This is a genomic window from Cupriavidus necator (genome assembly GCF_040578825.1).
Taxonomy (GTDB): Bacteria; Pseudomonadota; Gammaproteobacteria; order Burkholderiales; family Burkholderiaceae; genus Cupriavidus; species Cupriavidus necator_E.
In genome coordinates, this window is sequence record NZ_JBEFLI010000006.1 from 1 (window position 1) to 57,671 (window position 57,671).

Consider the following 57,671-nt stretch of genomic DNA (forward strand, 5'->3'; position numbering starts at 1 on the left):
GCTTTCGGGGCGGGGCCTGGGGGGGCCAGCAGGATGAGCTTTGGTAATGCAAACGTGCAATATAGTCGTTTGTGCCGACCCGGTAAACGGCCGACACTCGTTCGGTTCATTGCACAAAACCAACAGGAGAAAACCCCATGATCCGAGCCAGGATGACTCGCCGCCAGCTCGTGCTGCGCGGTGCCGCAGCCGCTGCCACGCTGGCATTTGCCGGTGGCGCTTCGGCGCAGGCCAACTACCCGACTAAGCCGATCCGCCTGATCGTGCCATTTGCCGCCGGCGGCTCGACCGATCTGTCGGCGCGCCTGGTGGCCGAGTTCGCCGGCCGCGAGCTGGGCCAGTCGATCGTGGTCGAGAACAAGGGCGGTGCCGGCGGCTCGCTGGGCATGGAGCAGGTGGCGCACGCCGCGCCGGACGGCTACACCATCGGCATGGCCACGGTCAGCACGCACGGCTCCAACCCGGCCGTATACCCCAGGCTGAAGTACGACCCGATCAAGGACTTCGCCCCGGTCACCAATGTGGTGGCGATTCCCAGCGTGTTCGCGGTGCACCCCAGCGTGCCTGCCAAAACCATGCAGGAGTTCGTTGCGCTGGCCAAGGCCCACCCCGGCAAGTACAGCTTCGCCTCGCCAGGCGCGGGGTCGCTGGGCCACGTCAATATCGAAAACTTCATGATGCTGGCCAAGATCGACCTGCTGCACGTGCCGTACAAGGGCGCGGGCGTGGCGCTGAACGACGCGGTAGCGGGGCAGGTCAATGCCATCACCGACAACCTGTCGTCGACGCTGCCCCACGTGAAATCGGGCAAGCTGCGCGCGCTCGCGGTGCTGGGTGCATCGCGTTCGGCCCAGCTTCCCGGCGTGCCGACCTATGCCGAGCTCGGCTTCAAGGACATGGGCGACGGCGGCTGGTTCGGCATCGTCGCGCCGGCGAATACACCGCCCGCGATCGTAACCAGGCTGAACCAGGCGATCCACAAGGCCATGCAGAACCCCGATTTCAAGCGCAAAGTGGAAGAGTCGGGCGGCACGCTGGTGCCGACTACGCCGGAGCAGTTCAAGGCGCAGATCCAGCAGGCGATGGCGCGTTATGCGCGCGTGGCCAAGGCGGCGGACATCAAGCTGGATTGATGCATGGCTGAAGCGACCAACCAGAGCACCGAGCAGAGCACCAGCCAGACCGCGCTGCCGCCGGTCATTGTGCGGCTGCCGGAAGGGGAGGGGCTGCCTTTGGTGTGCGACTCGCCGCATAGCGGCACCGTATACCCCGCCGACTTCGGCGCGGCGGTGCCTCCGGCACGGCTGCGCGGCGGTGAGGACACGCACGTCGACGCGTTGTGGGAGGCCGTCCCCGCGGCCGGCGGCACGCTGCTGGCGGCGACGTTCCCGCGCGTCTATATCGACCCGAACCGGATGGCGGATGATATCGATCCCGATCAGCTCGACGGCCGCTGGCCCTCGGCGCTGGCTCCGGGACCGAAGACGCGGCTCGGCTATGGCCTGATCTGGAGCCGGATGGATGCCAGCACGCCGATCTACGACCGGCGCCTGCCGGTAGCGGAAGTGCAGGCCCGGATCGAGCGCTACTACCGGCCATACCATGCGGCGCTGGCCGGGGCAGTGGAGGGCGCTTACCAGCGGTTTGGCGCGGTCTGGCACCTTAACCTGCACTCGATGCCGAACAACGCCTACGAGCGCCTGAAGATCGAGAGCCCGCACCCGCTGGCGGACTTCGTACTGGGCGATCGCGACGGCACGACCTGCGAGCCGGGACTGGTGGAGCTGGTCGAGCGCGAGTTGCGCGGCATGGGCTACACCGTGGCGCGCAACGACCCCTACAAGGGCGTGCAACTGATCGCCCAGATCGGGCGGCCGGCGGAACGCCGCAACAGCCTGCAGATCGAGATCAGGCGCCCGCTGTATATGGATGAAGTGACCCGGGAGCGCAATGCCGGCTTCGACTCGTTGCAGCATGACCTGGGCCGCCTGACGGGGGAGGTTGCGGCATATATCCGCGCCCAACTCTGAGGCGCTTGTTCCACGTGAAACATACGGCCGGGCCATATGCCCGGCCATTTTGTTTCACGTGGAACAGGACGTGGTTTCGGAGCGACTCGCAGGTATCGCTGCAGTCATGTTTCACGTGAAACATGGTTGTCGTCGAAAAGCGGTCACTCGATTGCCGCTATAATTCCGCATCCCTGAATTTTCCCCGCCAGCCTCCCGGAGGAGGTGTCCCATGCTTTACCCAATAGAGTTCGATGTCATCGTCGTCGGCGGCGGCCACGCCGGCACTGAAGCTGCACTCGCGGCCGCCCGGATGGGTTGCCAGACGCTGCTGCTGACCCATAACATCGAGACGTTGGGCCAGATGAGCTGCAATCCGTCCATCGGGGGCATCGGCAAGGGGCACCTGGTCAAGGAAGTGGATGCCATGGGCGGCGCCATGGCTGCTGCCACCGACGAGGCCGGCATTCAGTTCCGCATCCTGAACTCCAGCAAGGGGCCGGCCGTGCGCGCAACGCGCGCGCAGGCGGACCGCGTGCTGTACCGCAAGGCGATCCGCACCCGGCTGGAGAACCAGCCGAACCTGATGCTGTTCCAGCAGGCGGTGGATGACCTGATGGTGGAGGGCGACCGCGTGGTCGGCGCGATGACGCAGGTCGGCATTGCCTTCCGCGCCCGCGCAGTGGTGCTGACCGCCGGTACCTTCCTGGACGGCAAGATCCACGTCGGACTGGATAACTACACCGGCGGCCGTGCCGGCGACCCGGCTGCGGTGTCGCTGTCGGCGCGTTTGAAGGACCTGAAGCTGCCGCAGGGCAGGCTGAAGACCGGCACGCCGCCGCGCATCGACGGCCGTACCATCGACTTTTCGGTGATGGAAGAGCAGCCTGGCGACCTGGATCCGGTACCGGTATTCTCATTCCTGGGCCGCCCGGAGCAGCATCCACAGCAGTTGCCGTGCTGGATCACCCATACCAACAGCCGTACCCACGACATCATCCGGGGCGGGCTCGACCGCTCGCCGATGTACACCGGTGTGATCGAAGGGGTAGGGCCGCGCTACTGCCCGAGCATCGAGGACAAGATCCATCGCTTTGCCAGCAAGGAAAGCCACCAGATCTTCCTGGAGCCCGAAGGCCTGACCACCAACGAGTTCTACCCGAACGGGATCTCGACCAGCCTGCCGTTCGACGTGCAGCTTGAGCTGGTGCATTCGATCCGCGGGCTGGAAAACGCGCACATCCTGCGCCCCGGCTATGCGATCGAGTACGACTACTTTGATCCGCGCGGCCTGAAAGCCTCGCTGGAAAGCAAAGCTATCCGCGGTCTGTTCTTTGCCGGCCAGATCAATGGCACCACCGGTTATGAAGAGGCCGCCGCCCAGGGCCTGCTGGCGGGTATCAACGCCGGCTGCCATGTGCGCGAACGTGATCCGTGGACGCCCCGCCGCGACCAGGCTTACCTGGGCGTGCTGGTCGACGACCTGATCACCCGTGGCGTGACCGAGCCGTACCGGATGTTCACCAGCCGTGCGGAATTCCGTCTAAGCCTGCGTGAAGACAACGCCGATATGCGCCTGACCGAAGTCGGACGCGAGCTTGGCGTGGTCGACGATGCGCGCTGGGATGCCTTCAACCGCAAGCGCGATGCTGTTTCACGTGAAACAGAACGCCTGAAGAGCACCTGGGTCAATCCGGCGATGCTGCCTGCAGAAGATGCCGTCCCGCTGCTGGGTAAGCCGATCGAGCGTGAGTACAGCTTGGCCGACCTGCTGCGCCGCCCGGAAGTCCGTTATGAGTCGCTGATGGCACTGCAGGGCGGCCGCCTTGCGCCCGAGGCGCCGCTGGACGCCGACCCGATGCTGGCCGAGCAGATCCGTGAGCAGATCGAGATCGGTATCAAGTACCACGGCTATATCGCGCGCCAGGCGGCCGAGGTCGACAAGCTGGAAGCCAACGAGTCGATGCGCCTTCCCGAGGGGCTCGACTACACCGAAGTGCGCGGCCTTGGTTTCGAAGTCAGCCAGAAGCTGAACCAGCATCGTCCCGAGACGCTGGGCCAGGCTTCGCGCATTTCCGGCGTGACGCCGGCGGCGATCTCGCTGCTGCTGGTGCACCTGAAGAAGAAGGGAATGGGGCGCACCCGCGCTGAGTCGGGTACGGGCTCGGATACGCCGGCAGGCCCGGCGGGCAACTCGCAAGAGGCAGCCTGAGTGGCCGGTCCGCGACACACCATGACCGACGACGCCGCGCAGCGTCGTCGCCTCGAAGCCGGCCTCGAAGAGATCGGGCTGGCGCTGGCGCCGGCACAGATCGACACCCTGTTCGCCTATCTGGCGCTGCTGCGCAAGTGGAATGGCGTCTACAACCTGACCGCCATCCGTCATCCCGATGAGATGCTTACCCATCACATGCTGGATTCGCTCGCCGCGGTGCCAGCGCTGGCCGAAGCCGCGCGTGCCGCAGAGATCGGCACGCCGGCACGGGGCAGGGTGCTGGACGTGGGCTCGGGCGGCGGCATGCCTGGCCTGCCGCTGGCGATCGCGTGCCCCGATGTGTCGGTGTTGATGGTCGATATCGTGCAGAAAAAGACCGCCTTCCTGACGCAGTGCCGGGCGCAGCTCGGGTTGACCAATGCCGCCGCGCACTGGGGCCCGGTGGAAAAGCTCGACGATGCCGATGGCTTTGCCGTGATCACCTCGCGTGCATTCGCCGAGCTGACCGATTTCGTCAGCCTGTCCGGCCACTTGCTGGCACCGCACGGCAAGCTGATCGCGATGAAGGGTGTTTATCCACAGGCCGAGCTCGACCGCATGGAAGCGGCCGGCCTGATGGCGCAATGGCAGGTCGACGACGTGCCGCGCCTGACCGTGCCGGGACTGGACGCCGAGCGCCACCTGGTGGTGTTGTCGCGGCGCTGAGAGGCGCGAAGCAGGACCTACGCCGCGGCGCCGCGATGCCGGAGCCGCGAACTGCCAGCCCCCGGGCTGGCCGGATGAATTGAAGCAGGAGCCGCAGAAGCTTATGGCCAAGGTATTCGTGATCGCAAACCAGAAGGGCGGGGTAGGCAAGACCACCACCACGGTCAACCTCGCCGCCGGCCTGGCCGCGCAGGACCAGCGCGTGCTGCTGGTCGACCTGGACCCGCAGGGTAATGCCTCGATGGGTTCTGGCATCGACAAGCAGGCGCTGGAACACAGCGTGTACCAGGTGCTGGTGGGCCTGGCCAGCATTACGCAGGCACGCCAGCGCTCTGAGACCGGCAGGTACGATGTGCTGCCCGCCAACCGCGAGCTGGCCGGCGCTGAAGTCGAACTGGTCGAACTGGACCAGCGCGAACGCCGGCTGCGGCAGGCCATCGAGGAAGTCAACGACCAGTATGACTTCGTCCTGATCGACTGCCCCCCGTCGCTGTCGCTGCTGACGCTGAACGGCCTGTGCGCGGCACACGGCGTAATCGTGCCGATGCAGTGCGAGTACTTTGCGCTGGAAGGCCTGTCGGATCTGGTCAACACCATCAAGCAGGTGCACGCCAACCTCAACCGCGAGCTGCAGGTGATCGGCCTGCTGCGGGTCATGTTCGACCCGCGCGTAACGCTGCAGCAGCAAGTGTCGGCACAGCTTGAATCGCACTTCGGCGAAAAGGTCTTCAAGACCCTGATCCCGCGCAATGTGCGCCTGGCCGAGGCACCGTCTTATGGCATGCCGGGCGTGGCGTTCGATCCGTCGTCCAAGGGGGCCAAGGCGTACCTGGACTTCGGCGCCGAGATGATCGCTCGCGTCAGGCAGCTTGGCTGAAGGGGAGGGTGAGCATGAGCAGCACGGTAAAGAAAAAGGGACTGGGCCGCGGCCTCGAAGCGCTGCTGGGCGGTCCGGCCGAAATCGTGGAATCGGTCAAGCAGGAGGGGGCGCCCACGGTGCTGCGCCTGGACCAGCTGCAGCCGGGCAAGTACCAGCCGCGTACGCGCATGGACGAGGGGGCGCTGCAGGAGCTGGCCGCCAGCATCCGCGCGCAGGGGCTGATGCAGCCGATCCTGGTGCGCCGGGTGGCCGAGCCGGGCCGCTACGAGATCATTGCCGGCGAACGCCGCTTCCGCGCCTCGAAGCTTGCCGGGCTCGACAAGGTGCCGGTGCTCGTCAAGGACGTGGCCGACGAGGCCGCGGCCGCGATGGCGCTGATCGAGAACATCCAGCGCGAAGACCTGAATCCGCTGGAAGAGGCGCAGGGCATCATGCGCCTGATCCGTGAATTCAAGTTTACGCACGAGCAGGCGGCTGAGTCGGTAGGCCGCTCGCGTAGCGCGGTGTCCAACCTGCTGCGGCTGCTGAACCTGGCCGCGCCGGTGCAGACCATGCTGATGGCGGGCGACCTCGACATGGGCCACGCGCGTGCGCTGCTGGCGGTGGACGGTGCCAACCAGATCACGCTGGCCAACCAGATCGTCAACAAGCGGCTGTCGGTGCGCGAGACCGAAAAGCTCGTGGCGTCCACGCTCAAGCCGTTCGACCTGAAGTCAGTCAGGCAGAAGGGCGCCAATAATGTTCGCGACGTGGCGCGGCTGGAAGAAGAGCTGTCGGATGCGCTGGGGCTGGCGGTGCAGATCCGGCTGGGTGCGCGCGGCAAGGGCCAGCTCACCATCCACTTCAACGACAATGACGCGCTCGAGGGCGTGCTGATGCGGCTGCGCGAATCGAACGACGGGCAGCGGGTTGCCTGACTGGTCAGAAAAGGTTGAGGGGTACGGGATTCGGCACCTGATTCGGTGCGATTAACGGCCACGGTTGCGACGACTGTTGCGTGCAAGCCGCAGTGCTCGGTTCGATTACCGGTATACCTCAAGCAGGCCTGTCAATCCACCATCATGCAGGGCGTGGGGCTGCGCAATCCAATTACGTCATGCATCATTGCCACGCAATTTTTGCGAAGCCATCATGCAATCGTGATGCCAACGGTTGTGCGCAACGCACTGCAAGCTAAATGTAAGCAGATTGACTCGAATCAGTAGTTCCCCTTAAAATCGTGCGGTTTGAATTCTGGCCGGGCCGAAAAGTTCCGGCCTGGAATAAGGCGAGCAGGTAGTGGTTCGAGACCGTCAGAAGCGAGGCGCCGGGTCCGGTCAGGATGATGACTGGGACGACTGGAAAGAAGGCGCGGAACGTGAGGAAGAGGCGGTCGATCCGCTGACGCGCGCCGAGGCGGAAACGCTGTTTGGCGAGCGCGCGCTGCGCCCTTCGCGCATGACCCCGGGCAAGGTTGTCCTGGCGCAGGTGATGGTTACCCTGCTCTCGGCACTGTGCTGGGCGCTGTTCGCGAAAGAGGCGGGGCCGTACGGGTGGTCGGCGTTGTTCGGCGGCATGGTGTGCTTCGTGCCGAGCGGGTTCTTCGCCTTCCGGCTGTGGCTGGCGCGTGACCGGGCGTCGCTGGGCGGACTGGTGCTGGGCGAGGCGATCAAGGTCTTTGCCACGGTGGCACTGATGGTGCTGGTGGTGGTGGTGTACCGCGATCTGCGATGGGTGCCGATGCTGGTCACGTTCCTGCTGGCGCTGAAGACATATTGGGTGGTGGCCCTGGTGGTGCGCTAGGCCTGCCGCACGAAGACGGTGCTTCCCTCCCAAGTGGGGCACCAAGACGGAATATCAAGATTTTCCCGTGACGGTTTCACAGTGGTGACACCGGGCACGGCCAAGGTTGGACCCCGCTTGCATCGCGGTGACCGGCGAATCCGCCGAAGGCGATGCAAGACGCGTACCGGGCGTTGGCCAGAGAGTTGGCGGCGCGCGGCCTGAAGATTTCGCAATATACCGTTCGTATCGACATGTCTGATGCTACCCAAGGCGCCGAACACGCGCTGACACCCTCCGGCTATATCGCCGAACACTTGCAGAACTTGAACTCGGTCGGCGGCAAGCAAGCGTCGGTGGTCGATTTCTCCGTGATCAACTACGACACGGTGTTCTGGTCGGTCCTGTGCGGCACCATCGCCGTGCTGTTCCTGTACGCTGCCGCGCGCCGCGTCACCGCCGGCGTGCCAGGCCGCTTCCAGGCCTTCGTCGAGATGATCGTCGAGATGGTCGATGACCAGGCCAAGGGCATCATCCACGGCGACCGTTCGTGGATCGCGCCGCTGGCACTGATGGTGTTCTGCTGGATCACCATGATGAACGCGATCGACCTGATCCCGGTGGACTGGGTCAACGGCCTGAATCAAGTCCTCGGCATCTTCCACCTGCACATCCCCCACCACCGCGCGGTGGCCACTGCCGACCTGAACGGCACGCTGGGCATGTCCTGCGCCGTGCTGGTGCTGATGATCTACTACAGCTTCAAGATCAAGGGCGCGGGCGGCTTCATGCACGAACTGTTCTCGGCCCCGTTCGGCGCCAAGTGGTACCTGGCCCCGTTCAACCTGGTCCTGAACCTGATCGAATTCCTGGCCAAGGCCGTCTCGCTCGGCATGCGACTGTTCGGCAACATGTACGCCGGCGAACTCGTGTTCCTGCTGATCGCGCTGCTGGGTTCCATCTGGACGTTCGGCGCTGACCTGTCCGCGCTGGGCTTTGTCGGTCACGTGGTGGCCGGTGCGGTCTGGGCGATCTTCCACATCCTGATCGTCCTGCTCCAGGCCTTCATTTTCATGATGCTGACGCTGGTGTACATCGGCCAGGCTCACGATCACCACTGATTTCCGGTTTTTGGTTTTTTGGTTTTTTGGTTCTAAGTCTCTCTAAATTAAAGGAGTCGTCATGCAAGAATTTCTCGCCAACATCCAGGGTCTGACCGCCATCGGTATCGGCATCATCATCGGCCTGGGCGCTATCGGCGCCTGCCTGGGTATCGCCCTGATGGGCGGCAAGTACATCGAAGCCTGCGCACGTCAGCCCGAGCTGATGAACCCGCTGCAAACCAAGATGTTCCTGCTGGCTGGCCTGATCGACGCGGCATTCCTGATCGGCGTGGGTGTTGCAATGCTGTTCGCCTTCGCCAACCCGCTGCTGGCTGTCATCCAGTAATTCTTTTCGGTCTGCATGATGCTGACGGGCGGCGCGGGCCACCAGCCTGGCCGCCTTTTGTGCATTTATCTGTAGTTTGATTACCGAAAGGAACACACCATGAATCTGAACGCAACGTTTTTTGCGCAGATGGTCGTGTTCTTCATCCTGTGGTGGGTTGTTGCCAAATTCATTTGGCCGCCGCTGGTGAAGGCGCTCGACGAACGCGCAAAGAAGATCGCCGATGGCCTCGCCGCTGCCGAGAAGGGCAAGGCCGAGCTCGAACTCGCCAACAAGCGTGTGGACCAGGCTATGGCCGAAGCCCGCACCGAGGGTGCCCAACGCGTCGCTGACGCCGAGAAGCGCGCCCAGCTCACGGCCGACGAGATCAAGCAGAACGCCCAGGCAGAAGCCGCACGCATCATTGCCCAGGCCAAGGCCGAAGCCGAACAGCAGGTTACCCGCGCGCGCGAATCCCTGCGTGACCAGGTCGCCGTGCTGGCCGTCAAGGGTGCCGAGCAGATCCTCAAGCGTGAAGTGAACGCGCAGGTCCACGCCGACCTGCTCAATCAACTCAAGGCTGAGCTCTAATCATGGCAGAAACCGCAACCATTGCCCGTCCCTACGCTGAGGCGCTGTTCCGCGTCGCCAGTGAGTCGAGCGCAGGCAACCTGGGTGCATGGTCCGAGCTGGTGTCGGAAATGGGGCAGGTTGCCGCCAATCCCGACATGAAGGCGATCGCCGGCGATCCGAACGTTCCCGGCGAGAAGCTGGCTGAACTGTTCCTGTCGGTGCTGAAGTCCCCGGTCAACGAGGAAGCGCGCCGCTTCGTCACGCTGCTGGTGGACAACAACCGCCTCACGGTGATGCCGGAAATCGCCGAACAGTTCCATGCGCTCAAGAACGCCCGCGAAGGGTCGTCCGACGTTGAAATCACCAGCGCCTTTCCGCTGGAAGATGCGCAGCTGAACGACCTGCTCGCCGCACTCGAACGCAAGTTCGGCCGTAAGCTGCTCGCGAAGGTGGCGGTGGACCCGTCCCTGATCGGCGGCGTCAGCGTCAAGGTTGGCGACGAAGTGCTCGACACCTCCGTGCGCGCGCGCCTGGCAGCCATGCAAGTGGCGCTGACCGCCTGACCGCACCGGCCGACGGATTGAAGAATTAGGAGCATTGTGATGCAACTGAACCCCTCAGAAATCAGCGAGCTGATCAAGACCCGCATCTCGGGCCTTGGCGCTGAAGCTGAAGTGCGCAACACCGGCACGGTGATCTCCGTGACCGATGGTATCTGCCGCGTGCACGGCCTGTCCGGCGTGATGCAGGGCGAGATGCTGGAATTCCCCGGCAACACCTTCGGCCTCGCGCTGAACCTCGAGCGCGACTCCGTCGGCGCCGTGGTGCTGGGTGAGTACGAACACATTTCCGAAGGCGACACGGTCAAGTGCACCGGCCGCATTCTGGAAGTGCCGGTCGGCAAGGAGCTGCTGGGCCGCGTGGTCAACACGCTGGGCCAGCCGATCGACGGCAAGGGCCCGATCAACGCCAAGGAAACGGACGTGATCGAGAAGGTCGCCCCGGGCGTGATCGCGCGTCAGTCGGTGAGCCAGCCGGTGCAGACCGGTCTGAAGTCGATCGACGCGATGGTGCCGATCGGCCGTGGCCAGCGTGAGCTGATCATTGGCGACCGCCAGACCGGCAAGACCGCCGTCGCTGTCGACGCCATCATCAACCAGAAGGGCAAGGGTGTCTTCTGCGTGTACGTGGCAGTCGGCCAGAAGGCTTCGACGATCGCCAACGTGGTGCGCAAGCTGGAAGAGCACGGCGCGATGGAATACACCGTCGTCGTGGCCGCCGCCGCTTCGGACTCGGCCGCCATGCAGTACCTGGCACCGTACGCCGGCTGCACGATGGGCGAGTACTTCCGCGACCGCGGTGAAGACGCGCTGATCGTCTATGACGACCTGACCAAGCAAGCCTGGGCCTACCGCCAGGTGTCGCTGCTGCTGCGCCGCCCGCCGGGCCGCGAAGCCTACCCGGGTGACGTGTTCTACCTGCACTCGCGCCTGCTGGAGCGTGCTGCCCGCGTGAACGCCGACTACGTCGAGAAGTTCACCAACGGTGCCGTCAAGGGCAAGACCGGTTCGCTGACCGCACTGCCGGTGATCGAAACGCAGGCCGGCGACGTGTCCGCGTTCGTGCCGACCAACGTGATCTCGATCACGGACGGCCAGATCTTCCTGGAAACCGACCTGTTCAACGCCGGTATCCGCCCCGCCATCAACGCCGGTATCTCGGTGTCGCGCGTCGGTGGTGCCGCTCAGACCAAGGTGGTGAAGAGCCTGTCCGGCGGTATCCGTACCGACCTGGCCCAGTACCGTGAACTGGCTGCGTTCGCGCAGTTCGCTTCGGACCTGGACGACGCCACCCGCAAGCAGCTCGAGCGCGGCCGCCGCGTGACCGAACTGCTCAAGCAGCCGCAATACCAGCCGCTGCAGGTGTGGCAGCTGGCCGCGTCGCTGTTCGCCGCCAACAACGGCTTCCTCGACAACGTGGAAGTGAAGGACATTCTGCCGTTCGAGAAGGGCCTGCACGACCATCTGAAGACCAAGTACGCCGACCTCATCAACCGCATCGAAGAGACCAAGCAGCTCTCGAAGGAAGATGAACCCGCCCTGCGTGCCGCTGTCGAGGATTTCAAGAAGTCCGCCGCGTTCTAACCGCGTGATTCCACGACACTACCGCCGCGCCTGGCTCACGCCGGCGCGGCGGTAGTTCGGATGGAGAGGAAGATATGGCCGGAACGAAAGAGATTCGAACCAAGATCAAGAGCGTGCAGAACACGCGCAAGATCACCAAGGCGATGGAGATGGTCGCCGCGTCCAAGATGCGCAAGGCGCAGGAGCGGATGCGCCATGCCCGTCCCTACGCCGAGAAGGTGCGCAACATCGCGGCGCACCTGGCTGCGGCCAACCCCGAGTTCAAGCATCCCTTCATGCAGGAGCGCGAAGTCAAGCGCGTCGGCATGATCGTGGTCACGACCGACAAGGGGCTGTGCGGCGGCCTGAACACGAACGTGTTGCGCGCCGTCACCAATGAACTGAAGACCCTGCAGGGCCGCGGCGTGGACGTGCAAGCGACCGCCATCGGTACCAAGGGCATGCAGTTCCTGGGCCGCGTCGGTGCCAAGGTGATTTCGCACGTGGTGCACCTCGGTGACACCCCGCATCTGGAAAAGCTGATCGGCGCGATCAAGGTCCAGCTCGACGCATTCACCAATGGTGAGGTCGATGCGGTGTACCTGGCGTACACCAAGTTCATCAACACGATGAAGCAGGAACCGATGGTTGAGCAGCTGCTGCCGCTCTCCGCCGACATGCTGTCCCAGACCGAAGATGAAAAGCGCGCCTACTCGTGGGATTACATCTACGAGCCCGACGCCCAGACCGTAGTGGAAGAGCTGCTGGTCCGCTACGTCGAGGCGCTGGTGTACCAGGCCGTGGCCGAGAACATGGCGTCCGAGCAATCGGCGCGCATGGTGGCCATGAAGGCTGCGTCCGACAACGCCAAGAACGTGATCGGCGAACTGCAACTGGTCTACAACAAGACCCGTCAGGCCGCGATTACCAAGGAACTGTCGGAAATCGTCAGCGGTGCAGCTGCGGTCTAAGGCGTCAAGAATTCAAGCTATCGGAGATACGAAATGAGTATCGGAAATATTGTGCAGTGTATTGGCGCCGTGGTGGACATCGAGTTCCCCCGTGACGCAATGCCGAAGGTGTACGACGCGCTCGTGCTGGAAGAGTCCGGCGACGCCTCGTTCGCCGAAAAGGGCCTGACCTTCGAAGTCCAGCAACAGCTCGGTGACGGCGTGGTGCGTACCATCGCCCTGGGCTCGTCGGACGGTCTGCGCCGCGGCATGGAAGTGAAGAGCACCGGCGCCCCGATTTCGGTGCCGGTTGGTCACGGCACGCTGGGCCGCATCATGGACGTGCTGGGTCGCCCGATCGACGAAGCCGGCCCGATCGCCTCGGACGAGCTGCGCGCGATTCACCAGAAGGCCCCGAAGTTCGACGAGCTGTCGCCCTCGGTTGACCTGCTGGAAACCGGCATCAAGGTGATCGACCTGGTCTGCCCGTTCGCCAAGGGCGGCAAGGTTGGCCTGTTCGGTGGTGCGGGCGTGGGCAAGACCGTCAACATGATGGAGCTCATCAACAACATCGCCAAGCAGCACAGCGGTCTGTCGGTGTTTGCCGGCGTGGGCGAGCGTACCCGTGAAGGGAACGACTTCTACCACGAAATGAAGGACTCGAACGTGCTCGACAAGGTGGCCATGGTGTTCGGCCAGATGAACGAGCCGCCGGGCAACCGTCTGCGCGTGGCGCTGACCGGCCTGACCATGGCCGAGCGCTTCCGTGACGAAGGCCGTGACATCCTGTTCTTCGTGGACAACATCTACCGCTACACGCTGGCCGGTACCGAAGTGTCCGCACTGCTGGGCCGTATGCCTTCGGCCGTGGGCTACCAGCCGACGCTGGCTGAAGAAATGGGCAAGCTGCAGGAACGCATTACGTCGACCAAGACCGGCTCGATCACGTCGATCCAGGCCGTGTACGTGCCTGCGGATGACTTGACCGACCCGTCGCCTGCTACCACCTTCCTGCACCTGGATTCGACCGTGGTGCTGTCGCGTGACATCGCTGCACTGGGTATCTACCCCGCAGTGGATCCGCTGGACTCGACCTCGCGCCAGCTGGACCCGCAGGTTGTCGGCACGGAACACTACGAAGTGGCCCGCCGCGTTCAGCAGACCCTGCAGCGCTACAAGGAACTGCGCGACATCATCGCGATTCTGGGCATGGACGAACTGTCGCCGGAAGACAAGCTGGCAGTGAACCGCGCTCGCAAGATCCAGCGTTTCCTGTCGCAGCCGTTCCACGTGGCGGAAGTGTTCACGGGTTCGCCGGGCAAGTACGTGCCGCTGAAGGAAACCATCCGCGGCTTCAAGATGCTGGTGGACGGCGAGTGCGATCACCTGCCCGAGCAGGCGTTCTACATGGTCGGCTCGATCGACGAAGCCTTCGAAAAGGCCAAGAAGCTCCAGTAAGCCTTGCTCGGCACTCCCGCCTGGCGGTGGGAGTGATGGCCGGCCGCCTTGCGCGTCCGGCCGTCTGAGCAAAGCGATTGGAGAAAGGATCTGATATGGCAACCATTCTTGTAGACGTCGTCAGCGCGGAAGCGTCGATCTTCTCCGGCCAGGCGAAGTTCGTGGCGCTGCCGGGCGAGTCGGGTGAGCTGGGCATCCTGCCGGGCCACACGCCGCTGATCACGCGCATCCAGCCGGGTGCGGTGCGGATCGAGAAGGAAGACGGCAGCGAAGAGTTCGTGTTCGTTGCCGGCGGCATTCTCGAAGTCCAGCCCAAGCACGTCACCGTGCTGGCCGATACCGCGATCCGCGGTGGCGACCTGGACGAAGCCAAGGCCCGGGAAGCCAAGCGCGCCGCCGAGGAACTGATGCAGAACCAGAGCAGCGACCTGGACCTGGCCCGCGCCCAAAGCGAGCTGGCCGTGGCCGCCGCGCAGCTGGCTGCCATCGCCCGCCTGCGTCGTAAGAAGTAAGCACTAAGCAGGGCTGTCGCATTGTTGTTTTTTCGATGCGACATTTAAAAAAGGCAGCCGCGAGGCTGCCTTTTTTGTGGGCACAGCGATATGCTTTTGTCCTGCCTGGACAAAAAAAAGCGCGCGGGCCGGGGAGGCTCCGCGCGGACGGGAAAATCCCTTCGAGGGGTCAATTCGAAGGAACGGGTTCGGTCCAGGTCGACAATCAACGCGCAACGGATACTGTTATCCGCACACAGGCCGCAAAGGCCACGCGCTACAACGGTCTTCCTGGTGATCCGGTCCAGCGGCGATTTGCTGGATCGGAAAATCGGGTTACTGCCGGAAAACACTACAAAAAGGCTTTCTTCACCACGCCCCTTTAGGTCTGAACAGCCATATTCACCGGGGCGCCGCACACCGTACCGCGTGTGTGTCAATGCATTGTGGGGGAAACTCCCCGGCATGGCAGTAACAAAATGTATCGTTTTGCAATAAGTTGAAAGCCCGTAGCGGCAGGATCCGCCGCGATCGGCACATATTTGCGCGCCGACATCACGTTTATATGCGTCGGGTGAAGCCGCCTTATCATTTACCGCGGGAATCCGTGTGCGTTGGCGCACCATCTGTGCGTGACAATTCGCGGTTACGATTCGATACGTCCAGCCCCATGCCAAGGCCCTTTGCGGCCGTAGGATCCGGGTCCTGATTTGTCTACCTTCGGAGACGCGATGCCCCCAGAGATGCAGCAAGCGATACAAGCCATGCTGGCCATGAAGACCGTGGCCGTGGTCGGACTGTCCGACCGGCCTGAGCGGCCGAGCCACGAGGTAGCCGAATTCCTGCAGGGCCACGGTTTCCGCATCCTGCCAGTCAATCCGCGCCATACGGGCGAGCGCATCCTCGGCGAGACCTGCTACGCCACGCTGCGTGAAGCGGCCGACGCAGCGCTCGCTACGGGTACTCGCATCGAATGGGTCGATATCTTCCGCCGCGCCGAAGATACGCCCGGCGTGGTCGACGAGGCCATCGCCATCGGTGCGCGCGGCGTGTGGCTGCAGCTTGGCATCGTCAACGACGAGGCCGTGCGCCGCGCCGCCGACGCCGGGCTGCTGGCGGTGCAGGACTGCTGCAGCAAGATCGAACTGACGCGCCACCTCGGGCTCGACTGAGCCGCCCGCGCAACGTTATCCACATCCCCGTCCCGGCTACCCGCCGCTTCACCCCGATTATCCCGCCGCCGACCATGGCCATCGATCCGCAACTGCTCGCCTATTACCGCCGCCTCGCCGACCGCTACGCCGGGGAACCCGTCCCCGCCGATATCCCGGCGCACCGGGCCCGTTTTGCCCAGATCGCGGCGGCTTCGATGCTGCCGGACCCCGACGGCATCGCGGTGCAGGACATCGAGCTCACGCTGCCCGGCCGCACGCTGGGTGCGCGGCTGTTCCGTCCGCAGGGCGTGGCGGCGCCGCGACTGGTCGTGTACTTCCACGGCGGTGGCTGGGTGATCGGCTCCACCCATACACACCACACCGTGGCCGGCTTGCTGGCCGCCGATACCGGCTGCGCGGTTGCCAGCGTCGACTATCGGCTCGCGCCCGAGCACCCGTACCCCGCGCCCTGCGACGATGCCGTCGACGCGGCGCAGTGGCTCGCCGGCCAGCGCGAGGCGCTCGGACTGGCGCCGGACTTCCTGGCCGTGGCTGGCGACAGCGCCGGCGGCCACCTGGCCGCCCAGGCAGCGCAGCAGCTCAACGCCGGCGATGCGGTGCGCGTCGATGCGCAGCTTCTGGTCTATCCGGTCACCGCGCCGGTGCTCAGCACCGAAAGCTATCGCGCGTTCGCTGATGGCCCCGGCCTGACGCGCGACGAGATGGCGTGGTTCTGGACGCAGTTCATCGGCGCCGAGGCACTGGCCCAGGGCGCCGCGCATGCCGATCCGCGCGTGCACCTGATGGCCGCGGCGCCGGTACGCCCGCCGGCGACCGCGGTAGTGGTGGCCGCGCACGACGTGCTGCGCGACGATGGCCTGGCCTATGCCGACTTCCTGGTGCGCCACGACGCGCCGGTGATCACCATCGAGGCCGGCGGCATGACCCATGGCTTCGCGCGGCTGCAGCCCGAGGCCGAGCGCGCGCGCGAATGGATGCGGCGGGCGGCCGCCGCGTTCGCCGGCCTGCTCGAGGAAGCCTGAGCAACGCCTGAGCAGTCCCGCGCGATTCCCAAGCGTGCGGCGCGCCGCGGCCATCCCTTAGAATGGCGGTCTTACGAGGATGACCATGACCGCTCTGCAGAACGATACCTTCCTGCGCGCGCTGCGCCGCCAGCCCACCGAATACACGCCGCTGTGGCTGATGCGCCAGGCAGGCCGCTACCTGCCCGAGTACAACGCCACGCGCGCGCGCGCCGGCAGCTTCCTCGGGCTGGCCAAGAACCCGGCCTATGCCACCGAGGTCACCCTGCAGCCGCTGGACCGCTATCCGCTGGACGCGGCCATCCTCTTCTCCGACATCCTGACCGTGCCGGACGCAATGGGCCTGGGCCTGTCGTTCGCGCAGGGCGAAGGCCCGCGCTTCGCGCATCCGCTGCGCACCGAGGACGATGTGCAGAAGCTTGCCGTGCCCGACATGGCCGAGCTGCAATACGTCTTCGACGCCGTCAGCGAGATCCGCCGTGCACTAGTGCAGGACGGCCGCCAGCGGGTGCCGCTGATCGGCTTCTCCGGCAGCCCCTGGACGCTGGCCTGCTATATGGTCGAAGGCGGCGGCTCGGACGATTTCCGCACGGTCAAGGCGATGATGTACGGCCGCCCGGACCTGATGCACCGCATCCTCGAAATCAACGCCCAGGCGGTCACGGCCTACCTGAACGCCCAGATCGAAGCCGGCGCCCAGGCCGTGATGATCTTCGATACCTGGGGTGGTGCGCTCGCGGACGGCATGTACCAGGCGTTCTCGCTGGCCTATATGCGCCGCGTGCTGGCAGGCCTGAAGCGCGAGCATCGGGGCGAGCAGGTGCCGGCGATCGTCTTCACCAAGGGCGGCGGGCTGTGGCTGGAGGGGCTGGCCGATACCGGCGCCGACGCGATCGGCCTGGACTGGACCGTGAACCTGGCGCAAGCGCGCCGCCGCACCGGCGGCCGTGTGGCGCTGCAAGGCAATATCGACCCCACCGTGCTGTTCGCGCCGGAAGCGTCGATCCGCGAACAGGTGCGCGGCGTGCTTGAGAGCTTTGCCGCCGGCGGCGGCAGCGACGGCCATGTGTTCAACCTGGGCCATGGCATCTCGCAATTCACGCCGCCGGAGAACGTCAGCGTGCTGGTCGATGAAGTGCATCGCCACAGCCGCAAGCTGCGCGAAGGGCAGAAGTGACGGTGGCGGTATGCCTGGACGCGTGCGCTGGACGCGCTGCAACGAAACGCCATGCGGCGGACGCTGCGCGTACGCGGTGCTGCGAGAGGCGCCCGGTTACGGTTGTCAAGTTAACTTTTTCGCCAGCATTCGCCAAAAAGGTGCTCGCACTTGACTGCCGGCACTTGACTTATGCACACCGATAAGTTTGCCGCAGTGCAAGACGAACGAGGCTAATAACCTATCTGAAGGGCGTTTGCAAGACCTTGATTTTTAAGGATTTGGAAGATTTGCAACGCCATGGTCGAGGCCGGTGAATTCCCTTGTTTTGCGCGGCTTGCGGGTGCGTCGGTGCGACTTTTCAACAAAGTTATCCACAGGGGCGGTTGAAATAGTGGAAAAGCAGTCATCTATCATCGACTTAGGGCCGCATTTGAAGTTTTACTTTAAGTTGATGCTGCACTGCACACAAAAAGCCGACCATCCGCCACAACGCGGCCTGCTGCGCGAGGTGTGCGCAAAGGCGGTGCACCAGGAATTGCCGTATGGAGCACGCTGACGGCTCAATTCCTCTAATCCCTCATGCGGAGGGAAATGCGCCGCGCACTGGCGTGCCGCCCATTGTCCGGGTCGCACTGGACACCCCCGCCGACGACTGCTTCGATTACCTCGCCACGCCCGACATTGCGCTGGGAGACCTGGTGGTGGTGCCTTTCGGCCGCCGCAGCCTGGTAGGCGTTGCCGTAGAGCGCGCCGACCGCTCCGACGTACCCACCGAACGCCTGCGGCCGGTGGCACAGCGCCTAGACTGGATGCCGCCGCTGCCGCCCGACTGGATCGAGATGGCCGCCTTTGCCGCGCGCTACTACCAGCGCCGCCTGGGCGAGGTGATGCTGCCGGCCCTGCCGCCGGCGCTGCGTGAGGCCGAGAGCTGGCCAGGACTGGCCCAGCGCGCCCGCACCGACGAATACCGCCTGTTGCCCGCCCACGCCGACGCGTTGCTGGGCGCGGTGCCACCGCGCGCGCGCAGCGTGCGTGCGCTGGCGCAGGCCCTGGCCGAGCGTGCCGGCAGCGGTGAGCCGCTGGCGCTGGCCGACGCGCGCATGCTGTGCGCGGCGGCGCCCGCACGGCTGGCCGAGTGGCAGGCTGCCGGCTGGGTCGAGGCCAGCCGCACCGCGCGCCCGCTGCTGCGGACCGACCCGTCGCAAGCCCCCTCAGTCGCGCCGCCGCTGCATGACGAGCAGCGCGCCGCGGTCCAGGCCATCGCCGGGGCCGAAGGCTTCGCCCCGTTCCTGCTGCACGGGGTCACCGGCAGCGGCAAGACCGAGGTCTACCTGCACGCGATGCAGGCGGTGCTGGAACGCGACCCCCAGGCGCAGGTCCTGATGCTGGTGCCCGAGATCAACCTGACGCCGCAACTGCAGGCGCGCATCGCCGCGCGCTTCCCGCACCTGCCGCTCGCGGTGTTGCACAGCGGCCTGGCCGACCAGGAGCGCAGCCTGCAGTGGCTGGCCGCGCACCGTGGCGAGGCCCGCATCGTGCTGGGCACGCGCATGGCGGTGATGGCGTCGCTGCCTGCCTTGGCGCTGATCGTGGTCGACGAGGAGCATGACACCTCCTACAAGCAGCAGGAAGGGCTGCGCTACTCCGCGCGTGACCTGGCGGTGTGGCGTGCCAAGCAGCGCGGCATCGCGGTGGTGCTGGGCTCGGCCACGCCGTCGATGGAGACTTGGTGGCGGGCCGGGCAAGGCACCTACCGCAAGCTGGTGCTGCGCGAGCGCGCACAGGCCGACGCCACACTGCCGGTAGTGCGGCTGGTCGACCTGAACCACGAGCGCCAGCGCCAGCGCGCCCTGTTCGAAGGCCTGTCGGTGCCGCTGCTGGAAGCCATCGACGCCCGCCTGGCGCGCGGCGAGCAGAGCCTGCTGTTCCTGAACCGCCGCGGCTACGCCCCGGTGCTGGCGTGCGACAGCTGCGGCTGGCTGTCAGGCTGCCCGCGCTGCTCGGCGTACCTGGTGCTGCACCGGCCCGAGCGGCGCCTGCGCTGCCACCATTGCGGGCTGGAGGCGCCGGTACCCCACCACTGCCCGGACTGCGGCAATGTCGATATCGCGCCGCTGGGCCGCGGCACGCAGCGCATCGAAGAGGCGCTGGCGGCGCGTTTCCCGCAGGCCCGCATCGCCCGCATCGACGCGGATTCCACACGGCGCAAGGGCAGCGCGCAGGCAATGTTCGACGAGGTCCATGCCGGGGAGGTCGACATCCTGGTGGGCACGCAGATGGTGGCCAAGGGCCACGACTTCCAGCGCGTGACACTGGTCGGCATCGTCCATCCGGACGCGGCCATGTTCAGCCACGATTTCCGCGCCGCCGAGCACCTGTTCGCGTCGCTGATGCAGGTGGCGGGACGGGCAGGGCGGGCCGGCCTGCCCGGCGAGGTGCTGATCCAGACGCGCTACCCGGACACCCCGGCATTGCAGGCGCTGACGCGCCACGACTATGATGGATTCGCGGCCAGCCAGTTGCGCGAGCGGCGTCAGGCCGGGTTGCCCCCGTTCTGCTTCCAGGTGCTGGTGACGGCCGAACACGGACAGCTCGAACGGGCGCTGCTATTCCTGCAGGCGGCGCGCCGGCATGCCGAGAATTGCCAGCTCGCGGCCGAAGTGCAACTGCATGATCCCGTGCCGATGTCGATGGTGCGCGTTGCCAACCGGGAGCGTGCCCAGATGCTGGTGGAGGCGACTTCGCGCCCGGTATTGCAGCGTTTCGTGGCTGAGTGGGTACAGACTTTCGCAGCGGTTGGACCGGAAGCGAAGGGAGTGCGCTGGCAGCTTGAAATCGATCCGCTGAGGATTTGAGCCAGTCGCGGCACGGCAGGAACAGCGGCAAACAGCGACTTAGGTGCAACCCGTGTATTAGGGTTTCCGATAGGGTTGCACTAGGTTGCACCCGAGGGATTTCCGAGAGTAAGATCGCCCCAGCTCACAGGCTGCGGCCGGTCGCGCGCCCCTGCCATTCCGGCACAGACGCGGTAGCACCGGCGGCAGCCTCCCGTCTTACGGAGAATGCCCGCATGGCCACCACCACCCTCGGCGTCAAACTCGACGACGCCTCGCGCGATCGCCTCAAGCGCGTCGCCCAATCCATTGACCGCACGCCGCACTGGCTGATCAAGCAGGCCATCTTCACGTACCTGGAGCAAGTCGAGCGCGGCCACCTGCCGCACGAGACCGGCGCCGCGGGCACCGCGGAGGCCGATAGCCCCGATGGGACCGAACCGGGCCACGACGGGGCGCCGCAGCCGTTCCTGGAATTCGCCCAGAGCATCCAGCCGCAGTCGGTGCTGCGCGCCGCCATCACCTCGGCCTATCGCCGTCCCGAATCCGATTGCGTACCCGTGCTGCTCGAGCAGGCCCGGCTGCCGCAGCAACAGGCCGAGGCCGCCATCAAGATGGCCAAGACGCTGGCTACCCGGCTGCGCGAGCAGAAGGTCGGCTCGGGCCGCGAAGGGCTGGTGCAGGGCCTGATCCAGGAATTCTCGCTGTCGTCGCAGGAGGGCGTGGCGCTGATGTGCCTGGCCGAAGCGCTGCTGCGAATCCCCGACAAAGCCACCCGCGACGCGCTGATCCGCGACAAGATCAGCGGCGCCAACTGGCAGTCGCACCTGGGCCAGAGCCCGTCGCTGTTCGTCAACGCGGCCACCTGGGGTCTGCTGCTGACCGGCAAGCTGGTCGCCACCCATACCGAATCCGGCCTGACCAAGGCGCTGACCCGCATCATCGGCAAGGGCGGCGAGCCGCTGATCCGCAAAGGCGTGGACATGGCGATGCGGTTGATGGGCGAGCAGTTCGTCACCGGCGAGACCATTTCCGAGGCGCTCGCCAATGCGCGCAAGTACGAGGCGCAGGGCTTCCGCTACTCCTATGACATGCTGGGCGAAGCGGCCATGACCGAGGCCGATGCCGCCCGCTACCTCGCTTCGTACGAGCAGGCCATCCACGCCATCGGCCAGGCTTCGCGCGGCCGTGGCATCTATGAAGGCCCGGGTATCTCGATCAAGCTGTCGGCGCTGCACCCGCGCTACAGCCGCGCCCAGCACGAGCGCGTGGTGACCGAGTTGTACGAGCGCCTGAAGTCGCTGACGCTGCTGGCGCGCCAGTACGACATCGGCATCAATATCGATGCTGAGGAAGCGGACCGCCTGGAGATCTCGCTCGACCTGCTCGAACGCCTGTGCTTCGAGCCCGAGCTGGCCGGCTGGAACGGCATCGGCTTCGTGGTGCAGGGCTACCAGAAACGCTGCCCGTTCGTCATCGATTACCTGATCGACCTGGCCCGCCGCAGCCGCCATCGCCTGATGATCCGCCTGGTCAAGGGCGCCTACTGGGACAGCGAGATCAAGCGCGCCCAGGTGGAAGGGCTGGAGGGCTACCCCGTCTACACGCGCAAGGTCTACACCGACGTGTCGTACCTGGCGTGCGCGCGCAAGCTGCTGTCGGTGCCGGACGCGATCTACCCGCAGTTCGCCACGCACAACGCGCATACGCTGGCGGCCATCTACCAGATCGCCGGCCACAGCTACTACCCCGGCCAGTACGAGTTCCAGTGCCTGCACGGCATGGGGGAGCCGCTGTACGACCAGGTGGTGGGGCCGACCGCCGACGGCAAGTTCAACCGTCCGTGCCGCATCTACGCGCCCGTCGGCACGCATGAAACGCTGCTGGCCTACCTGGTGCGCCGGCTGCTGGAAAACGGCGCCAACACTTCCTTCGTCAACCGCATCGCCGACGACACCATCTCGCTCGACGAGCTGGTGGGCGACCCGGTTGCCGTGGTCGAGGCCATGCACCGCGACGAAGGCGCACTCGGCCTGCCGCACCCGCGCATTCCGTCGCCGCGCACGCTGTATGGCAAGAGCCGTCCCAACTCGGCCGGCATCGATCTGGCGAATGAACACCGCCTTGCGTCGCTGTCATCGGCGCTGCTGGCCGGCACCAGCGAGCGCTATGTCGCCGAGCCGATGCTGGGTGCCGAGGTGCCGCGTGCCGCTGACGCCCTCACCAGCCCGGTGCTGAACCCGGCCGACCACCGCGACGTGGTGGGCCATGTTACGGAGGCCAGCCAGGCCGACGTCGACGCCGCGCTGCTGGCCGCGGTCAATGCCGCCCCGATCTGGCAGGCGACGCCGCCGGACGTGCGCGCCGCCGCGCTGGAACGCGCCGCCGACCTGATGGAAGCCCAGATGCAGTCGCTGATGGGCATCATCATGCGCGAGGCCGGCAAGACCTTCTCCAACGCCATCGCCGAAGTGCGCGAGGCCGTCGACTTCCTGCGCTACTACGCCGCGGAGGTGCGCCGCAGCTTCGACAACGAGACCCACCGCCCGCTGGGCCCGGTGGTCTGCATCAGCCCCTGGAACTTCCCGCTGGCGATCTTCACCGGCCAGGTCGCCGCAGCGCTGGCCGCCGGCAACCCGGTGCTGGCCAAGCCTGCCGAGCAGACCCCGCTGATTGCCGCGGCCGCCGTGCGCCTGCTGCGCGAAGCCGGCGTGCCGGCCGGCGCGGTGCAGTTGCTGCCGGGCCGTGGCGAGACCGTCGGCGCCGCGCTGGTAGGCGATGCCCGCGTCAAGGGCGTGATGTTCACCGGCTCGACCGAGGTCGCGCGCATCCTGCAACGCAACGTCGCCGGGCGTCTGGACGCCGCCGGCCGCCCGATCCCGCTGATCGCCGAAACCGGTGGCCAGAACGCGATGATCGTCGACTCCTCGGCGCTGGCCGAACAGGTGGTCGGCGACGTGGTCAACTCCGCGTTCGATTCGGCCGGCCAGCGCTGCTCGGCGCTGCGCGTGCTGTGCCTGCAGGAGGACGTGGCCGATCGCGTGCTGGAAATGCTCAAGGGCGCGATGCAGGAACTGAACATGGCCAACCCGGACCGCCTGTCGACCGATGTCGGCCCGGTGATCGACGAAGAGGCACGTACCAACATCGTGCGCCATATCGACGCGATGCGCGCCAAGGGCCGCCGTGTCCACCAGGCCGATCCCAACGCCGCGCAGGGCGCCAGCTGCCGCCACGGCACCTTCGTGCCGCCGACGCTGATCGAACTGGACAGCATCGAGGAACTGAAGCGCGAGGTGTTCGGCCCGGTGCTGCATGTGGTGCGCTTCCCGCGCACGGCGCTGGACACCATGGTCGGCCAGATCAACGGCACCGGCTACGGCCTGACGCTGGGCATCCATACCCGCATCGACGAGACCATCTCGTTTATCGTCAGCCGCGCCCATGTCGGCAACCTGTATGTGAACCGCAATATCGTCGGCGCGGTGGTGGGCGTGCAGCCGTTCGGCGGCGAAGCGCTGTCCGGCACCGGCCCCAAGGCGGGCGGCCCGCTCTACCTGCACCGGCTGCTGTCGGTATGCCCGCAGGACGCGGTGGCGCGCAGCGTGCGCGCGGCCGATGCCAATGGCGGTGCCGAGACGGTGCGCCCGGACGGCGACACCGTGCGCGCCGCCGAAGCCTTCCGCACCTGGGCTCGCGCCGAGCTGCCGGAAGCGGCAGCGGCCTGCGAACGCTTTGCCGAGGGCTCGCCCTCCGGCCTGGCGGTGACGCTGGCCGGCCCCACCGGCGAGCGCAATACCTACACGCTGCTGCCGCGTGAACGCGTGCTCTGCCTGGCCACGCAGGAGTCCGACCTGGCGCTGCAACTGGGCGCCGTGCTGACCGTCGGCGCCGAGGCGCTGTGGCCGGAAAACCCTGTCGCGCGGGGGCTGTTTGCGCGCCTGCCTGAGGGCGTACAATCGCGCGTCCGCATGGTGGCCGACTGGACCGCGGCGGATATTGCAATCGATGCGGTGCTGCACCACGGCGACTCCGACCAGCTGCGCACGGTGTGCGAGCAGGTGGCCGCGCGCCCCGGCCCGATCATCGGCGTACAGGGCCTGGCGCAGGGGGAACCGAATGTCGCGCTCGACCGTTTGCTGATCGAGCGCTCACTCTCGGTCAACACCGCGGCCGCGGGCGGCAATGCCAGTTTGATGACGATCGGCTGAGGCAACCTCGGACGTCGTCTTGTCGAAGCGCACGGCGGTGGCGGCGATCCCGCCCCGGCGCGCATACGAAGAACGGCGCGGCACTGCCAAGGCCGCGCCTCCAACAATGCCGGCAACGGCACCACATCGGCACCATTTGGGACCCAAGGAGATCTGATGAGCTCGACATTCCACAAGACGGCAGTGACCGTTGCCCTGACCCTGGCCGGCCTGACCGCGGCCTCCGCCGCGTTCGCGCAAGCCCAGGAAATCAAGCTGGGCTTTGCCGGCCCGATGACCGGCGGCCAGGCGCAGTACGGCAAGGACATGCAGAACGGCATCGTCCTCGCGATCGAGGACATGAACGCCACCAAGCCCAAGATCGGCGGCAAGGAAGTCAAGTTCGTGCTGGTGTCCGAAGACGACCAGGCCGATCCGAAGACCGGCTCGGTGGTCGCACAGAAGCTGGTGGATAACGGCATCCAGGGCATGCTGGGCCATTTCAACTCGGGCACCACCATCCCGGCGTCGATGGTCTACAACCGCGCCGGCATTCCGCAGATCGCCATGGCGACTGCGCCGGAATACACCAAGCAAGGCTTCAAGACCACCTTCCGCATGATGACCTCCGACACCCAGCAGGGCTCGGTGATCGGCGCCTTCGTGGTGAAGAAGCTGGGCGCGAAGAACATCGCCATCGTCGATGACCGCACCGCCTACGGCCAGGGCCTGGCCGACGAGTTCGAGAAGGCCGCCAAGGCCGCCGGCGGCAAGATCGTGCGCCGCGAGTTCACCAACGACAAGGCGGTGGACTTCAAGGCCGTGCTGACCAACATCAAGCGCAGCAACCCGGACATCATCTTCTACGGCGGCGCCGAGACCCAGTCCGCGCCGATGGCCAAGCAGGTGAAGGAACTGGGCATGAAGGCCCCGCTGGTGTCGGGCGAAATGTCCAAGACCGACAACTTCCTGAAGCTGGCCGGCCCGGCGGCTGAAGGCACCGTGGTATCGCTGGCCGGCCTGCCGCTGGACCAGATGCCTGGTGGCGCCACGTACGAGAAGAAGTACGAGAAGCGCTTCGGCTCGAAGGTGCAGACCTATTCGCCGTACGCGTATGACGGTGCCACCGCGATGATGTCGGCGATGGTCAAGGCTGGCTCTGCCGATCCGGCGCGTTACCTGCCGGTGCTGGCTGCTACCAATATGCAGGGCGTGACCACCAAGTCGCTGGCTTATGATGCGCGCGGCGACCTGAAGGATGGTGGTATTACCGTGTACAAGGTGGTGGGCGGCAAGTGGACGGTGCTGGAGACGGTTGGCGGGAAGTAAGCTGCCTTGCGTTGAGACTGCTGCGCTTGCAGCAGGCTCTCTCTACCGCCTGCATCAGGCTCCCCTCTCCCGCTTGCGGGAGAGGGGTGGGGGCAGGAGTGTCAACGGCTGACGTACGTGGGTTAAAACCGTTGGCTTCGCTTGATGTGGCTCCTTGCTAGCCCACCCCTCTCCCCAGCCCTCTCCCCCCGAGGTCCCCGAGGGGAGAGGGAGAACACCTTGCTTAGGCGAGTTCGGGCGGCTTGGGCGCACCCAAAACCGCGCTCCCCTTCTGTGTTTTCGCCTTTCCCTCAAGAATCCCTGCTTCCGGCCGTTGGTGTCCCGATGCGGTTCGCCATCATTGGCGCATAATCCCGCACTCGCACATCATCCATAGGAGCAGTACGTGTCCCAGCAGGAAGCCAGCTACGACCACGCCATCGGGCTAGCCAACGAAGGGCGCTTTGCCGAAGCGCTGCAGATTGCCGACCAGTTGGCGCAGGCCCGTCCGGAAGTGGTCGACTTCGTCATGCTGCGCGCGCGGCTGCACTTCGACAGCGGCGACGCGGCCACGGCGCTGGCGGTGCTGGATGAGGCGCTGGCGCGGCTCGACACGCTGCCGCTGCAGCCGCCGCACCGCTGGGCCTCGCGCGGCGTGATCGCGCACCGCTACGGCGCCATGCTCATGAGCCTGGGCCGCGATGCCGAGGCGCGCCCGTGGCTGCACGAGGCGGCGCAGCGCAGCGGGCTGCTGTCGGGCGAATGGCCCGCGCACTTCCACGCCGGCCTGTCCGCCTTCCGCATGGGCGACATGGCCGCGGCGGCGCGTTACTGGCATGACCTGATGTTCCGCAACCCGGACCTGGGCGCCGACGATATCGCGCCGCTGGTGCGCGACTATATCGCCCGCGCCGAGGCCGCCGGCGTGCCGGTGGAGCCGCTGATGCGCGTCTGCCTGGGCCGCGTGGCGCTGGACAACCCGCACCTGCTGGAACTCGCCCCCGCGGCCGGCGACGCCGTGGCCGCCGACCAGGCCGCGCGCGTGCTGGCCGAACACCCCGATCACCCCGAAGCGCGCCGGCTGCGCGCGCCGCTGCGCCATGGCGTCGGCGACACCCAGGGCGCGCTCGACGACCTGGCGGTCTACCAGCGCCAGGTGCCCGACCCGCAGAGCCAGGTACGCGAGCTGACCTGGCGCCACCAGCTGGCGCAGGCCGGCGACAGCGCCCAGAACGCGGAGCGCGAGCCCTGGCTGCGCTTCAACCTGACCGACAAGTCCGACGACGGCGCCGCCTATCACCGCGCCGCGATGGCGCTGGGCGAATTCATCGACGAGGTGCCCGCATCCGAGGCCGCGCTGCGGCCCGTGCTGGTGCAGGCCTGCCGCAACGGCGTGGCGCGCTTCGACCAGTATTTCGCCACCGGGCAGGGCGATGCCGCGGGCCATGGCGGCAATGCCGACCCGCATGTCTATTCGCTGCTGTGCCGGCTGCTGTCGCGCAGCCTGCCGGCCGACGCGGCACACCTGGAAGAGCGCATCGCGCTGCACCGCCAGGGCATGGCCGCCAGTGAGTTCATTGACCATTGGATCGACCTGCTCGACTGCCACGCCGGCGCGGGTCAGCACCAGAAGGTGGCGGAGCTGGCCGGCGAAGTGCTCAACCGCTATCCGCTCGAGCGCAACCCCGCCGACGTGACGTGGGCCTTCAGCCGCCTGATCGCGGCCTGGAAGGCGATGGGCGGCGCCGAGCCGACCGAGGCCGCGCGCGCCGCGATGATGCATATGGACGCGCGCCTCGACGCGCTGCCGGTGGAAGCGCGCAGCGAGGCCGCGCACCCGATGGCGCACGCCCGTGCGCACTACGCCATGCTGCTGCAGGGACGCATGGCCGGCATGGACGAGCATGACCGCACCGATGCGATCGCCGAGATCGAAACCCAGCAACGCCGTGCGCTGCTGGTGGAGGATGCCTGGCTGTACAACCGCTTCGGCCAGGTCTGGCGCGACCTGGGCGAGTCCGAGCGTGCCTTGCCGCTGTTCGAGCAGGCGGTCGTGCTGACCGAGGGCGATCCCTGGGACCAGGCCGGCCCGCGCGTGCAGCGCGCACTCGTGCATAACGCGGCGCAGCGCCATGACGCCGCCATGGCCGACTTTGCCGCGGCCTTCGCGGTGCGTGACGACTGGGACGCCGAAGTCTGCCTGCGCGCGGTGGAATCCGCACTTGGACTGGACCAGCGCGAGACGGCCTTGGGCTACTTCGACAAGGCCCGCGCACGCGGTGGTGCGCAGGGGCAGACCAGAACGCTGTACACGCAAGTGGAAACCGCGCTGAAGGCGACCCGGCCGAAGTGGAAGGTCTGGGGCGTCTGAAACGTCTCACGGCCCCTGCGAAGCGGCTGAACCTGTATCAAATGTAAAAAACGCCATCTGAAAGATGGCGTTTTTTGCCAGAAGTTGACCGAAGTACGCGCACTGTTTGGTGCGGTGTCGGACAATCACTGACATGGATTGTGTTGTCCTTACATTACCATGTCGGCCATGAATGGACTGAGCCAACTTTTCCCCAGCCTCCCGCTCGCGCCAGGTGGCCTTTTCTGGGTCGGACTGGCGCTGGTCGGAGCCGGCCTCGCAGGCGAGGTGAGCCGGCGCTGGCTGCGCTGCCCGCGCATCGTCGGCTATGCCGTGGCCGGCCTCTTTGCCGGCATGCTGGGCCGCGGCATCGTCGACCAGAACATGATCAACCAGACCCGTATCCTGATTGATATGGCGCTGGCGCTGGCCCTGTTCGAACTGGGCCACCGACTTTCCCTCACCTGGCTGCGCGCCAACCGCTGGCTGCTGCTGACCAGCGCCTTCGAAAGCCTGCTGACCTGGGGCCTGGTGGCGGCGGTGCTGCAATGGATCGGCGCCTCGCCGGTTGTGGCGATCCTGGCCGGAGGTATCGCGGTCAGCACCTCGCCCACCATCGTGCTGCAGCTCAAGAACGAGCTGCGCGCCGAAGGGCAGGTCACCGAGCGCCTGCTGGCGATGGCGGCGCTGAACAGTATCTACGCCGCCGCGATCGTGCAGGTCGCCACCGGCTGGCTGCACTCCGAATACGGCAATATCGGCGCGGCGCTGCTGCATCCGCTGTATCTGCTGGTGGGCTCGTGCCTGCTGGCGTGGGTGGTCGGCAAGATCGGCCACGCCATCTATGACCGCATGTCGGCCGACGACCACTACAGCTTCCTGGTGCTGGTGGGGCTGGTGCTGTTCACGCTGGCGCTGACCCGGGTACTAAAATTGTCGATGCCGCTGACGCTGATGCTGGCTGGTGTGGTGTTCAAGCACCAGGACAGCCAGCCGCATGTGTGGCCGCCGCACTTCGGCAGCGCCGGCAGCCTGCTGATCATCGTGATGGTGGTGTCGCTGGGCCTGCCGCTGACCGTGAATGACTGGGCCGTGGGCGGCATCTATGCCGTTGTGCTGGTACTGCTGCGCCACACCGCCAAACTGGCCGGCGTGGTGTCGCTGGGCTCGTTCTCGGGCCTGAGCATGCGCCAGTGCATGGCGCTGGGGCTGGCGCTGGCGCCGATGTCGGGCCTGGCCTACCTGCTGATGAGCGACGTCGCTCGCCTTTACCCGGGAACCGGACAACCGCTGGCCGCCATCATCCTGTGCGCGCTGGCAATCGAACAACTGCTCGGCCCCGTGATCGCGGCCTGGGCACTGCGCTTCGCTGGCGAGGTTCGCGGCGATATGCGCAGCAATGGAGGAGGGCGCTGATGTCGCTCGAACCGTTCAAGCAATCCGAAGCACTGACCTTCGGCGTGGAGCTGGAGCTGCAGCTCGTCAACCGTCATGACTACGACCTGGCGCCGTTCGCGCCCGACCTGCTGCGCGCGCTCAAGGGTGCCGTGCACGCCGGCGACATCAAGCCGGAGATCAGTCCGTCGATGATCGAGATCAGTACCGGCATCTGCCACAGCTACCAGCAGGCGCTGGAGGAGCTGACCACGATGCGCGACCTGATGGTGGCGGCATCGCGCTCGCTCAACCTGGGTATTGCCGGCGGCGGTACCCACCCGTTCCAGCAATGGTCCGACCGCACCATCTCGAACTCGCCACGCTACCAGTACATCTCTGAGCTGTACGGCTACCTTGCCAAGCAGTTCACCGTGTTCGGCCAGCACGTGCATATCGGCTGCCCGACCGCGGACGAGTCGCTGTTCCTGCTGCATGCGATCGGCCGCTACGTGCCGCACTTCGTCGCGCTGGCGGCGTCGTCGCCCTATGTGCAGGGCGTCGATACCGGTTTTGCCTCGGCGCGGCTGAACTCGGTCGCGGCCTTCCCGATGAGCGGGCGCGCGCCGTTCCTGCTGACGTGGGACGCCTTCACCGCTTACTTCGAGAAGATGCGCAACACGGGCGTGATCGAAAGCATGAAGGACTTCTACTGGGATATCCGCCCCAAGCCGGAATTCGGCACCATCGAAGTCCGCGTGATGGACACGCCGCTGACGGTGCAGCGCGCCTGCGATATCGCCGCCTATATCCAGATGCTGGCGCGCTACCTGCTGCTGTCGCGCCCCTTCATGCCGCAGGAAGACGACTACCTGGTGTACACCTTCAACCGCTTCCAGGCGTGCCGTTTCGGGCTCGACGGCGAATACGTGCATCCCAACGAACTGACGCGCATGCCGATCGCCGACCATATCCTGTCGATCTGCGACGCGCTGGTGCCGCATGCCGAGGCCCTGGGTTCGCTCGAAGCGCTGGCCAATATCCGCGCCATGGCCGAACGCCGCGATGGCGATGCCGAATGGCTGCGCCAGACCGATGCCGATGCGCGCAGCCAGCGCGAGACCGTGCGCAAGGCGTGCGATCGCTGGGCGTCCTGACCGCCTGTCAGCGTTGCGCCGGCAGCAGGAAGGCCAGCGCCTCGCGCCACCAGCCCGCGTCGACGTGCCCGGCCCAGTCGTTGTGGCCGGCGCCGTCGATCACCGTCAGCCGCCTGGGTTCGCCCAGCGTGTCGTAGAGCGCGCGGCCGAAGCGCGCCGGCACGATGGTGTCGCGCTCGGCCACCGCCACCATCACGGGCTTGCCGAAGCCGGCCAGGTTGGCGCTGGTGTCGTAGCGGTCGCGCAGCAGCAGGCCTGACGGCAGCCAGGGGTAGTGATGCGAGGCGAGGTGGGACAGCTTGTCCCACGGGGTGATCAGCAGCAGCCCCGCGACATGCTCACGCTGGCGTGCCGCGGCTGCGGCGGCCACGCCGGCGCCCAGCGATTCGCCGATCAGCAGCAACGGTTCGCCGAACTGGCGCCGCGCCAGCGCAATGGCCTGTTCGGCATCGGCGACGAAGCTGCGTTCGCCAAGCGCGCCATCGCGCGGACCGTACCCCGGGTACTCGGCGAGGATCACGCGGATCCCCAGCCGGTTCAGCGCGTTCGCGTAGTAATCGCGATGGCCGGCATGCCCGGCGTTGCCGTGGAAGACCATGGCGGTGGCGCGCACTTGCCCCTGCGGTTCGGCCACCAGTCCGCGAAAGTCGTCCGGTCCCGGCCACGCGCGCAGACCGCCGGCCACCATCTCGGTGAGCGGCGCCTTGTCGGGAAAGTAGAGGAAGTGATCCTGCAGCATGCTGATTCCGGTGAGCAGCACGGCGCCGACAACGGCAAGCGACCAGAAGCGCTTCCGGCGCCGTGGCGGTGCCGGTCCCGCTGAAGCCTGCGCCGCGGCGGTGGCGGACATGGCAACGACTATTTGCCGGCGACCACCGGCTCGCAACGCACCTCGGTCCTGACCGAGTTGGCGATAAAGCAGGCGTCATGCGCGGCGTGGTGCAGCGCGTCGAGTTCCTCGCGCGTCGGCTCGCGCTCGCCGCCGAAGGTTACCTGCGGGCGCAGCGTGACCACCGTCATGACCGTCTGGCCTTCGGCATTCTTTTCCATCACACCGGTGGCCGCATCGACATAGCGGTCGACGACAAAGCGCTGCCTGGCTGCCAGCGACAGGAAAAACAGCATATGGCAGCTCGAGAGCGAGGCGATGAACATCTCCTCCGGATCGACCGCGCTCTCGTCCGACATCGGCAGCGGCACCACATGGGGCGATGACGAACCCGGGACTTCGGCGCCGCCGTCAAAGCGCAGCAGGTGCCTGCGGCTGTAGCGGTTGCCGGTGAAATCCTGGCCGTTGCGTTCCCACAGGACTTCGGCGGTATAGGCGGACATGCAATGACTCCAGACGTTGGGAAGCATTCAGGCGCCGTGCGGCACGCTCTCGCCATCGCGCAAGCCCAGGCGCTGGTTGGCGGGCACGGCGATATCGATCAGCTTCGGCCGCGGCAGATTCAGGTTGCGCATCATCGCGATGAACTCCTCGCGCGTGCGTCCGGCGACGCGGCTGTTGTGCGCGCGTTCCCGGCCGATGGTGGACGAGGTGTTGCCCTGGTAGTCGTGGGCGGGATAGACCAGCGTGTCGTCGGGCAGCGCGAAGAGTTTCTTCGTGAGGCTGTCGTACAGCGTGCCGGCATCGCCCGACTGGAAATCGGTGCGGCCGCAGCCATCGATCAGCAGCGCATCGCCGGTGAAGACGCGGCGCACGATGCCGTCGGAGGTGGGCTCTTCCCACAGGTAGCTCATGCTGCCGGCGGTGTGTCCGGGCGTATGGATCGCACGCAGCACCTGCTTGCCGAATGCGACCATGTCGCCGTCGATCAATTGTTTCTGCGCGGGCTTGATATCGCAGCCCGATGGCGCCGCGGTGTGCGCGCCGGTCTGCAGCGCAAGGTGGCCGGCCGAGGTGATGTGGTCGGCGTGGGCATGGGTCTCGATCACCCAGGTGAGCCGCGCGCCGGTGTCGCGCAGCAGCGCCATGTCGCGCTCCAGCTGGTGATCCACCGGGTCGATCAGCAGTGCCTCCCCGGTGGCGGCGTCGATCAGCAGGTAGGTGAACGTCGACGAGGTTTCGTCGAAGAGCTGGTGGAAGGTCTGCATGGCGCCCTCTTTTTTTGCGAGCGGGGAATGGGGAAATGATACGCCGCTGGCAAGGCTGAAATGCCCCCGTTTGCTGCTAGCACTCCACGATATTCACCGCCAGGCCGCCCCGCGCCGTTTCCTTGTACTTCGTCTTCATATCCGCCCCCGTCTCGCGCATGGTCTTGATCACCGAGTCGAGCGAGACGTAATGCGTGCCGTCGCCGCGCAACGCCATGCGCGCCGCATTGACGGCCTTGACCGATGCCATCGCATTGCGCTCGATGCACGGGATCTGCACCAGGCCGCCGACGGGGTCGCAGGTGAGGCCCAGATTGTGCTCCATGCCGATCTCGGCGGCATTCTCCACCTGCGCGGGCGTGCCGCCCTGCACCGCCGCCAGCGCACCCGCGGCCATCGAGCAGGCCACGCCGACCTCGCCCTGGCAGCCGACCTCGGCGCCCGAGATCGACGCATTGAGCTTGTACAGCAGCCCGATCGCGCCGGCGGTCAGCAGGAAGTCGACCACGCCCTGCTTGTTGGCGCCCGGCACGAAGCGGTCGTAGTAGTGCAGCACCGCCGGAATGATGCCGGCCGCGCCGTTGGTCGGCGCGGTGACTACCCGCCCGCCGGCGGCGTTTTCTTCATTGACGGCGATGGCGTACAGGTTGACCCAGTCCATCACCGACAGCGGATCGGACAGCGTGCGCTCGGCGCGCTCGGTCAGGCTGCGAAACAGCTCCGGCGCGCGCCGCTTGACCCGGAACGGCCCCGGCAGCTCGCCGTCGGTGCGGCAGCCGCGCGCCACGCATGCCTGCATCACGTCCCAGATATGCAGCAGGCCGTTGACGACTTCCTCTTCGCTGCGCCACGTCAGCTCGTTCTCCATCATCAGCCGCGCAATGCTCTTGCCGCTGGCATTGGCCATCTCCAGCATGTCCTTGCCGCTGCGGAACGGGTGCGGCAACTGCTGCGCGGCATTGAGCACCTGCGTATTGGGCGCGCCCGCGGTGACCACGAAGCCGCCGCCGACCGACAGGTAGCGCGCCTCGCGCAGCGACGCGCCGCTGGCATCGAAGGCGTGGAACTTCATGCCGTTGGGATGCTCGGCCATCGCTTCGCGCCGGTAGAAGGCGATGTGCTCCTTCTCGACGAAGGGCACGACGTGCCTGCCCAGCAGCGACAACTCGCGGCTGGCGCGCAAGGCAGCCAGGCGCGCGTCGATGGAGTCGGGATCGATGGTGTCGGGCGCCTCGCCCATCAGGCCGAGGATCACGCCCTTGTCGGTGCCGTGGCCCTTGCCGGTGGCGCCCAGCGAGCCATAGAGCTCGGCGCGCACGCTGGCCACCTGGGGCAGCAGGCCGTCGCGCTCCAGCCCCTGCGCGAACATCAGGGCCGCGCGCATCGGGCCCACGGTATGCGAGCTCGACGGGCCGATACCCACCTTGAACAGATCAAAGACGCTGACTGCCACGGAATGTCTCCAGCAATGGGATGGCCCTGAAGAGGCTCTTTTTTTTGGTGGGTTGGCGTGGCCGCGACGGGCACCGCGACACCGCGATGCCCGTCATCTCGAGCATAGTGCGTTGGCGGCCGCCGCGGGTGCGGCGGCGCTACGCCTCAGTCCACCACGTAATCGCTGACCGGCACGCAGGCGCAGAACAGGTTGCGGTCGCCGTACACGTTGTCGGCACGGCCGACCGGCGGCCAGTACTTCTGCGTGCGCAGCGAGGCCACGGGGTAGGCGGCTTCTTCGCGCGTGTACTTGTGGGTCCACTCGTTGGCCGTCACCACCGCGGCGGTGTGCGGGGCGTGCTTGAGCGGGTTGTCGTCGCGATCGAAGGTGCCGTCGGCAACGCGGCCGATTTCCTGGCGGATCGCGATCATCGCGTCGATAAAGCGGTCCAGCTCGTGCAGCGCCTCGCTCTCGGTCGGCTCGATCATCAGCGTGCCCGGCACCGGGAAGCTCATGGTCGGGGCGTGGAAGCCGTAGTCCATCAGGCGCTTGGCCACGTCTTCATTGCTGATGCCGGTGTCCTTCTGCAGCGGGCGCAGGTCCAGGATGCACTCGTGCGCGACCAGGTCGTGCTGGCCCGTGTACAGCACCGGGTAGTACGGCGCCAGGCGCTTGGCGACATAGTTGGCCGCCAGGATCGCATTCTCGGTGGCGGCGGTCAGGCCGGCCGAACCCATCATCGCGATATACATCCACGAGATCGGCAGGATGCTGGCCGAGCCGAACGGTGCCGCCGACACGCCGCCGATGCCGCGGTCGTCGCGGCGATAGCCGACGCTGTCCTGGTTGGGCAGGAAGTCCGCCAGGTGCGCGCCGACCGCGACCGGGCCCACGCCCGGGCCACCGCCGCCGTGCGGGATGCAGAAGGTCTTGTGCAGGTTCAGGTGCGACACGTCGCCGCCGAACTGGCCCGGCGCGGCGGTGCCGACCATCGCGTTCATGTTGGCGCCGTCGACATAGACCTGGCCGCCGTGCTGGTGCACGATCTCGCAGATCTGCTGCACGCCCTGCTCGAACACGCCATGCGTGGACGGGTAGGTGATCATGATGGCCGCCAGGTTCTTGCTGTGCTGCCCGGCCTTCTTCGCCAGGTCTTCCAGGTCGACGTTGCCGTCTTCATCGCAGGCCACCACCACCACTTTCATGCCGGCCATCTGCGCCGACGCCGGGTTGGTGCCGTGCGCCGACGACGGGATCAGGCAGATATCGCGATGGCTCTCGCCGCGGCTGGCGTGGTAGGCGTGGATGATCAGCAGGCCCGCATACTCGCCCTGCGAGCCGGCGTTGGGCTGCAGACTCACCGCGGCGTAGCCGGTGGCCGCGCACAGCATGGCCTCCAGCTGGTCGATCATCTCGCGGTAGCCCACGGTCTGGTCCAGCGGCGCGAACGGATGGATCTGGCTGAATTCGGGCCACGTCACCGGGATCATCTCGCTGGTGGCGTTCAGCTTCATCGTGCACGAGCCCAGCGGGATCATGGTGCGGTCCAGCGCCAGGTCCTTGTCGGCCAGCATGCGCAGGTAGCGCAGCATTTCGTGCTCGGCGTGGTGCGTGTTGAACACCGGGTGCGTCAGGTATGCGCTGGTGCGCGCGAGCTCGGCCGGGTACGCATCCTGCGTGGCGGCTTCGAGCTTGTCGAAGTCCAGGCCCGCGGGCAGCGGCTTGCCTTGCGTGAAGATTTCCCACAGCGCGACCACGTCGGCGCGGTTCGCGGTCTCGTCCAGCGAGATGCCGACGCGCGTGGCGCTGACATGGCGCAGGTTGATGCCGCGCGCGGTGGCGGCGGCGTGGATGGCTTCGGTATTGAAGCCGGTTTCCACGGTCAGCGTGTCGAAGAAGGTGGCATTGGTGCGCGCGAAGCCCAGCGTTTCCAGGCCGGCGGCCAGCGTCGCGGTCAGGCGATGCACACGCTGCGCGATGCGCTTCAGGCCCTGCGGGCCGTGGTAGACCGCGTACATCGACGCCATCACCGCCAGCAGCACCTGCGCGGTACAGATGTTGGAGGTGGCCTTTTCGCGGCGGATATGCTGCTCGCGCGTCTGCAGCGCCAGGCGGTAGGCCTTGTTGCCTTGCGCGTCGATGGTGACGCCCACCAGGCGGCCCGGCATCGAGCGCTTGAATGCATCCTTGACCGCCATATACCCGGCGTGCGGGCCGCCGAAGCCCAGCGGCACGCCGAAGCGCTGCGAGTTGCCCACCGCCACGTCGGCGCCCCATTCGCCGGGCGCGGCGATCAGCGTCAGCGCCAGCAGGTCGGCCGCAGCGACCACCAGGCCACCGGCGGCGTGCACGGCAGCGGCGATGGCGCGGTAATCCTTGATGTCACCGTTGACGCCGGGGTACTGCAGCAGCACGCCGAAGGCGTTGGCGGCAGCGGCGTCGGCAGCGGGGCCGACCTTGACCTCGATGCCCAGCGGCAGCGCGCGCGTGCGTACCACTTCCAGCGTTTGCGGCAGCACGTCGTCGGCGACGAAGAAGACGTTCGAGTCGTGCTTGTTCACGCGCTGCAGCAGCGTCATCGCCTCGGCGGCGGCGGTGCCTTCATCCAGCATCGACGCATTGGCGATATCCAGGCCGGTCAGGTCGGTGACCATCTGCTGGAAGTTCAGCATCGCTTCCAGGCGGCCCTGCGAGATTTCCGGCTGGTACGGCGTGTAGGCGGTGTACCAGGCCGGATTCTCGAAGATATTGCGCAGGACGACCGCGGGCGTGACGGTGTTGTAGTAGCCCTGGCCGATAAAGCTCTTCAGCACCTTGTTCTTGCGTGCCAGTCCGCGCAGCTTCGCCAGCGCCGCTTCTTCGCTCAGCGGCTCGGTGAACTCGCCCATCGGCATGCCGTCGCGGCGGCGGATGGCGGCGGGGATCACGGCATCGATCAGCGCGGCGCGGCTGTCATAGCCGAGCACCTTCAGCATGTGCTGCTGTTCGGGGGTATCGGGGCCGATATGGCGGGCGGCGAAGGCGTCGCGCGCCTCCAGTTCGGCCAGCGTGGGCCGGTTACCTTGGGCGGCGTTCATGGGAAGCGGGGCGTTCATTGGCAAGAACCTCGTGGGGGGCGCGTCGGCAGGTGGTCAGCCGGCCGGCGCGCGTCTGTCTGCAGTGGCCGGTCCGCGCGGGGACCGGCGCGGCCGGCGTCAGGCGCCGACGCTGGCCTTGTACGCGTCGGCCGACATCAGGCCATTGACGTCGTCGGCATTGGCGGGCTTGAGCTTGAACAGCCAGGCGTCGAAGGCGTCGGCATTGACGCTTTCCGGCGCGGCCGTGGCGGCCTCGTTCACGGCGATCACTTCGCCGGCCACCGGGGCGTAGATGTCGGAAGCGGCCTTCACCGACTCCACCACCGCCAGCGCATCGCCGGCACCGACCGACTTGCCCACTTCCGGCAGTTCCAGGAAGACGATGTCGCCCAGCGCGTCCTGCGCGTGGTCGGTGATGCCGATGGTGAGCGTGCCGTCGGCTTCGACGCGTACCCACTCATGCGACTCGGTGTACTTGAGGTCAGCGGGGAAATTCATGAAGGTTCTCCGGATACAGATCTGTTCTTTGTTGGGTGATGCCTGCCCGGCGAAACTGCCGGCAGGCGAGGGCGACCGTTGGGTGAGCGGGTTTTCCCCTTAGCTCACGAGTGCCTTGCCATTACGCACAAACGGCAGTTTAACCACAGTCGCGTTGAGTTTGCGGTCGCGGATCTCCACCTGCACCGTGTCGCCGACGTTGACGCCCAGCGGCAGGCGCGCAAAGGCAATCGATTGCGACAGCGACGGGCTGAAGGTGCCGCTGGTGATCTCGCCGTCACCGGCCGGCGTGATGACCTTCTGATGGGCGCGCAGCACGCCGCCCTTGTCGCGAAGGATCAGGCCGAGGAATTGCTGGCGCGAACCGGCCGCAGCCAGCGCCGCCTTGCCGGTGAAGTCGCGCTCGCTCTGCAGGTCGACGGTCCACGCCAGTCCCGCGTCCAGCGGCGAGGTGTTGATATCCATGTCCTGGCCGTACAGGTTCATGCCGGCTTCCAGGCGCAGCGTATCGCGCGCGCCCAGGCCCGCCGGGCGCACGCCCGCGGCATTCAGTTGTTCCCACACCGCGGCGACGTTTTCCGCCGGGACCACCAGCTCGAAACCGTCTTCGCCGGTGTAGCCGGTGCGCGCGACCATGATCTCGCCGATGGCGGGGTCCTGGACCACCACGGCATTGAAGGGCTTGAGGGCATCGGAAGGTTGCGTCGACGGGAAGGTGCTCCACACCCTGGCGCGGGCATTCGGGCCCTGGACCGCGACGATGGCCAGCGGCTGCACGCCTTCGGGAGCGACGTCGTCACGGCGCGGGGTGATGGTGACGCCGCTGCCGATGGCGGCATTGCGCGCGCGGATCCAGTCGATATCGCCCAGCGCGGTGCTGGCGTTGACCACCAGGCGGAAGCGGTCCTCGGCAAAGAAATAGACGATCAGGTCGTCGATCACGCCGCCGTTCTCGTCCAGCATGCAGGAGTAGAGCGCCTTGCCCGGCGTCTGCAGCTTGTCGACGTTGTTGGCCAGCAGCCCGCGCAGGAAGGCGCGGGTATTGGGACCGCTGAGGTCCACCACGCACATGTGCGACACGTCGAACATGCCGGCGTCACTGCGCACGGCGTTGTGTTCTTCAATCTGGGAGCCGTAGTTGACCGGCATGTCCCAGCCGCCGAAGTCGACCATGCGGGCGCCGAGGGCGCGGTGGATGGCATTGAGGGGCGTGGCCTGGAGCGTCATGGAATCCTCGGGGCAATCTCGGGTTGCGAAAACGAAAAAAGGGCCATCCGCCGCAACGCTCGCCACGCCCGCAATGGGCCTGGCAATCCGCTGCGGCGGATGACCCCTCTGTCCTCGATACCTGAGAGATTACGAGACGGATCCTGTCGATCCCGGTTCTCGTGCGCCCCTTCGGTGGGCACGCTCGCCATGCATGGCGGGTGCCGCTCTCCAGAGTGCGGCATGCATTGTGTGCATGTTGCATGCCGATCCGATCGGTCCGTGGTGCCTGAGAGTTTTCGGGTGATACCCCTTCGGCGGCGCAATGATGCGCGCTCTCCCGGTCGGATGCGCGCAATGTACGGGAGGCCCCGGCCTTTGTCAAACCGGGCCGGAAGCCGCCCGGCGGCTGTACCCGTTCCTGCGCCCCGCCGCCAGGGGCGGGTCAGTGGGTGTACTTACTTGCGCCGCCTGTTGTCGTCGGTGATGACGTTACCGACCACGCCGCCTACCGCCGCGCCACCCAGCGTGCCCAGTGCACTGCCGTCGGTCAGGATGGCACCGCCGACCGCGCCCGCGCCCGCGCCAATGGCGGTGTTGCGTTGCTTCGGGGTCATGTCCGCGCAACCGGCAAAGGCCGCCAGCGTCGCGCCGATCAGGGTCGCCTTGGTCAAAGTCTGCAGGGTTTTCATTTGGTTGGCTCCGGTGTGATGAATCACGCATGTCCGCACAACCGCGCAGGCTGGTGGGCACATCCTTTAGAGCGCTGCGCGGGGTGATTGGCTCCGCTCCTTACGAAGTGTTACGCCGGTGACACAGTGGGCCCCGTCAATGCGCTGTGCGCTGACTGACCGGGCGCGGCCAGCGTGTTAACATCGCCAGCTTTGCCGCCGCTCCGATTTTGAGGGGGTGGTGCGTCCCGCCTGGCTTGCCGATTTCCCTTCCGCCTCCAACCGCGTTTCCAACCGCGCCCCTCGCATGACCCATGGCCTGAATTCCGCCCAATCCGAAGCCGTCCGCTACCTGGACGGGCCTTGCCTGGTGCTGGCCGGGGCGGGCTCGGGCAAGACCCGCGTGATCACGCAGAAGATCGCGCATCTGATCGAGGACAAGGGTTTCGAGCCGCGCCATATCGCCGCCGTCACCTTTACCAACAAGGCCGCCAAGGAGATGCAGGAGCGCATCGCCAAGCTGATGGAAGGCAAGACCACGCGCGAGGGCAAGCGCATCCCGCTCAAGCAGCTGACGGTCTGTACCTTCCACTCGCTGGGCGTGCAGATCCTGCGCATGGAAGCCGAGCATGTGGGCCTGAAGCCGCAGTTCTCGATCATGGATTCGGACGACTGCTTCGGCCTGATCCAGGAGCAGCTCGGCACCACCGACAAGAAGCTGATCCGCGGCGTGCAGAGCATGATCTCGCTGTGGAAGAACGGCATGGTCGATCCCGAGGCCGCGATTTCGCAGGCATCGATTTCCGGGAACGCCGACGAACACCAGGCCGCGCTGGTCTACCGCAACTACGTGGCCACGCTGCACGCCTACCAGGCGGTGGACTTCGACGACCTGATCCGCCTGCCGGCAGAGCTGTTCGCGCGCGACGAAGCCGTGCGGCTCAAGTGGCAGAACCGGCTGCGCTACTTCCTCGTCGACGAATACCAGGACACCAACGCCTGCCAGTACCAGTTGCTCAAGCTGCTGGCAGGCGGCTCGCACCTGCGCGCGCCGGCCTTCACCGCGGTGGGCGACGACGACCAGGCCATCTATGGCTGGCGCGGCGCCACCCTGGACAACCTGCGCCTGCTGCAGACCGATTTCCCCGATCTCAAGGTGGTCAAGCTGGAGCAGAACTACCGCTCCACCGTGCGCATCCTGGAGGCGGCCAACGCGGTCATCGCCAACAATCCCAAGCTGTTCGACAAGAAGCTGTGGAGCGAGCACGGCATGGGCGACCCCATCGCCATCCACCCGATGAACGATGAGGAGCACGAGGCCGAGTCGGTGGTGTTCCGCCTGTCCGCGCACAAGTTCGAGCGCCGCGCGCAGTTCCGCGACTACGCCATCCTGTATCGCGGCAACCACCAGGCGCGCCTCTTCGAGCAGATCCTGCGGCGCGAGCGCATCCCTTATGTGCTGTCGGGCGGCCAGAGCTTTTTTGACAAGGCCGAGATCAAGGACATCTGCGCCTACCTGCGCCTGATCGCCAATCCCGACGACGATCCGGCCTTTATCCGCGCGATCACCACGCCGCGGCGCGGTGTGGGCAACACCACGCTGGAAGTGCTGGGTACCTTTGCCGGCCAGGCCAAGGTGTCGCTGTTCGAAGCGGCGATGATGGGCGGCATCGAAGCCAAACTGCAGCCGCGCCAGCTGGAGCCGCTGCGCGTGTTCTGCGAATCGATGGTGCGGCTGGCGGACCGCGCGGCGAAAGACCCGGCCACCGAAGTGCTGGACGACCTGATGGCGGGCATCCACTACGAGGCCTACCTGTACGACAGTTTCGACGAACGGCAGGCGCAGTCGCGCTGGACCAATACGCTGGAATTCCTCGACTGGCTCAAGCGCAAGGGCACCAAGCCGGAGAACACGGAAGAGGGCGAAGCCACCGGCTATGGCAATGCCGACGGCTTCGGCAGCGAAGGCAAGAACCTGCTCGAGCTCACGCAGACCGTGGCGCTGATGAGCATGCTCGAAGGCCGCGAGGAAGATCCCGATGCGGTGCGGCTGTCGACACTGCATGCGTCCAAGGGGCTGGAATACCCGCACGTGTTCCTGGTCGGCGTGGAAGAGGGCATCCTGCCCCACTGCCGCGAAGACGAGGACATGACCGACGAGAAGATCGAGGAAGAGCGCCGGCTGATGTACGTGGGCATCACCCGTGCGCAGCGCAGCCTGCAGATCAGCTGGTGCAAGAAGCGCAAGCGCGCGCGCGAGACCTACTCGTGCCAGCCATCGCGCTTTATCGGCGAGATGAAGCTGGAGGAAGCGCCCGCGCCCAAGGATGAGACGCCGGCGATGAGCCCCAAGGACCGGCTCGGTGCGCTCAAGGCGCTGCTGGGCAATCCGGGCAAGGCGGCCGCGGGCTGACTGAGCGCGCTGAAATAGCCGCGCGCTGCAGTACCGCGCCCTACAGTCCTGATACAAAGCCCTACCAGGCCGACAAGACGGCGGGCATCGCGCCGCATAACATCACGGCCGTGCTGCCCACGCTTGCGTGGCGGTGCTGCGGCGCGTTGGCGCCGCACCGGACATCGCGTTCGGAATTTCCCTGTTCTCGGCCCCCGGCGCGACCGCGTGCGGGTGCATTTTTTTGGGCGGCGCGCGTACCTACCGCTGCGGTCCGCCTGGCGGCGGCAGCATCGCCCCGTGCGACGCGGGGACCGTGGCCGCCGCACATCGGCCTGCTGTTCCAGGTGGCCGCGATCGTGGCGGCCTCGTGGGGCGGCGCGCGGCTGCTGGCGCGACCGGTACAACAGCTCGCTCGCGGCGCCGGCCGGCTGGCGCAGGACGTCCATGCGCCGCCGCTCGACGAAAGCGCCGGCCCGGCGGAGGCGCGCGCCGCGGCGCAGGCGCTGAACCATATGCAGCAGCGCATCCGCGACCAGCTCGCGCAGCAGTCGCGCTTCCTGGCCGCGGTGTCGCACGATCTGCGCACGCCGCCGACGCGCATGAGCCTGCGCATCGAACGCATGGACGCCATCGACGGCAAGCAGGCCGGCGAAGTGCGCTACCGCCTGCGCCAGGACCTGGCCGAGATGAACGGCCTGATCGACGCCACGCTGTACTACCTGCGCGACCGCGACGAGGCCAGCGGCCCGCGCCAGCGCGTCGATGTGCTGGCGCTGCTCCAGGCGGTGGTCGACGATGCCGCCGAGACCGGCCATGAGGTCGCGTTGAGCGGCCAGGCGCAGCCGCTGCTGGCGAGCCCATCCGACCTGCGGCGCGCGGTGGTGAACCTGGTGGAGAATGCGCGGCGCTACGGCGGCGCGGCCAGCATCGTGCTGACCGACAGCCCGGAGCGCGTGCTGATCGATATCTGTGACGATGGCCCCGGCATCCCACCGGAAGAACTGCAGCGCGTGATGGAGCCGTTCTACCGCATCGAGTCGTCGCGCAGCCGCGCCACCGGCGGCGTCGGCATGGGCCTGTCGATCGCCGCGGACATCGCCACGCGCCATGGCGGCGAGCTCAAGCTGACCAACCGCCTGGAAGGCGGCCTGCGCGCGCGCCTGTCGCTACCGCGCGCCGCATCTCCGCCACGCCGCTGCCGCGCAGCCTCGCCAGCGCCCGCGCCAGCCACGCCGCGCCGATATAGCCCGCCAGCGTCGCCGGCGACGGCGGCTCGTCCAGGTACTGCTTCATGCGCGCCACGTGCTCCTTCACCACGCGCAGCGTGGCCTGCTGCGGGCCGGGCGCAATCTGCGTCAGCACCATGCCACCGTTGTAGCCACTACCCAGGATTTCACGCGCCGCGGTCGCGCTGACCGACGACAGCCCGACCAGGAAGCCGTACCAGCCCTGCGCCGCCAGCGCTCGGCCCAGGCCCGCGTAGGCCAGCGTGTCGCCGGCCACGATCACCGCGCCCGGGCGGGTCGCCGCGATGCGCCGCGCGGTGGCATCGGCGTTGCCGTCCAGCGGCACCGCGCGCGTGCCGGTCTGCGCCTCGAGCCGGCCCAGCCATTGCGCGCCTGACGCGTCGCCGGGCGCGAAATCGCCCGCCACCGCCAGCGCGATGCTGGTCAGGCCATAGCTGCGTAGCTGCTTGACCGCTGCGTCCAGCTCCGCCTGGTAATCGGCGCGGGTGAACCAGACGTTGTCGGCGGTCAGCGCCAGCCCCGACAGCGGCGCCACGATCTGCACGCCGCGCCGGTTCAGTTCGGCCGACGACGCCAGCGCCGGCAGCAGCCGGTCGCCGGGGCCGAACAGCAGCTCGGCGTGGTCGCCGTCGGCCAGCGCCACCGCCTGCGCCACCGCCCGGCGCGGGTCGGGATCGGCATCGCGCACCACGTGGAGGAAGCGCACCGCGCCGTTGCCGGCATTGACCGCATCGAACATCACCTTGGCCCCGGCCAGGTAGTCGCGCGCCAGGTCGGCCTGGGCGCCGGTGCGGTCGAGCAGGTGGCCGACCACCACGGTGCGGCGCGCGGGCGCCTGGGCATAGCCATGGACAGGCAGCGCCAGGCTGGCCGCGGCGGCAAGCAGCAAGCGGCGTTTGCTGGCGGAAGGCGGATGCGCATGGCCGGGCCGCGGGCTGGGCGACAGGAGGTGGGTCATCAGACGGAGCGGGAAAGGTGCGGAACAGGAACGAGCGAGGCGGGCGTTCGTGGGTCGCGCGCAGCGTAGCCGGTCCGCATGACACGGATGTGACGCACGGCCCCCACGGGCGAGTGGCCATCCGTGCGCCGCTGCGCCTTGCTCCGCCGCGCTTTGACGGCGGTCAACGCGCCGGCCGCGGCGCGGTCCTACGATGGGCCGTCATACAACCGATCCCCCGCGCCCCCATGAACCCGCCTGCCATGACTTCCCCTGCGCTCGACCGCCGCGCGCTGTCCGACTTCCGCGCACTGGCCGGCCGCATCGACGGCAACGGCCCCCGCTATACCTCTTACCCGACCGCCGACCGCTTCCGCAACGCCCCCGAGCTGTCGCTGTACCACGACGCGCTCGACGCCTGCCGCGCCGCGGCGCCGGCACCGCTGTCGCTGTACCTGCATATCCCGTTCTGCGAGAACATCTGCTACTACTGCGGCTGCAACAAGATCATCACCCGCGACCACGGCCGCAGCGCGCGCTACGTCAGCTACCTTGGCCGCGAGATGGCGCTGGTGGCCGACCGGCTCGGCACGCGCCGCCGCGTCATCCAGTCGCACTGGGGCGGCGGCACGCCGACCTTCCTCGATCCCGGCGAAATGCGCCGCGTGATGGCGCTCCTGCACCAGCATTTCGAGCTGCCGGCCGACGGCGAGCATTCGATCGAGATCGACCCGCGCCGCGTCGACCACGCACGCATGGCGCTGCTGGCAGAACTCGGCTTCAACCGCGTCAGCCTGGGCGTGCAGGATTTCGACCCCGAGGTGCAGCAGGCCATCCACCGCATCCAGCCATTCGAAGAGACCCGCGCCGTGGTCGACGCCGCGCGCGCCCTCGGCTTCCGCTCGGTCAGCCTGGACCTGATCTATGGGCTGCCGCACCAGACCGCGGCGCGCTTCGGCCGCACCATCGAACAGGTGCTGGCGCTGCGCCCAGACCGGCTCTCGGTCTACAGCTACGCCCACCTGCCGCATGCGTTCAAGCCGCAGCGCCGCATCGACGAGAACGCGCTGCCGCCCGCCGGCGAGAAGCTCGACATCCTGGTCTCGACCATCGAGCGGCTGACCGCGGCCGGCTATGTCTATATCGGCATGGACCACTTCGCGCTGCCTGACGACGATCTTGCGGTAGCCCAGCGCGAAGGGCGGCTGCAGCGCAATTTCCAGGGCTATTCGACGCACGCCGGCTACGACCAGATCGGGCTCGGCATCTCGGCGATCGGTGCGGTCGCGGGGCGCTACGTGCAGAACGCGCGTACACTGGACGACTACTACGGCGCGCTCGACGCGGGCCGGCTGCCACTGGCGCGCGGCGTGGCAATGAGCGCGGACGACCACCTGCGGCGCGAGATCATTGGCGACCTGATGTGCAACGGCGTGCTCGAGCTGCCGGCGCTGGAAGCCCGGCACGGCATCGATTTCCACCAGGACTTCGCGCCGGAGCTGGAGGAACTCGATCGCCTGGCAGCGGACGGCCTGGTGCAGCGCGAACCTGGCCGCATCACCGTAACGCCGCTGGGCCGGCTGCTGGTGCGGCGGGTGGCGATGGTGTTCGACCGCTACCTGCGCGAGGACGCAGCCCGCGCCCCTGATCCCGTTGCCGTGGCGGCCAACGACGGCGCCCAGCCGATCCGCATGGTGCCGCGGGCGCGCTATTCGCGCGTGGTGTAGCGCCTTCGCAGCAAGGCAGGGACGAAAAAAATGCCCGCGGTATCGCGGGCATTTTTTCTTTGGGGGCGGGGCGCTTACTTGGCAGCGTTGGCCATGTAGTCCGACGCGGCGATCACGTCGGCGTCCGGGCCGGCATAGCCACCCTTGGGCGGCATCACGCCCTTGCCCTTGAGCGCGAAGTTGTGGACCGTGTCCATGCCTTCCTTCAGGCGCGGCGCCCAGGCGGCCTTGTCGCCGAACTTGGGTGCACCGGCCACGCCGGCTGCGTGGCAGGCGGCGCAGACCTGCTCATAGACCTTCTTGCCAACCTCGGCCGACGCGGCTGCGGGGGCAGCGGCGGTCGTGGCCGCCGGTGCCGCGGCGGCAGCAGCGGCAGGCGCGGCCGGAGCCGGCGCAGCGGCAGCTGCTGCTGGTGCGGCAGCCGGTTCGGGAGCGGCGGCGGTCGTCGGCGCCGCGGCAGCCGGGGCCGCTGGCTCGGGGAACTTGGCGCCGCCAGCGTCGGCCATGTAGACCACGGCACGGGCCAGTTCGTAATCGGTGTAGTCGTCCGGGGTGCTGCCGGCACGCGGCGGCATCGCGCCCTTGCCGTTGATCACCGACTTCATCAGGCCTTCAAAGCCCTGGCCGATACGCGCGGTCCAGTCGGCAGCGGTGCCGTACTTGGGCGCACCCGCCGCGCCGGTGGCGTGGCAGGCGGCGCAGATTTCCTTGTAGACCTGCTCGCCCGTCTTGAACACGCGCGGCGCGTTGGGATCCTTGATTTCGAGCAACGCGACCGGCTTGATGCGGTCGTTGACGGCCTCGGCGGTGGTGGCCGAGCCGGCACCCTCGGTGGAGCCATGTCCGACAAAGTTGACCAGCAGGATGATCACGATGATCGGCACCAGGAAAGCCGCGATCACAACTGCGATCAGCTGCTTCGGCGTCTTGATGGGAGACTCGTGTTCGGGGTGTTCGTTGTGGACGTCGCTCATACAGAACTCTCAGTTTTGCAGGAAACCTTCTGGCCGCTCACGCTCGGCTTGCATTGTTCTGGCCTGGTCTGGCCATTCGCTGACCACCATCTGGCCCCATCCGGTCCGCTCGTTGCTGCCCGCGGCCCTTGCCTGACTTGGGTCTGTCGCTATTTGCGCGCTTCGGACTGTCTCCCGGACCGGGCTCCGATTGTCACCGACAACAAGCCATGCGACCTTGACCTCGGTCGACTGGCTGCGCCGCTGGCAACGGGCACGTTTTGACGCAAATAGCTGGCGATTATAGCGCCAAAGACCCCTTGCCAGTGCCCAAAAGCGGCGGTTGCGAGACGTTGCACGACGGCAATCGTGGACGCGCATGGACGGGGCCGGGTAAAAGCGGTATCCTATGCGACTTCTCAGCGGCGGCAATCGCCCGCCGCAACCGCTGTACCCGCAAAACCGGTTGCAAAACCGTCCTGTGCGCCCGTAGCTCAATGGATAGAGTACTGCCCTCCGAAGGCAGGGGTTGCTGGTTCGATCCCAGCCGGGCGCGCCAAAATTTCCTTCGTATGTGATGTGATGGCCGCGGCCACGCCGTTGGCGATGGCCGGGATGCGACTGCGCGTCACGCGTATGCGCGCCAGACGCTACTGGACTTCGCCTTCGTCCGTATCCTCAGCCGCCGCCTGCGGTTCATGCGCCATCGCCGCCGCGGCCAGCGATGCCGCCACAATCGGCATCGCCTCCTTGCGCTCGCTGTACCGGTCGGTCAGGTAGTCCGAGCGGTCGCGCACCAGCAGCGTGAACTTGACCAGTTCCTCCATCACGTCGACCACGCGGTCGTAGTACGACGACGGCTTCATGCGGCCTTTGGCGTCGAACTCCTGGTAGGCCTTGGGTACGGACGACTGGTTCGGGATGGTGACCATGCGCATCCAGCGGCCGAGCACGCGCAGCGCGTTGACGGCGTTGAACGACTGCGAGCCGCCGCAGACCTGCATCACCGCCAGCGTGCGGCCCTGGGTCGGGCGGATGCCGCCGCTTTCCAGCGGCAGCCAGTCGATCTGGTTCTTGAGCACCGCGGTCAGCGTGCCGTGGCGTTCGGGGCTGCACCAGACCTGGCCTTCGGACCATTCGGACAGCTTGCGCAGCTCGGCCACCTTGGGATGGTCGGCCGGCACGCTGTCGGTCACGGGCAGGCCGTGCGGATCGAAGACCCGGGTCTCGGCGCCGAAATGGCGCAGGATGCGTTCGGCTTCGAGGGTCAGCAAGCGGCTGTAGGAGGTCTCGCGCAACGAGCCGTACAGCAGCAGGATGCGGGGCGCATGCGTGCTGGCGCGCTGCGGACGCAGCTTGTCTTCGGTGGGCGTGTCGAGCAGCGACAGCGTGACGTTGGGCAGGTCGGCAGCCATCAGCGCACCCCGTGGTAGATCGTGACAGACATGGTTTGGGCTCAGTTTGCCGGGGCCGTGGCGCAGGGCCTGGCCGGCGAGCAAGGGTTGCCGCCGCAGCAGTTCTCGGTCAGGAAGCCGAGCAGGGCGTTCATGGCTTCAAAGCGCGCGGTGTAGATCACCGACCGTCCTTCCTGCCGGCTGGCCACCAGGCTGGCGCGATGCAACTCCTTCAGGTGAAACGACAGCGACGAGGCGGGCACCTGCAGCAGTGCGGCGATCTGGCCGGCCGGCATGCCTTGGGGGCCAGCCTGGACCAGCGCGCGGAATACCGTCAGGCGGGAGGCGTGCGCGAGTGCGGCAAGAGCTTCGATGGCTTGGTTGGATTCCATTGCTTCGACTTTATTCGAAATATCAAAAGAAGGCAAATACGGCGCGGAAGCTTAATCCGGCCACTGAAAACTTTCACCACGCGAGGCGCGCCGTGGTGCTTTGCGGTGCTGCTAGAGGCACCCGGTATGGCGGCGCGATGGTGTATGCGCAGCGGCTGACCGGCGACGCCGCCGCCAGCCCCATCGTCACGCAGCGCGGCACGCGCCACCAGCTCACCTACGGCATGGGCCTTGCGTACGCGTGGCGTTAGTGGATAAGTGCCTTGCTATGATGCAGCCATGACCGACGACCTCGTCATCCCCCATCACGAATACCTGATCACCGCGATCCGCGCGCAGGGCGCGGGCGGCCAGAACATCAACAAGGTGTCCAATGCCGTGCACCTGCGCTACGACGTGCGCGCGTCGTCGCTGGCGCCCGACCACAAGGAGCGGCTGCTGGCGCTGCACGACCACCGCATTACGCGCGACGGCGTGGTGGTGATCAAGGCCCAGCAGTTCCGCAGCCTCGACCAGAACCGCGACGAGGCGGTGCGGCGGCTGCACGAGCTGGTGCGCAGCGTGGCCACGCCGCCGCGCGTGCGCCGGGCCACGCGGCCTACGCTGGCATCGCGCCAGCGGCGGCTGGAAAGCAAGAGCCAGCGCAGCCAGGTCAAGGCGCTGCGCAGCCGGGTCGTCGACTAGGTGCCGGTGCGGCGCGACTCTGCAGTCGCGGACATCGCAACCTCATGGCAAGTTTGCGCCAGCGGCGGCCCGAAGCGCGCGCCGGGGCGCCGGTAGGCCGGAAAGAAGCCATCGAGGCGGGCCAGCGTGCCCCGGTCGCCGCCGGACAGCGCCACGTAGCGATCGGCGTCGACCACCAGCCGCTGGGTCCGGAACACGTGCGTATCCGGCGAGAAGCCGCGCTTGAACTCATACAGCGAGTCGTGGGACGAGCCCAGTCCGCCGCCGAGGTGCAGGTAGTGCATGCCATGGATGCGGCCCCATTCGCGCGCGGCGTGGATCAGGGTCTTGGTCGGCTGGCGGTGGCGATAGTCCCAGTCCCAGCCGGACAGGTGGTACTGCATGATGCCGGTGCCGCGCGCCACGGTGAACAGCGCCGAGCCGATCACGCAATCGCCCTCCTCGGCCACGAACAGCAGCAGGTCGTCGCCCAGCCCGCGCACCAGCGTGCGGTAGTACTGGGCATCGAAGAAGTAATACGGCGACGCGTCCAGCCGCGTCATGGTGTGGTTGTAGAGCTCGATAAAGCGCGGCAGCGTGGCGAAGTCGCGGTCCAGCCGCGCGGTCACGCCTGCGCGCCGGGCGCGGTTGATGCCCAGCTTGTGGCGCGCCTGCGTTTCCTGCCACAGCCGCTGGGCGCTCTTGGTGAGATCGACGGATACCGTCCCGGCATGCTCGACCACTTGCCCCAGCCGGCTGTGCCAGTCGGCATTGAGCAGCGGATGCAGGCGGATAAACCACGACACGCAGCCGTGCTTGCGCAGCAGCGCGATCCCCGCGGCCAGCGCGGCATCGGCAAAGCCGGCGGGCGCGCCGCTGCTCAGCACGGGGCCGGCGTAGCCGTAGGCGGAAGAGGCGTCCCAACTGCCGGCGGCAAGCGGGCGGCGCACCAGCGGCACCAGCAGCCGGTGCTCGCCCTGGGTCACCAGCACCGCCGCGGCGCTGCCGTTGTCGCTGCGCTCGGCGGCGCTGTGCCAGCCGGGCGTGTGGTGGCAGTCATGCCGACATCGCGCCAGCGTGTCGCGCCACGCGGCACTTGCCGGTTCCAGCAGGCTCGATTGCATCGAAGCCTCCCTGTGTCAGTGTGCCGGCGCCGCGCGGGATGGCCGCGGCGCCGGTGCGTCGGTTGCGCGGCCTGCGTTGCTGACTTCGCGGTTCGGGCCTCAGCGCGCGGACTGCAGCGCGGCAATGCGCTGCTCGATGGGCGGGTGGCTCGAGAACAGCGCCAGCCACGACTTGCCGCCGGCAATGCCCATCGCCTGCATGTTCTGCGGCAGGCCATCCGGCTCCAGGCCGCCGAGGCGGCGCAGCGCCGACACCATCGGCGCGGGCGTTCCCATCAGGCCGGACGCGCCGGCGTCGGCGCGGAATTCGCGGCGGCGCGAGAACCAGGCCACGATGATGCTGGCCAGGATGCCGAACACGATTTCGCAGACCACCACCGTGACCATGTAGCCGATGCCCGGGCCGCTCGATTCCTCGTCGTTCTTGCGCAGCATCGAGTCGACGAAGTAGCCGACCACGCGCGCCAGGAAGATCACGAACGTATTGACCACGCCCTGGATCAGCGTCAGCGTCACCATGTCGCCGTTTGCCACGTGCGCGACCTCGTGCGCCAGCACCGCCTCGACCTCATCGTGCGACATCGACTGCAGCAGGCCGGTGGATACCGCCACCAGCGAGCTGTTCTTGGTCGCGCCGGTGGCGAAGGCGTTGGGTTCGCCTTCGTAGATGGCCACTTCCGGCATCGGCAGGCCGGCGCGCTGCGCCAGCTTCTCGACGGTCTGCATCAGCCACAGCTCGGTGCTGGTGCTGGGATGGGTGATCACCTGCGCGCCGGTCGACCACTTGGCGATGGTCTTGGACATGAACAGCGAGATAAAGGCACCGCCGAAGCCCATCAGCGCGGCGAACACGAGCAGGGTGCCCAGGTTCAGGCCGTTGGCGGTCAGGTAGCGGTTCACCCCGAGGACGCTGGCGGTGATGCTGAGGACGAGCATGACGGCGAGGTTGGTCGCCAGGAAAAGCAATACGCGTTTCATGAGTGTGTGGTGGGACAGTACGACGGAAAGAGGCGGGCGAGCCGCAGGCGCGTGCCGCACGCGAAGGTGCGGCACGCAGGAACGGGCGGACGGCGTCAGCCGCGCGGCGGGCGCGGCAGCAGCGGCAGGTCCGGTTCGGGCAGCGGGGCGCCGGCATAGCGCGGCGGTCCGGTGCGGCCCGACCAAGCTGCGAGGTGGAAGGCCGGCGCAGGCAGAAGCTGCTCGGCAAGGTCGGCGCCGGGCTGAAGCTGCGGCTCGGCGACTTCGGAAGCGGGCGACGACAGCTGGCCGGGAGCGGCCCAGTCGGCTTTATCGGCCTTCTCGGCCTGGGCCGCGCCGCGCGCATCGGTCGCAACGGGCGCGGCGAGTGCGTCGGCCCCGGTCGCTACGGCGTGCGCGATCGACTCCGCCCAGCCTGGCAGGGGCAGGCAGGCAAGCATCAGGACCAGCAGAAGTAGCCGGAGGGAGCGCACGCGAGGACGGCTTGTCAGTTAAGTGTTCAAGGAATTCTACAGGATGCTCTGCAGCGCCGGCGTCCGGCATGAGCGATAGCCCACCATGTGCAACCAGAGCGTGTAAGGCACCTGACGATGCGACCGTGTGGCGCATACGCCATGACTGCACACGTTGCCAGACTGGCCTACACTATCCGTGAACCCTGTAGCGGTTACAGGGATGGTCTTGCCAAAGAGGACACCTATGCGCATTGGCGAACTTTCCCGTACTAGCGGCTGCGACGTCGAGACCATCCGCTACTACGAACGCGAAGGGCTGCTGGACGCGCCGCGGCGCGAGGCCAACGGCTATCGCCGCTATGACGACGGCCACCTGGTGCAGCTCAACTTCGTGCGGCATTGCCGCTCGCTCGGCATGAGCCTGTCCGACGTGCGCCGCTTGCGCGAGTTCGAGCGCAACCCATCGCAAGACTGTGACGATATCAACACGCTGCTCGACCGCCAGATCGCGCAGATCCACGCCCAGCGCGTGGCGCTGGAGGCGCTCGAAGGGCAGTTGCGCGCGCTGCGCGAGACCTGCCACCATCACCAGCCCGCCAGCGCATGCGGCATCCTGCAGAACCTGCAGCAGGCCGCGGCCGGCGCCGGCTGCGAATGCCATCCGGACTCCCACGATGCCGGCCATGCCGCCAACGGGTGAGGCGAGCACTGGCGCCGCTGTGCTAGCATGGCCCTATCCGTGATCGCGCGTGACCGCACCACAGCAGTGCACGGACCCTGGCAGCAGCCATCGTAGTGCGCCATGACTTACGATGCTGGCCCGTCCAGACAACGCACCGCCTGCCGTTTCCCACTATCCAGTCTTTCCCGCGTGACCATGCCTGATCGCCTGACGCCGCTGAACGACGTGCCTGCCCGCTTGCCGCGGACCGGCCACCTGCGCGCGTCCGCCCTCGCCATGGCCACCGCCCTGCCTCAGCGCGCGCCGCGCGCGATGTCTCCCCGCCGGATCAGCGCACCGCCTGATTCCGCCCGGTTCCCAGCCTGATTCGTCTCCCAACGCGGGGCCCGGGCCGAACCGGGCCCGAGCCAGCGTTTTCCGTTGTTGCCGGCCATCGCCGGATCCGTTGATGTCTGCGCAGCAGCGCAGAGCCAAGACCTGATCGCGCCCCCGCCGGCCCCAAGCCGCCGCCGGCCGCGCCAACCCTTATTTGCCGGAGGACCCGCCATGACGGCCACCCAAGCCAAGACCACCGCGGCGACGAACAACGCCGCCCTGTACCTGACCGAACTCGACGTGACCCGCCTGGAGCGCATCGCCAGCCGCGCCGGCTCGGCTCAGCTCGAAGAGATGCTCGATGGCCTGCTGGCGCGCGCCACCATCGTCGCGCCCGACGAGATTCCGACCGACGTGGTCACGATGAACTCGCGCCTGGCGTGCACGCTGCCCGGCGAGGACACGCCGCGCCACTGGACCCTGGTGTACCCGGACGCCGCCGACTTCGACGCCGGCCAGCTGTCCGTGCTGTCTCCGGTAGGCCAGGCGCTGCTGGGCGCGCGCGCCGGGCAGACCGTCAGCTACCGGCTGCCCGACGGTCGCGAGCAGCAAGTGACGATCGCCGGGATCGATTTCCAGCCCGAAGCCAGCGGCCAGTACACGCTCTGAGCCCGTGCCAGCGCGTGCCGCCGTTGCCACCTGACGGCCGGCGGCGGCACGTATCGCCGGCGATCCGGGGACACCATTCATCGGCAAGCCAGTCGTTTCACGACTCGCAACTCACCATTCGTCGCAGCGGTATTTCTGCTGGCGAGGACTGTGACTAATCTTCAATCCGTGCTCGCATCGCAACATCCGATTGCGCGAGCGGCCGGAGCCTCAAGCCGGTCACATACCAAGAAAGCCGAAATCAGTTGAAGGAGTCCCAAATGATCGCCAGACGTATCCTTGGTGGCGCGCTCGTGTTCGCGGCAGTTGCCGCGTCCGCGGCTGCGTTGGCTGCCCCCGCCGCCAGCAAGGTCGGCAAGTTCGATGTGTACGCCGATGCGCTGCGCGCTGGCAAGTACGATGTCTACACGGACGGTGCCAAGCAAGGCAAGTTCGACACCTACACCGACGGTGCCCGTACCGGCCGCTTCGACACGTTCTCGGAAGGCTCGCGCACTGGTGGCAAGTTCGACACCTTCAGCGAAGGCACGCATACCTTCAGTGGCGAGATCTCCAAGCAAGGCAAGTTCGATACCTTCAGCGAAGGCACCCACACCGGCGCCTTCAGCGGCGAGATTGCCGACCGTGCGCTGGACAACTCGCGCAGCGGTGACGGCTCGCTGTACGGCTATCGCGTCTGACACTCACGGGTCTTCTGCATGACCCAGGCGGCCACTGCGGTGGCCGCAAGTTTTCTCTCCCGCCTGCCCGGCCGACCTCCTCCTCCTTCTCTCTTCGCCTGGCAGGCGATTTTTCCTTCCTGATCGAGCGCGTGCCCATCATGCCGATGATGCGGGCGTAGCCTCGCTGCGATTCTCCACTGCCTCATCCGGCTGCATGCGCGGCAACCTGCGCGCGATCGCCGCATAGAGCAGCGGCACCGCCAGCGTCCCCAGCACTGTCGCTCCCAGCATGCCACCGAGCACGCCGGTACCGACTGCCTGCTGCGCGCCCGCGCCGGGGCCGGTGCTGATTGCCAGCGGCACCACGCCCAGCACGAAAGCCAGCGACGTCATCACCACCGGCCGCAGCCGCTGCCCTGCCGCGCGGGTGGCGGCTTCAACGATGCCCATCGCACCGGCCCCCGCCTCCGCACCCGCACTAGCGCGTCGCAACTGCTCGGCATATTCGACGATCAGGATCGCATTCTTTGCGGCCAGCCCCATGATCACCACCACGCCCACCTTGAAATAGACATCGTTGGGCATGCCGCGCAGGAAGATCGCCGCCGCCGCACCCATCAGCCCGGTCGGCACGATCGCGATCACCGCCAGCGGCAGCGTCCAGCTTTCATACAACGCCACCAGGCACAGGAAGATAAACAGCAGCGACAACGCGAACAGCCACGGCGCCTGCGTGCCGGTCTGCTGCTGCTCGAAGGCGCGGCCCGTCCAGCGCACGTCGTACCCGGGGCCGAGCTCGCGCACCAGCTTTGTCAAGCGCTCCATCGCCGCGCCGGTGGTGTAGCCGGGCGCCACCTCGGCATTGATGCGCACCGAGCTGAAACCGTCGAAGCGCTCCAGCGTGACCTCGCCGCGCCCCCATTCCAGCGAGGCGAATGCCGCCAGCGACACCATCGCACCCTGCGCATTGCGCACATGCACGCGCGCGAGCTGGTCGGGGTGCATGCGGAACGGCGCATCGGCCTGCAGGATCACGCGCCGCACGCGGCCTTCGCGCGCGACCTCGTCGATATAGCGCGAGCCCAGGGTGGCCGACAGCGTGTGGTGGATGGTGTCCGCATCGACGCCGAATGCCTCGGCCTTGCGGTAGTCGATCTTCAGGTCCAGCGCCGGCACCGGCTGCCCGGTGGTGGCGCGCACCTCGCCCAGGACGGGATCCTGTTTCGCGCGCTCGATCAGCTTGTCGCGCGCGCCAAGCAGCGCCTCGCGTCCCACCGGCTGGCGCGCGACCAGCCGCATGTCGAGGCCGCCGATGCTGCCCAGCTCAGGCAATGCCGAACTGTTGTAGGCGAAGAGCTGCGCCGCGCCGCGGCCGGGCCACGTTTCCAGTCCCGCCGACAACCGCGCCAGCACCGCCTGCGCGGTGTCCTTGCGCCCGCGCGCTTTCCAGTCGGTCAGGCCGATGAAGAGGCTGGCACGCTGCTCGCCGCTGCCGCCGCTGGACCAGCCCATCACCGCGAAATTCGAATGCACGGGAAAGCGCTGCGCCTGCATCCATTGCTCCAGCTCCGCCACCAGCCGGCGCGTATCGGCCTGCGTGCTGCCAGCCGGCAGTTCGATATCGACCACGATCTCGCCGGTGTCTTCTTCGGGCAAAAAGCCGCTCGGCATTTTCCACAGCGCGTAGCCGCACGCCAGCGTCAGCGCCAGGTACACCGCCAGCCAGCGCATCCGCCTGCGTTGCAGCGCCTGCACCCAACCGGCGTAGCGTTCGGTGAACGCGGCAAAGCGCCTATCGAACCACGCCAGCGGCCCGCGCGCCGGTGCCGCGCGATGGCGCAGCAGGCTGGCGCACATCGCCGGCGCCAGTGTCAGCGCAAAGAACAGCGAGAATGCGAGCGACACTGCCAGCGTCACCGCGAAATGCCGGTAGATCACGCCCACCGCGCTGCCGAAGAACGCCATCGGCACGAACACCGCGCACAGCACCAGCGTCACCGCCACCAGCGCACCCGAGACCTCGCGCATCGAACGCGCCGCGGCCTGCATCGCACCGACGCCGTCGCTGCGCATGATGCGCTCGACGTTCTCGACCACGACGATGGCATCGTCCACCAGGATGCCGATTGCCAGCACCACGCCGAACAGCGTGATCACGTTCAGCGACAGCCCCAGCGCATACAGGCACGCGACCGTGCCCAGCAGCGACACCGGCACCACGATGCACGGGATCAGCGTGGCGCGCAGGTTGCCGAGGAACAGATACAGGATCAGGAACACCAGCACCGTGGCTTCGGCCAGCGTCAGCAGCACGCGCGAAATCGACGCCTGTACGAAGGTGGCGCCGTCGTACGAGATCTCGTAGCGCACGTCGCCCGGGAAGCCGCGGCTGGCTTCTTCGAGCGCGGTGCGTACGATGCGCGAGGTCTGCAGCACGTTGGCGCCGTCGGCAAGCTTCAGGCCGATGGACGCGGCGTTATGCGTGTTCAGCGTGGAGGCGTAGCGATAGTCGCTGGCGGCCAGTTCGACCCGCGCCACGTCGCGCAGCAGCACGGCCGAGCCATCGGTGGCCGCGCGCACGACGATGCGGCCGAACGCCTGCGCATCGCTCATCGGCGCGGGCGGACGCACGATCGCCTGGAACGGCTGTCCCGGCACCGCCGGCGCCGCGCCGAGCTGGCCCGGCGTCACGTTGCCGTTGCGCGCGCGGATCGCGGACTCGACCTCGGCGGTGGTCAGGTTGAAGGCGTTCAGCTTGTCGGGATCGAACCAGATCCGCAGCGCATATTCGGCGCCATACGGTTCGGCCTTGCCGATGCCGGGCAGGCGGCGCAGCAGCGGCAGCACCGAACCCGCGGCGAAGTCGCCGAGCGCGGTTTCGTCGAGCTGGCCGCTGTCCGACACCAGCGATACATACATAAAGGCGCTGCTG

46 protein-coding genes, 1 tRNA gene, 1 pseudogene and 2 riboswitches (1 of these 50 running past the window's edge) are annotated in these 57,671 nt (G+C 67.1%); of the genes and pseudogenes, 32 read left to right on the plus strand and 16 right to left on the minus strand.

The genetic code is table 11. The features are described from left to right. Window positions 1–137 precede the first annotated feature (137 nt). The 24 genes from AB1I47_RS05005 to AB1I47_RS05120 all read left to right on the plus strand — a co-directional run bounded on the left by AB1I47_RS05005 (window position 138) and on the right by AB1I47_RS05120 (window position 31,162). Complete coding sequence (locus tag AB1I47_RS05005; RefSeq protein WP_354682671.1) at window positions 138–1,133, plus strand: tripartite tricarboxylate transporter substrate binding protein BugE; 996 nt, start codon at window positions 138–140, stop codon at window positions 1,131–1,133. A gap of 3 nt (window positions 1,134–1,136) precedes the next feature. Beyond that, on the plus strand, window positions 1,137–2,030 hold the full coding sequence (locus AB1I47_RS05010) for an N-formylglutamate amidohydrolase (RefSeq protein WP_354682672.1): 894 nt from the start codon (window positions 1,137–1,139) through the stop codon (window positions 2,028–2,030). A gap of 211 nt (window positions 2,031–2,241) precedes the next feature. Further along, window positions 2,242–4,221: a tRNA uridine-5-carboxymethylaminomethyl(34) synthesis enzyme MnmG gene (mnmG, locus tag AB1I47_RS05015; RefSeq protein ID WP_354682673.1), complete on the plus strand. Its 1,980-nt coding sequence runs from the start codon at window positions 2,242–2,244 to the stop codon at window positions 4,219–4,221. Between the two features lie 21 nt (window positions 4,222–4,242). Continuing rightward, a complete protein-coding gene (gene rsmG / locus AB1I47_RS05020; RefSeq protein WP_354682674.1) occupies window positions 4,243–4,929 on the plus strand; it encodes a 16S rRNA (guanine(527)-N(7))-methyltransferase RsmG in 687 nt (228 codons plus the stop codon). Window positions 4,930–5,032: 103 nt separating this feature from the next. Then, a complete protein-coding gene (locus AB1I47_RS05025) occupies window positions 5,033–5,806 on the plus strand; it encodes a ParA family protein (protein ID WP_354682675.1) in 774 nt (257 codons plus the stop codon). 14 nt (window positions 5,807–5,820) lie between these two features. Continuing rightward, window positions 5,821–6,726, plus strand: a complete 906-nt coding sequence (locus AB1I47_RS05030; RefSeq protein ID WP_354682676.1) for a ParB/RepB/Spo0J family partition protein — start codon at window positions 5,821–5,823, stop codon at window positions 6,724–6,726. 361 nt (window positions 6,727–7,087) lie between these two features. Then, window positions 7,088–7,591 carry an ATP synthase subunit I gene (locus AB1I47_RS05035; protein ID WP_354682677.1) on the plus strand — a complete coding sequence of 168 codons (504 nt, stop codon included), beginning with the start codon at window positions 7,088–7,090 and terminating at the stop codon, window positions 7,589–7,591. Between the two features lie 233 nt (window positions 7,592–7,824). Beyond that, window positions 7,825–8,691 carry a F0F1 ATP synthase subunit A gene (gene atpB / locus AB1I47_RS05040; RefSeq protein ID WP_354682678.1) on the plus strand — a complete coding sequence of 289 codons (867 nt, stop codon included), beginning with the start codon at window positions 7,825–7,827 and terminating at the stop codon, window positions 8,689–8,691. Between the two features lie 61 nt (window positions 8,692–8,752). Then, the gene (gene atpE, locus AB1I47_RS05045) at window positions 8,753–9,019 is read left to right on the plus strand and encodes a F0F1 ATP synthase subunit C (RefSeq protein WP_006579745.1); all 267 of its coding nucleotides are present in this window, start codon (window positions 8,753–8,755) and stop codon (window positions 9,017–9,019) included. A 99-nt stretch (window positions 9,020–9,118) separates the two neighbouring features. Next, a complete protein-coding gene (locus AB1I47_RS05050) occupies window positions 9,119–9,589 on the plus strand; it encodes a F0F1 ATP synthase subunit B (protein ID WP_008650161.1) in 471 nt (156 codons plus the stop codon). Window positions 9,590–9,591: 2 nt separating this feature from the next. Beyond that, window positions 9,592–10,134: a F0F1 ATP synthase subunit delta gene (locus AB1I47_RS05055; RefSeq protein WP_354682679.1), complete on the plus strand. Its 543-nt coding sequence runs from the start codon at window positions 9,592–9,594 to the stop codon at window positions 10,132–10,134. Between the two features lie 39 nt (window positions 10,135–10,173). Then, window positions 10,174–11,715, plus strand: a complete 1,542-nt coding sequence (atpA, locus tag AB1I47_RS05060) for a F0F1 ATP synthase subunit alpha (protein WP_354682680.1) — start codon at window positions 10,174–10,176, stop codon at window positions 11,713–11,715. 74 nt (window positions 11,716–11,789) lie between these two features. Then, a complete protein-coding gene (gene atpG / locus AB1I47_RS05065; RefSeq protein ID WP_354682681.1) occupies window positions 11,790–12,665 on the plus strand; it encodes a F0F1 ATP synthase subunit gamma in 876 nt (291 codons plus the stop codon). A gap of 33 nt (window positions 12,666–12,698) precedes the next feature. Beyond that, a complete protein-coding gene (atpD, locus tag AB1I47_RS05070) occupies window positions 12,699–14,102 on the plus strand; it encodes a F0F1 ATP synthase subunit beta (protein ID WP_354682682.1) in 1,404 nt (467 codons plus the stop codon). A gap of 95 nt (window positions 14,103–14,197) precedes the next feature. Continuing rightward, window positions 14,198–14,614, plus strand: coding sequence for a F0F1 ATP synthase subunit epsilon (locus AB1I47_RS05075; RefSeq protein WP_354682683.1), 417 nt, complete (start codon window positions 14,198–14,200; stop codon window positions 14,612–14,614). A 710-nt stretch (window positions 14,615–15,324) separates the two neighbouring features. Next, window positions 15,325–15,765, plus strand: a complete 441-nt coding sequence (locus AB1I47_RS05080) for a CoA-binding protein (RefSeq protein ID WP_354682684.1) — start codon at window positions 15,325–15,327, stop codon at window positions 15,763–15,765. A gap of 74 nt (window positions 15,766–15,839) precedes the next feature. Then, the gene (locus tag AB1I47_RS05085; protein WP_354682685.1) at window positions 15,840–16,790 is read left to right on the plus strand and encodes an alpha/beta hydrolase; all 951 of its coding nucleotides are present in this window, start codon (window positions 15,840–15,842) and stop codon (window positions 16,788–16,790) included. Window positions 16,791–16,875: 85 nt separating this feature from the next. Then, window positions 16,876–17,967 carry a uroporphyrinogen decarboxylase gene (gene hemE, locus AB1I47_RS05090; RefSeq protein WP_354682686.1) on the plus strand — a complete coding sequence of 364 codons (1,092 nt, stop codon included), beginning with the start codon at window positions 16,876–16,878 and terminating at the stop codon, window positions 17,965–17,967. A 599-nt stretch (window positions 17,968–18,566) separates the two neighbouring features. Then, window positions 18,567–20,804 (plus strand): primosomal protein N', encoded by a 2,238-nt coding sequence (locus AB1I47_RS05095; RefSeq protein ID WP_354682797.1) that lies wholly within the window; start codon window positions 18,567–18,569, stop codon window positions 20,802–20,804. Window positions 20,805–21,019: 215 nt separating this feature from the next. Further along, complete coding sequence (gene putA / locus AB1I47_RS05100; protein WP_354682687.1) at window positions 21,020–24,994, plus strand: trifunctional transcriptional regulator/proline dehydrogenase/L-glutamate gamma-semialdehyde dehydrogenase; 3,975 nt, start codon at window positions 21,020–21,022, stop codon at window positions 24,992–24,994. Between the two features lie 156 nt (window positions 24,995–25,150). After that, window positions 25,151–26,302, plus strand: a complete 1,152-nt coding sequence (locus AB1I47_RS05105) for a branched-chain amino acid ABC transporter substrate-binding protein (RefSeq protein ID WP_354682688.1) — start codon at window positions 25,151–25,153, stop codon at window positions 26,300–26,302. Window positions 26,303–26,687: 385 nt separating this feature from the next. Further along, window positions 26,688–28,652, plus strand: coding sequence for a hypothetical protein (locus AB1I47_RS05110; protein ID WP_354682689.1), 1,965 nt, complete (start codon window positions 26,688–26,690; stop codon window positions 28,650–28,652). A 159-nt stretch (window positions 28,653–28,811) separates the two neighbouring features. Further along, window positions 28,812–30,047 (plus strand): cation:proton antiporter, encoded by a 1,236-nt coding sequence (locus AB1I47_RS05115; protein WP_354682690.1) that lies wholly within the window; start codon window positions 28,812–28,814, stop codon window positions 30,045–30,047. Then, window positions 30,047–31,162, plus strand: a complete 1,116-nt coding sequence (locus tag AB1I47_RS05120; RefSeq protein WP_354682691.1) for a YbdK family carboxylate-amine ligase — start codon at window positions 30,047–30,049, stop codon at window positions 31,160–31,162. The genes AB1I47_RS05115 and AB1I47_RS05120 overlap by 1 nt, the downstream gene beginning before the upstream one ends. 7 nt (window positions 31,163–31,169) lie before the next feature. Here AB1I47_RS05120 and AB1I47_RS05125 read toward each other — a convergent pair whose 3' ends face one another. From AB1I47_RS05125 to AB1I47_RS05160, 8 genes are all read right to left on the minus strand, one after another. Beyond that, a complete protein-coding gene (locus tag AB1I47_RS05125) occupies window positions 31,170–32,012 on the minus strand; it encodes an alpha/beta hydrolase (protein ID WP_407935797.1) in 843 nt (280 codons plus the stop codon). Between the two features lie 8 nt (window positions 32,013–32,020). Beyond that, window positions 32,021–32,494, minus strand: a complete 474-nt coding sequence (locus AB1I47_RS05130) for an OsmC family protein (RefSeq protein ID WP_354682692.1) — start codon at window positions 32,492–32,494, stop codon at window positions 32,021–32,023. A gap of 27 nt (window positions 32,495–32,521) precedes the next feature. Further along, on the minus strand, window positions 32,522–33,259 hold the full coding sequence (locus AB1I47_RS05135) for an MBL fold metallo-hydrolase (RefSeq protein WP_354682693.1): 738 nt from the start codon (window positions 33,257–33,259) through the stop codon (window positions 32,522–32,524). Between the two features lie 76 nt (window positions 33,260–33,335). Next, window positions 33,336–34,712, minus strand: coding sequence for an L-serine ammonia-lyase (locus AB1I47_RS05140; protein ID WP_354682694.1), 1,377 nt, complete (start codon window positions 34,710–34,712; stop codon window positions 33,336–33,338). Window positions 34,713–34,858: 146 nt separating this feature from the next. Further along, window positions 34,859–37,789, minus strand: a complete 2,931-nt coding sequence (gcvP, locus tag AB1I47_RS05145; protein ID WP_354682695.1) for an aminomethyl-transferring glycine dehydrogenase — start codon at window positions 37,787–37,789, stop codon at window positions 34,859–34,861. 99 nt (window positions 37,790–37,888) lie between these two features. Further along, on the minus strand, window positions 37,889–38,269 hold the full coding sequence (gene gcvH / locus AB1I47_RS05150; protein WP_011299457.1) for a glycine cleavage system protein GcvH: 381 nt from the start codon (window positions 38,267–38,269) through the stop codon (window positions 37,889–37,891). A gap of 99 nt (window positions 38,270–38,368) precedes the next feature. Continuing rightward, window positions 38,369–39,496: a glycine cleavage system aminomethyltransferase GcvT gene (gene gcvT, locus AB1I47_RS05155; protein WP_354682696.1), complete on the minus strand. Its 1,128-nt coding sequence runs from the start codon at window positions 39,494–39,496 to the stop codon at window positions 38,369–38,371. A 98-nt stretch (window positions 39,497–39,594) separates the two neighbouring features. Beyond that, a riboswitch (glycine riboswitch) is annotated at window positions 39,595–39,720 on the minus strand. Between the two features lie 21 nt (window positions 39,721–39,741). Continuing rightward, a riboswitch (glycine riboswitch) is annotated at window positions 39,742–39,828 on the minus strand. A 105-nt stretch (window positions 39,829–39,933) separates the two neighbouring features. Beyond that, entirely contained in the window at window positions 39,934–40,167 is a 234-nt protein-coding gene (locus tag AB1I47_RS05160; protein ID WP_354682697.1) for a glycine zipper domain-containing protein, read from the minus strand. A gap of 286 nt (window positions 40,168–40,453) precedes the next feature. Between AB1I47_RS05160 and AB1I47_RS05165 the strand changes: the two genes are divergently transcribed. Both AB1I47_RS05165 and AB1I47_RS05170 read left to right on the plus strand, forming a co-directional pair. Continuing rightward, the gene (locus tag AB1I47_RS05165; RefSeq protein WP_354682698.1) at window positions 40,454–42,559 is read left to right on the plus strand and encodes a UvrD-helicase domain-containing protein; all 2,106 of its coding nucleotides are present in this window, start codon (window positions 40,454–40,456) and stop codon (window positions 42,557–42,559) included. 287 nt (window positions 42,560–42,846) lie between these two features. After that, a pseudogene (locus tag AB1I47_RS05170) lies at window positions 42,847–43,719 on the plus strand (ATP-binding protein); the annotation flags it as partial. Here AB1I47_RS05170 and AB1I47_RS05175 read toward each other — a convergent pair. Beyond that, the gene (locus AB1I47_RS05175; protein WP_354682699.1) at window positions 43,661–44,746 is read right to left on the minus strand and encodes an ABC transporter substrate-binding protein; all 1,086 of its coding nucleotides are present in this window, start codon (window positions 44,744–44,746) and stop codon (window positions 43,661–43,663) included. The pseudogene AB1I47_RS05170 and the gene AB1I47_RS05175 overlap by 59 nt on opposite strands. A gap of 227 nt (window positions 44,747–44,973) precedes the next feature. Between AB1I47_RS05175 and hemN the strand changes: the two genes are divergently transcribed. Further along, window positions 44,974–46,452 (plus strand): oxygen-independent coproporphyrinogen III oxidase, encoded by a 1,479-nt coding sequence (hemN, locus tag AB1I47_RS05180; protein WP_354682700.1) that lies wholly within the window; start codon window positions 44,974–44,976, stop codon window positions 46,450–46,452. A 74-nt stretch (window positions 46,453–46,526) separates the two neighbouring features. Here hemN and AB1I47_RS05185 read toward each other — a convergent pair whose 3' ends face one another. Then, on the minus strand, window positions 46,527–47,426 hold the full coding sequence (locus AB1I47_RS05185) for a c-type cytochrome (RefSeq protein ID WP_354682701.1): 900 nt from the start codon (window positions 47,424–47,426) through the stop codon (window positions 46,527–46,529). A gap of 462 nt (window positions 47,427–47,888) precedes the next feature. Here AB1I47_RS05185 and AB1I47_RS05190 point away from each other — a divergent pair. Then, window positions 47,889–47,964: transfer RNA gene (locus AB1I47_RS05190), tRNA-Arg, on the plus strand. Between the two features lie 91 nt (window positions 47,965–48,055). On the opposite strand, the gene arsH is transcribed toward AB1I47_RS05190, so the two are convergent. After that, window positions 48,056–48,820, minus strand: coding sequence for an arsenical resistance protein ArsH (gene arsH / locus AB1I47_RS05195; protein ID WP_354682702.1), 765 nt, complete (start codon window positions 48,818–48,820; stop codon window positions 48,056–48,058). 41 nt (window positions 48,821–48,861) lie between these two features. Then, on the minus strand, window positions 48,862–49,191 hold the full coding sequence (locus tag AB1I47_RS05200; protein ID WP_354682703.1) for an ArsR/SmtB family transcription factor: 330 nt from the start codon (window positions 49,189–49,191) through the stop codon (window positions 48,862–48,864). A 279-nt stretch (window positions 49,192–49,470) separates the two neighbouring features. Between AB1I47_RS05200 and arfB the strand changes: the two genes are divergently transcribed. Further along, the gene (gene arfB / locus AB1I47_RS05205; RefSeq protein WP_354682704.1) at window positions 49,471–49,875 is read left to right on the plus strand and encodes an alternative ribosome rescue aminoacyl-tRNA hydrolase ArfB; all 405 of its coding nucleotides are present in this window, start codon (window positions 49,471–49,473) and stop codon (window positions 49,873–49,875) included. Here the strand turns inward: arfB and AB1I47_RS05210 are convergent. The 3 genes from AB1I47_RS05210 to AB1I47_RS05220 form a co-directional block, all read right to left on the minus strand. Next, a complete protein-coding gene (locus AB1I47_RS05210) occupies window positions 49,872–50,978 on the minus strand; it encodes a GNAT family N-acetyltransferase (protein ID WP_354682705.1) in 1,107 nt (368 codons plus the stop codon). The two genes, arfB and AB1I47_RS05210, sit on opposite strands and share 4 nt — an antisense overlap. Window positions 50,979–51,077: 99 nt before the next feature. Next, complete coding sequence (htpX, locus tag AB1I47_RS05215) at window positions 51,078–51,956, minus strand: protease HtpX (RefSeq protein WP_354682706.1); 879 nt, start codon at window positions 51,954–51,956, stop codon at window positions 51,078–51,080. A 95-nt stretch (window positions 51,957–52,051) separates the two neighbouring features. Then, window positions 52,052–52,396 (minus strand): hypothetical protein, encoded by a 345-nt coding sequence (locus AB1I47_RS05220; protein WP_354682707.1) that lies wholly within the window; start codon window positions 52,394–52,396, stop codon window positions 52,052–52,054. Between the two features lie 259 nt (window positions 52,397–52,655). On the opposite strand from AB1I47_RS05220, the gene AB1I47_RS05225 reads away from it, so the two are divergent. The 3 genes from AB1I47_RS05225 to AB1I47_RS05235 all read left to right on the plus strand — a co-directional run bounded on the left by AB1I47_RS05225 (window position 52,656) and on the right by AB1I47_RS05235 (window position 54,757). After that, a complete protein-coding gene (locus tag AB1I47_RS05225; protein WP_354682708.1) occupies window positions 52,656–53,111 on the plus strand; it encodes a Cd(II)/Pb(II)-responsive transcriptional regulator in 456 nt (151 codons plus the stop codon). 528 nt (window positions 53,112–53,639) lie between these two features. Beyond that, window positions 53,640–54,077: a nucleoside diphosphate kinase regulator gene (gene rnk / locus AB1I47_RS05230; RefSeq protein WP_354682709.1), complete on the plus strand. Its 438-nt coding sequence runs from the start codon at window positions 53,640–53,642 to the stop codon at window positions 54,075–54,077. Window positions 54,078–54,337: 260 nt separating this feature from the next. Then, window positions 54,338–54,757 carry a hypothetical protein gene (locus AB1I47_RS05235; protein ID WP_354682710.1) on the plus strand — a complete coding sequence of 140 codons (420 nt, stop codon included), beginning with the start codon at window positions 54,338–54,340 and terminating at the stop codon, window positions 54,755–54,757. Between the two features lie 138 nt (window positions 54,758–54,895). On the opposite strand, the gene AB1I47_RS05240 is transcribed toward AB1I47_RS05235, so the two are convergent. Continuing rightward, window positions 54,896–57,671 carry the 3' portion of an efflux RND transporter permease subunit gene (locus AB1I47_RS05240; RefSeq protein ID WP_354682711.1) on the minus strand. It continues 395 nt past the right edge of the window, so only the last 2,776 of its 3,171 coding nucleotides appear in the window; its start codon lies off the right edge, out of view; it ends in the stop codon at window positions 54,896–54,898.

Excerpts from the sequence above, each read along its gene's own strand:
- AB1I47_RS05005 (WP_354682671.1), top strand. The coding sequence starts at position 138 with ATGATCCGAGCCAGGATGACTCGCCGCCAGCTCGTGCTGCGCGGTGCC.
- AB1I47_RS05010 (WP_354682672.1), top strand. The coding sequence starts at position 1,137 with ATGGCTGAAGCGACCAACCAGAGCACCGAGCAGAGCACCAGCCAGACC.
- mnmG (WP_354682673.1), top strand. The coding sequence starts at position 2,242 with ATGCTTTACCCAATAGAGTTCGATGTCATCGTCGTCGGCGGCGGCCAC.
- rsmG (WP_354682674.1), top strand. The coding sequence starts at position 4,243 with ATGACCGACGACGCCGCGCAGCGTCGTCGCCTCGAAGCCGGCCTCGAA.
- AB1I47_RS05025 (WP_354682675.1), top strand. The coding sequence starts at position 5,033 with ATGGCCAAGGTATTCGTGATCGCAAACCAGAAGGGCGGGGTAGGCAAG.
- AB1I47_RS05030 (WP_354682676.1), top strand. The coding sequence starts at position 5,821 with ATGAGCAGCACGGTAAAGAAAAAGGGACTGGGCCGCGGCCTCGAAGCG.
- atpB (WP_354682678.1), top strand. The coding sequence starts at position 7,825 with ATGTCTGATGCTACCCAAGGCGCCGAACACGCGCTGACACCCTCCGGC.
- atpE (WP_006579745.1), top strand. The coding sequence starts at position 8,753 with ATGCAAGAATTTCTCGCCAACATCCAGGGTCTGACCGCCATCGGTATC.
- AB1I47_RS05050 (WP_008650161.1), top strand. The coding sequence starts at position 9,119 with ATGAATCTGAACGCAACGTTTTTTGCGCAGATGGTCGTGTTCTTCATC.
- AB1I47_RS05055 (WP_354682679.1), top strand. The coding sequence starts at position 9,592 with ATGGCAGAAACCGCAACCATTGCCCGTCCCTACGCTGAGGCGCTGTTC.
- atpA (WP_354682680.1), top strand. The coding sequence starts at position 10,174 with ATGCAACTGAACCCCTCAGAAATCAGCGAGCTGATCAAGACCCGCATC.
- atpG (WP_354682681.1), top strand. The coding sequence starts at position 11,790 with ATGGCCGGAACGAAAGAGATTCGAACCAAGATCAAGAGCGTGCAGAAC.
- atpD (WP_354682682.1), top strand. The coding sequence starts at position 12,699 with ATGAGTATCGGAAATATTGTGCAGTGTATTGGCGCCGTGGTGGACATC.
- AB1I47_RS05075 (WP_354682683.1), top strand. The coding sequence starts at position 14,198 with ATGGCAACCATTCTTGTAGACGTCGTCAGCGCGGAAGCGTCGATCTTC.
- AB1I47_RS05080 (WP_354682684.1), top strand. The coding sequence starts at position 15,325 with ATGCCCCCAGAGATGCAGCAAGCGATACAAGCCATGCTGGCCATGAAG.
- AB1I47_RS05085 (WP_354682685.1), top strand. The coding sequence starts at position 15,840 with ATGGCCATCGATCCGCAACTGCTCGCCTATTACCGCCGCCTCGCCGAC.
- hemE (WP_354682686.1), top strand. The coding sequence starts at position 16,876 with ATGACCGCTCTGCAGAACGATACCTTCCTGCGCGCGCTGCGCCGCCAG.
- putA (WP_354682687.1), top strand. The coding sequence starts at position 21,020 with ATGGCCACCACCACCCTCGGCGTCAAACTCGACGACGCCTCGCGCGAT.
- AB1I47_RS05105 (WP_354682688.1), top strand. The coding sequence starts at position 25,151 with ATGAGCTCGACATTCCACAAGACGGCAGTGACCGTTGCCCTGACCCTG.
- AB1I47_RS05115 (WP_354682690.1), top strand. The coding sequence starts at position 28,812 with ATGTCGGCCATGAATGGACTGAGCCAACTTTTCCCCAGCCTCCCGCTC.
- AB1I47_RS05120 (WP_354682691.1), top strand. The coding sequence starts at position 30,047 with ATGTCGCTCGAACCGTTCAAGCAATCCGAAGCACTGACCTTCGGCGTG.
- AB1I47_RS05125 (WP_407935797.1), bottom strand. The coding sequence starts at position 32,012 with ATGTCCGCCACCGCCGCGGCGCAGGCTTCAGCGGGACCGGCACCGCCA.
- AB1I47_RS05130 (WP_354682692.1), bottom strand. The coding sequence starts at position 32,494 with ATGTCCGCCTATACCGCCGAAGTCCTGTGGGAACGCAACGGCCAGGAT.
- AB1I47_RS05135 (WP_354682693.1), bottom strand. The coding sequence starts at position 33,259 with ATGCAGACCTTCCACCAGCTCTTCGACGAAACCTCGTCGACGTTCACC.
- gcvP (WP_354682695.1), bottom strand. The coding sequence starts at position 37,789 with ATGAACGCCCCGCTTCCCATGAACGCCGCCCAAGGTAACCGGCCCACG.
- gcvH (WP_011299457.1), bottom strand. The coding sequence starts at position 38,269 with ATGAATTTCCCCGCTGACCTCAAGTACACCGAGTCGCATGAGTGGGTA.
- gcvT (WP_354682696.1), bottom strand. The coding sequence starts at position 39,496 with ATGACGCTCCAGGCCACGCCCCTCAATGCCATCCACCGCGCCCTCGGC.
- AB1I47_RS05160 (WP_354682697.1), bottom strand. The coding sequence starts at position 40,167 with ATGAAAACCCTGCAGACTTTGACCAAGGCGACCCTGATCGGCGCGACG.
- AB1I47_RS05165 (WP_354682698.1), top strand. The coding sequence starts at position 40,454 with ATGACCCATGGCCTGAATTCCGCCCAATCCGAAGCCGTCCGCTACCTG.
- AB1I47_RS05175 (WP_354682699.1), bottom strand. The coding sequence starts at position 44,746 with ATGACCCACCTCCTGTCGCCCAGCCCGCGGCCCGGCCATGCGCATCCG.
- hemN (WP_354682700.1), top strand. The coding sequence starts at position 44,974 with ATGAACCCGCCTGCCATGACTTCCCCTGCGCTCGACCGCCGCGCGCTG.
- AB1I47_RS05185 (WP_354682701.1), bottom strand. The coding sequence starts at position 47,426 with ATGAGCGACGTCCACAACGAACACCCCGAACACGAGTCTCCCATCAAG.
- arsH (WP_354682702.1), bottom strand. The coding sequence starts at position 48,820 with ATGGCTGCCGACCTGCCCAACGTCACGCTGTCGCTGCTCGACACGCCC.
- AB1I47_RS05200 (WP_354682703.1), bottom strand. The coding sequence starts at position 49,191 with ATGGAATCCAACCAAGCCATCGAAGCTCTTGCCGCACTCGCGCACGCC.
- arfB (WP_354682704.1), top strand. The coding sequence starts at position 49,471 with ATGACCGACGACCTCGTCATCCCCCATCACGAATACCTGATCACCGCG.
- AB1I47_RS05210 (WP_354682705.1), bottom strand. The coding sequence starts at position 50,978 with ATGCAATCGAGCCTGCTGGAACCGGCAAGTGCCGCGTGGCGCGACACG.
- htpX (WP_354682706.1), bottom strand. The coding sequence starts at position 51,956 with ATGAAACGCGTATTGCTTTTCCTGGCGACCAACCTCGCCGTCATGCTC.
- AB1I47_RS05220 (WP_354682707.1), bottom strand. The coding sequence starts at position 52,396 with ATGCTTGCCTGCCTGCCCCTGCCAGGCTGGGCGGAGTCGATCGCGCAC.
- AB1I47_RS05225 (WP_354682708.1), top strand. The coding sequence starts at position 52,656 with ATGCGCATTGGCGAACTTTCCCGTACTAGCGGCTGCGACGTCGAGACC.
- rnk (WP_354682709.1), top strand. The coding sequence starts at position 53,640 with ATGACGGCCACCCAAGCCAAGACCACCGCGGCGACGAACAACGCCGCC.
- AB1I47_RS05235 (WP_354682710.1), top strand. The coding sequence starts at position 54,338 with ATGATCGCCAGACGTATCCTTGGTGGCGCGCTCGTGTTCGCGGCAGTT.